This window comes from Mesorhizobium sp. XAP4, assembly GCF_029269325.1.
Lineage (GTDB): Bacteria > Pseudomonadota > Alphaproteobacteria > Rhizobiales > Rhizobiaceae > Mesorhizobium > Mesorhizobium ciceri.
Genome location: NZ_JARIXW010000005.1, coordinates 223535 through 277647, shown reverse-complemented (window position 1 = coordinate 277647; position 54113 = coordinate 223535). Strand labels below are relative to the sequence as shown.

62 protein-coding genes, 2 tRNA genes and 1 pseudogene (2 of these 65 running past the window's edge) are annotated in these 54113 nt (G+C 61.3%); 27 read left to right on the top strand and 38 right to left on the bottom strand.

Annotated features, from left to right (window positions below):
• The 5 genes from P3C39_RS22755 to P3C39_RS22735 all read right to left on the bottom strand — a co-directional run.
• On the bottom strand, nt 1-238 hold the 5' portion of the coding sequence (locus tag P3C39_RS22755) for a hypothetical protein (RefSeq protein ID WP_224620216.1). 92 nt of this gene lie to the left of the window's left edge; the window shows 238 of its 330 coding nt (coding positions 1-238); it begins with the start codon at nt 236-238; the stop codon falls past the left edge of the window.
• Nucleotides 239-656: 418 nt separating this feature from the next.
• A complete protein-coding gene (locus tag P3C39_RS22750; RefSeq protein ID WP_275954328.1) occupies nt 657-1514 on the bottom strand; it encodes a glutathione S-transferase family protein in 858 nt (285 codons plus the stop codon).
• Nucleotides 1515-1536: 22 nt separating this feature from the next.
• Nucleotides 1537-2118: a VOC family protein gene (locus P3C39_RS22745; RefSeq protein ID WP_013529260.1), complete on the bottom strand. Its 582-nt coding sequence runs from the start codon at nt 2116-2118 to the stop codon at nt 1537-1539.
• Nucleotides 2119-2392: 274 nt separating this feature from the next.
• Entirely contained in the window at nt 2393-2569 is a 177-nt protein-coding gene (locus P3C39_RS22740) for a Flp family type IVb pilin (RefSeq protein ID WP_013529259.1), read from the bottom strand.
• A gap of 249 nt (nt 2570-2818) precedes the next feature.
• Nucleotides 2819-2903: transfer RNA gene (locus tag P3C39_RS22735), tRNA-Ser, on the bottom strand.
• A gap of 103 nt (nt 2904-3006) precedes the next feature.
• Here P3C39_RS22735 and P3C39_RS22730 point away from each other — a divergent pair.
• A complete protein-coding gene (locus P3C39_RS22730) occupies nt 3007-4248 on the top strand; it encodes a site-specific integrase (protein ID WP_275954329.1) in 1242 nt (413 codons plus the stop codon).
• Between the two features lie 50 nt (nt 4249-4298).
• Here the strand turns inward: P3C39_RS22730 and P3C39_RS22725 are convergent, their stop codons facing one another.
• From P3C39_RS22725 to P3C39_RS22705, 5 genes are all read right to left on the bottom strand, one after another.
• Nucleotides 4299-4883, bottom strand: a complete 585-nt coding sequence (locus P3C39_RS22725; protein ID WP_275954330.1) for a hypothetical protein — start codon at nt 4881-4883, stop codon at nt 4299-4301.
• Nucleotides 4884-4925: 42 nt separating this feature from the next.
• Nucleotides 4926-5156, bottom strand: a complete 231-nt coding sequence (locus P3C39_RS22720; protein ID WP_275954331.1) for a hypothetical protein — start codon at nt 5154-5156, stop codon at nt 4926-4928.
• 362 nt (nt 5157-5518) lie between these two features.
• A complete protein-coding gene (locus P3C39_RS22715) occupies nt 5519-6313 on the bottom strand; it encodes a hypothetical protein (protein ID WP_275954332.1) in 795 nt (264 codons plus the stop codon).
• The gene (locus P3C39_RS22710; RefSeq protein ID WP_275954333.1) at nt 6295-7122 is read right to left on the bottom strand and encodes an excalibur calcium-binding domain-containing protein; all 828 of its coding nucleotides are present in this window, start codon (nt 7120-7122) and stop codon (nt 6295-6297) included. The genes P3C39_RS22715 and P3C39_RS22710 overlap by 19 nt, the downstream gene beginning before the upstream one ends.
• Nucleotides 7123-7127: 5 nt before the next feature.
• Nucleotides 7128-7487: a calcium-binding protein gene (locus tag P3C39_RS22705; RefSeq protein WP_275954334.1), complete on the bottom strand. Its 360-nt coding sequence runs from the start codon at nt 7485-7487 to the stop codon at nt 7128-7130.
• Between the two features lie 303 nt (nt 7488-7790).
• Between P3C39_RS22705 and P3C39_RS22700 the strand changes: the two are divergent.
• A pseudogene (locus P3C39_RS22700) lies at nt 7791-7910 on the top strand (KTSC domain-containing protein); the annotation flags it as partial.
• A 37-nt stretch (nt 7911-7947) separates the two neighbouring features.
• Nucleotides 7948-8160: a hypothetical protein gene (locus P3C39_RS22695; RefSeq protein WP_275954426.1), complete on the top strand. Its 213-nt coding sequence runs from the start codon at nt 7948-7950 to the stop codon at nt 8158-8160.
• Nucleotides 8161-8165: 5 nt separating this feature from the next.
• Here the strand turns inward: P3C39_RS22695 and P3C39_RS22690 are convergent, their stop codons facing one another.
• Nucleotides 8166-8354: a DUF3606 domain-containing protein gene (locus tag P3C39_RS22690; protein WP_275954335.1), complete on the bottom strand. Its 189-nt coding sequence runs from the start codon at nt 8352-8354 to the stop codon at nt 8166-8168.
• Nucleotides 8355-8508: 154 nt separating this feature from the next.
• Here P3C39_RS22690 and P3C39_RS22685 point away from each other — a divergent pair, with 154 nt between their 5' ends.
• Nucleotides 8509-9372, top strand: coding sequence for an RNA ligase family protein (locus P3C39_RS22685; protein ID WP_275954336.1), 864 nt, complete (start codon nt 8509-8511; stop codon nt 9370-9372).
• A 177-nt stretch (nt 9373-9549) separates the two neighbouring features.
• Here the strand turns inward: P3C39_RS22685 and P3C39_RS22680 are convergent, their stop codons facing one another.
• A complete protein-coding gene (locus P3C39_RS22680; RefSeq protein WP_275954337.1) occupies nt 9550-10128 on the bottom strand; it encodes a hypothetical protein in 579 nt (192 codons plus the stop codon).
• 120 nt (nt 10129-10248) lie between these two features.
• Here P3C39_RS22680 and P3C39_RS22675 point away from each other — a divergent pair, with 120 nt between their 5' ends.
• Nucleotides 10249-10458, top strand: a complete 210-nt coding sequence (locus P3C39_RS22675; protein WP_275954338.1) for a hypothetical protein — start codon at nt 10249-10251, stop codon at nt 10456-10458.
• Nucleotides 10458-10919, top strand: a complete 462-nt coding sequence (locus tag P3C39_RS22670) for a hypothetical protein (RefSeq protein WP_275954339.1) — start codon at nt 10458-10460, stop codon at nt 10917-10919. The genes P3C39_RS22675 and P3C39_RS22670 overlap by 1 nt, the downstream gene beginning before the upstream one ends.
• Before the next feature lie 82 nt (nt 10920-11001).
• On the opposite strand, the gene P3C39_RS22665 is transcribed toward P3C39_RS22670, so the two are convergent.
• A complete protein-coding gene (locus P3C39_RS22665) occupies nt 11002-12120 on the bottom strand; it encodes an acyltransferase (protein WP_275954340.1) in 1119 nt (372 codons plus the stop codon).
• Between the two features lie 50 nt (nt 12121-12170).
• Complete coding sequence (locus tag P3C39_RS22660; protein WP_275954341.1) at nt 12171-14267, bottom strand: hypothetical protein; 2097 nt, start codon at nt 14265-14267, stop codon at nt 12171-12173.
• 377 nt (nt 14268-14644) lie between these two features.
• On the opposite strand from P3C39_RS22660, the gene P3C39_RS22655 reads away from it, so the two are divergent.
• Nucleotides 14645-15523: a hypothetical protein gene (locus P3C39_RS22655; RefSeq protein WP_275954342.1), complete on the top strand. Its 879-nt coding sequence runs from the start codon at nt 14645-14647 to the stop codon at nt 15521-15523.
• A gap of 221 nt (nt 15524-15744) precedes the next feature.
• Here P3C39_RS22655 and P3C39_RS22650 read toward each other — a convergent pair whose 3' ends face one another.
• Both P3C39_RS22650 and P3C39_RS22645 read right to left on the bottom strand, forming a co-directional pair.
• Nucleotides 15745-17889 (bottom strand): hypothetical protein, encoded by a 2145-nt coding sequence (locus tag P3C39_RS22650; protein ID WP_275954343.1) that lies wholly within the window; start codon nt 17887-17889, stop codon nt 15745-15747.
• Nucleotides 17890-18952: 1063 nt separating this feature from the next.
• Complete coding sequence (locus P3C39_RS22645) at nt 18953-19159, bottom strand: hypothetical protein (RefSeq protein ID WP_275954344.1); 207 nt, start codon at nt 19157-19159, stop codon at nt 18953-18955.
• Between the two features lie 328 nt (nt 19160-19487).
• Here P3C39_RS22645 and P3C39_RS22640 point away from each other — a divergent pair, with 328 nt between their 5' ends.
• Complete coding sequence (locus tag P3C39_RS22640; protein WP_275954345.1) at nt 19488-20477, top strand: tyrosine-type recombinase/integrase; 990 nt, start codon at nt 19488-19490, stop codon at nt 20475-20477.
• Nucleotides 20478-20481: 4 nt separating this feature from the next.
• Here P3C39_RS22640 and P3C39_RS22635 read toward each other — a convergent pair whose 3' ends face one another.
• From P3C39_RS22635 to P3C39_RS22600, 8 genes are all read right to left on the bottom strand, one after another.
• Complete coding sequence (locus P3C39_RS22635; protein ID WP_275954346.1) at nt 20482-20799, bottom strand: hypothetical protein; 318 nt, start codon at nt 20797-20799, stop codon at nt 20482-20484.
• On the bottom strand, nt 20796-21365 hold the full coding sequence (locus P3C39_RS22630) for a hypothetical protein (protein ID WP_275954347.1): 570 nt from the start codon (nt 21363-21365) through the stop codon (nt 20796-20798). The genes P3C39_RS22635 and P3C39_RS22630 overlap by 4 nt, the downstream gene beginning before the upstream one ends.
• A 258-nt stretch (nt 21366-21623) precedes the next feature.
• The gene (locus P3C39_RS22625; protein WP_275954348.1) at nt 21624-24224 is read right to left on the bottom strand and encodes an AAA family ATPase; all 2601 of its coding nucleotides are present in this window, start codon (nt 24222-24224) and stop codon (nt 21624-21626) included.
• 146 nt (nt 24225-24370) lie between these two features.
• Entirely contained in the window at nt 24371-24763 is a 393-nt protein-coding gene (locus tag P3C39_RS22620; protein ID WP_275954349.1) for a hypothetical protein, read from the bottom strand.
• 60 nt (nt 24764-24823) lie between these two features.
• The gene (locus tag P3C39_RS22615; protein WP_245483246.1) at nt 24824-25030 is read right to left on the bottom strand and encodes a helix-turn-helix domain-containing protein; all 207 of its coding nucleotides are present in this window, start codon (nt 25028-25030) and stop codon (nt 24824-24826) included.
• A 371-nt stretch (nt 25031-25401) separates the two neighbouring features.
• Nucleotides 25402-25476, bottom strand: a tRNA-Glu gene (locus P3C39_RS22610).
• A gap of 90 nt (nt 25477-25566) precedes the next feature.
• Nucleotides 25567-25974, bottom strand: coding sequence for a VOC family protein (locus P3C39_RS22605; RefSeq protein ID WP_275954350.1), 408 nt, complete (start codon nt 25972-25974; stop codon nt 25567-25569).
• A 45-nt stretch (nt 25975-26019) separates the two neighbouring features.
• Complete coding sequence (locus P3C39_RS22600) at nt 26020-26403, bottom strand: fimbrial protein (protein ID WP_013529257.1); 384 nt, start codon at nt 26401-26403, stop codon at nt 26020-26022.
• Nucleotides 26404-26430: 27 nt separating this feature from the next.
• Between P3C39_RS22600 and P3C39_RS22595 the strand changes: the two genes are divergently transcribed.
• Together P3C39_RS22595 and rpoH are read left to right on the top strand one after the other, a co-directional pair.
• Complete coding sequence (locus P3C39_RS22595; protein ID WP_275954351.1) at nt 26431-27471, top strand: RluA family pseudouridine synthase; 1041 nt, start codon at nt 26431-26433, stop codon at nt 27469-27471.
• Between the two features lie 201 nt (nt 27472-27672).
• A complete protein-coding gene (gene rpoH / locus P3C39_RS22590; RefSeq protein WP_013529255.1) occupies nt 27673-28584 on the top strand; it encodes an RNA polymerase sigma factor RpoH in 912 nt (303 codons plus the stop codon).
• 139 nt (nt 28585-28723) lie between these two features.
• On the opposite strand, the gene P3C39_RS22585 is transcribed toward rpoH, so the two are convergent.
• The 4 genes from P3C39_RS22585 to P3C39_RS22570 form a co-directional block, all read right to left on the bottom strand.
• The gene (locus tag P3C39_RS22585; RefSeq protein WP_275954352.1) at nt 28724-29596 is read right to left on the bottom strand and encodes an MBL fold metallo-hydrolase; all 873 of its coding nucleotides are present in this window, start codon (nt 29594-29596) and stop codon (nt 28724-28726) included.
• 143 nt (nt 29597-29739) lie between these two features.
• Nucleotides 29740-30399 carry a peroxiredoxin gene (locus tag P3C39_RS22580; protein ID WP_275954353.1) on the bottom strand — a complete coding sequence of 220 codons (660 nt, stop codon included), beginning with the start codon at nt 30397-30399 and terminating at the stop codon, nt 29740-29742.
• Between the two features lie 224 nt (nt 30400-30623).
• On the bottom strand, nt 30624-30989 hold the full coding sequence (locus tag P3C39_RS22575; RefSeq protein WP_013529252.1) for a cell division protein ZapA: 366 nt from the start codon (nt 30987-30989) through the stop codon (nt 30624-30626).
• An 11-nt stretch (nt 30990-31000) separates the two neighbouring features.
• Complete coding sequence (locus P3C39_RS22570) at nt 31001-31273, bottom strand: DUF4164 domain-containing protein (protein WP_013529251.1); 273 nt, start codon at nt 31271-31273, stop codon at nt 31001-31003.
• 263 nt (nt 31274-31536) lie between these two features.
• Between P3C39_RS22570 and tkt the strand changes: the two genes are divergently transcribed.
• The 7 genes from tkt to P3C39_RS22535 all read left to right on the top strand — a co-directional run bounded on the left by tkt (nt 31537) and on the right by P3C39_RS22535 (nt 40987).
• Complete coding sequence (tkt, locus tag P3C39_RS22565; protein ID WP_275954354.1) at nt 31537-33528, top strand: transketolase; 1992 nt, start codon at nt 31537-31539, stop codon at nt 33526-33528.
• 158 nt (nt 33529-33686) lie between these two features.
• Nucleotides 33687-34697, top strand: a complete 1011-nt coding sequence (gene gap / locus P3C39_RS22560; RefSeq protein ID WP_063173206.1) for a type I glyceraldehyde-3-phosphate dehydrogenase — start codon at nt 33687-33689, stop codon at nt 34695-34697.
• A 218-nt stretch (nt 34698-34915) separates the two neighbouring features.
• Nucleotides 34916-36805 (top strand): potassium/proton antiporter, encoded by a 1890-nt coding sequence (locus tag P3C39_RS22555; RefSeq protein ID WP_275954355.1) that lies wholly within the window; start codon nt 34916-34918, stop codon nt 36803-36805.
• A gap of 145 nt (nt 36806-36950) precedes the next feature.
• Complete coding sequence (locus P3C39_RS22550; RefSeq protein WP_275954356.1) at nt 36951-38147, top strand: phosphoglycerate kinase; 1197 nt, start codon at nt 36951-36953, stop codon at nt 38145-38147.
• A gap of 133 nt (nt 38148-38280) precedes the next feature.
• Nucleotides 38281-39306, top strand: a complete 1026-nt coding sequence (locus P3C39_RS22545; protein ID WP_064993257.1) for a class I fructose-bisphosphate aldolase — start codon at nt 38281-38283, stop codon at nt 39304-39306.
• 164 nt (nt 39307-39470) lie between these two features.
• Nucleotides 39471-40211, top strand: a complete 741-nt coding sequence (locus tag P3C39_RS22540; RefSeq protein ID WP_064993258.1) for a thioredoxin family protein — start codon at nt 39471-39473, stop codon at nt 40209-40211.
• A gap of 62 nt (nt 40212-40273) precedes the next feature.
• Nucleotides 40274-40987, top strand: coding sequence for an SGNH/GDSL hydrolase family protein (locus tag P3C39_RS22535; RefSeq protein ID WP_063173209.1), 714 nt, complete (start codon nt 40274-40276; stop codon nt 40985-40987).
• 21 nt (nt 40988-41008) lie between these two features.
• Here the strand turns inward: P3C39_RS22535 and P3C39_RS22530 are convergent, their stop codons facing one another.
• Together P3C39_RS22530 and P3C39_RS22525 are read right to left on the bottom strand one after the other, a co-directional pair.
• A complete protein-coding gene (locus P3C39_RS22530; RefSeq protein ID WP_023810961.1) occupies nt 41009-41170 on the bottom strand; it encodes a hypothetical protein in 162 nt (53 codons plus the stop codon).
• 114 nt (nt 41171-41284) lie between these two features.
• Entirely contained in the window at nt 41285-42232 is a 948-nt protein-coding gene (locus P3C39_RS22525) for a ring-cleaving dioxygenase (protein WP_024502993.1), read from the bottom strand.
• A gap of 309 nt (nt 42233-42541) precedes the next feature.
• Between P3C39_RS22525 and P3C39_RS22520 the strand changes: the two genes are divergently transcribed.
• The 4 genes from P3C39_RS22520 to P3C39_RS22505 all read left to right on the top strand — a co-directional run bounded on the left by P3C39_RS22520 (nt 42542) and on the right by P3C39_RS22505 (nt 44713).
• Nucleotides 42542-42709 (top strand): hypothetical protein, encoded by a 168-nt coding sequence (locus P3C39_RS22520; RefSeq protein WP_013529241.1) that lies wholly within the window; start codon nt 42542-42544, stop codon nt 42707-42709.
• 85 nt (nt 42710-42794) lie between these two features.
• Nucleotides 42795-43385, top strand: coding sequence for a DJ-1/PfpI family protein (locus tag P3C39_RS22515; RefSeq protein WP_064993261.1), 591 nt, complete (start codon nt 42795-42797; stop codon nt 43383-43385).
• Between the two features lie 75 nt (nt 43386-43460).
• On the top strand, nt 43461-43868 hold the full coding sequence (locus P3C39_RS22510) for a hypothetical protein (protein WP_063169160.1): 408 nt from the start codon (nt 43461-43463) through the stop codon (nt 43866-43868).
• A 125-nt stretch (nt 43869-43993) separates the two neighbouring features.
• Nucleotides 43994-44713, top strand: a complete 720-nt coding sequence (locus P3C39_RS22505; protein WP_013529238.1) for a YafY family protein — start codon at nt 43994-43996, stop codon at nt 44711-44713.
• 63 nt (nt 44714-44776) lie between these two features.
• Here the strand turns inward: P3C39_RS22505 and P3C39_RS22500 are convergent, their stop codons facing one another.
• The 3 genes from P3C39_RS22500 to P3C39_RS22490 all read right to left on the bottom strand — a co-directional run bounded on the left by P3C39_RS22500 (nt 44777) and on the right by P3C39_RS22490 (nt 47269).
• Nucleotides 44777-45472: a DUF1013 domain-containing protein gene (locus P3C39_RS22500; protein ID WP_013529237.1), complete on the bottom strand. Its 696-nt coding sequence runs from the start codon at nt 45470-45472 to the stop codon at nt 44777-44779.
• A 484-nt stretch (nt 45473-45956) separates the two neighbouring features.
• Nucleotides 45957-46097 (bottom strand): DUF1127 domain-containing protein, encoded by a 141-nt coding sequence (locus P3C39_RS22495; RefSeq protein ID WP_013529236.1) that lies wholly within the window; start codon nt 46095-46097, stop codon nt 45957-45959.
• Between the two features lie 161 nt (nt 46098-46258).
• Nucleotides 46259-47269, bottom strand: a complete 1011-nt coding sequence (locus P3C39_RS22490; RefSeq protein ID WP_275954357.1) for an NAD(P)H-quinone oxidoreductase — start codon at nt 47267-47269, stop codon at nt 46259-46261.
• A 123-nt stretch (nt 47270-47392) separates the two neighbouring features.
• Here P3C39_RS22490 and P3C39_RS22485 point away from each other — a divergent pair, with 123 nt between their 5' ends.
• The 3 genes from P3C39_RS22485 to P3C39_RS22475 all read left to right on the top strand — a co-directional run bounded on the left by P3C39_RS22485 (nt 47393) and on the right by P3C39_RS22475 (nt 49220).
• A complete protein-coding gene (locus tag P3C39_RS22485) occupies nt 47393-47587 on the top strand; it encodes a DUF1192 domain-containing protein (protein WP_275954358.1) in 195 nt (64 codons plus the stop codon).
• Between the two features lie 89 nt (nt 47588-47676).
• The gene (locus tag P3C39_RS22480; protein WP_024502978.1) at nt 47677-48924 is read left to right on the top strand and encodes an MFS transporter; all 1248 of its coding nucleotides are present in this window, start codon (nt 47677-47679) and stop codon (nt 48922-48924) included.
• 32 nt (nt 48925-48956) lie between these two features.
• On the top strand, nt 48957-49220 hold the full coding sequence (locus P3C39_RS22475; RefSeq protein ID WP_013529232.1) for a metalloregulator ArsR/SmtB family transcription factor: 264 nt from the start codon (nt 48957-48959) through the stop codon (nt 49218-49220).
• 6 nt (nt 49221-49226) lie between these two features.
• Here P3C39_RS22475 and P3C39_RS22470 read toward each other — a convergent pair whose 3' ends face one another.
• Together P3C39_RS22470 and P3C39_RS22465 are read right to left on the bottom strand one after the other, a co-directional pair.
• On the bottom strand, nt 49227-49883 hold the full coding sequence (locus tag P3C39_RS22470) for a glutathione S-transferase family protein (RefSeq protein WP_275954359.1): 657 nt from the start codon (nt 49881-49883) through the stop codon (nt 49227-49229).
• A gap of 94 nt (nt 49884-49977) precedes the next feature.
• Nucleotides 49978-50814 (bottom strand): alpha/beta hydrolase, encoded by an 837-nt coding sequence (locus tag P3C39_RS22465; RefSeq protein WP_275954360.1) that lies wholly within the window; start codon nt 50812-50814, stop codon nt 49978-49980.
• 98 nt (nt 50815-50912) lie between these two features.
• On the opposite strand from P3C39_RS22465, the gene P3C39_RS22460 reads away from it, so the two are divergent.
• The 3 genes from P3C39_RS22460 to P3C39_RS22450 all read left to right on the top strand — a co-directional run bounded on the left by P3C39_RS22460 (nt 50913) and on the right by P3C39_RS22450 (nt 52341).
• Nucleotides 50913-51434, top strand: coding sequence for a helix-turn-helix domain-containing protein (locus P3C39_RS22460; protein WP_127385308.1), 522 nt, complete (start codon nt 50913-50915; stop codon nt 51432-51434).
• A gap of 77 nt (nt 51435-51511) precedes the next feature.
• Nucleotides 51512-51745: a hypothetical protein gene (locus P3C39_RS22455; protein ID WP_013529228.1), complete on the top strand. Its 234-nt coding sequence runs from the start codon at nt 51512-51514 to the stop codon at nt 51743-51745.
• Between the two features lie 164 nt (nt 51746-51909).
• Nucleotides 51910-52341: a heme-binding protein gene (locus P3C39_RS22450; protein WP_013529227.1), complete on the top strand. Its 432-nt coding sequence runs from the start codon at nt 51910-51912 to the stop codon at nt 52339-52341.
• Nucleotides 52342-52604: 263 nt separating this feature from the next.
• Here P3C39_RS22450 and P3C39_RS22445 read toward each other — a convergent pair whose 3' ends face one another.
• The 3 genes from P3C39_RS22445 to P3C39_RS22435 form a co-directional block, all read right to left on the bottom strand.
• Nucleotides 52605-53006 (bottom strand): hypothetical protein, encoded by a 402-nt coding sequence (locus P3C39_RS22445; RefSeq protein ID WP_013529226.1) that lies wholly within the window; start codon nt 53004-53006, stop codon nt 52605-52607.
• 233 nt (nt 53007-53239) lie between these two features.
• Nucleotides 53240-53422, bottom strand: coding sequence for a 50S ribosomal protein L32 (gene rpmF / locus P3C39_RS22440; RefSeq protein ID WP_008834724.1), 183 nt, complete (start codon nt 53420-53422; stop codon nt 53240-53242).
• Nucleotides 53423-53562: 140 nt separating this feature from the next.
• Nucleotides 53563-54113, bottom strand: the 3' portion of a protein-coding gene (locus P3C39_RS22435) for a transglycosylase domain-containing protein (RefSeq protein WP_013529225.1). Its footprint extends 211 nt past the window's final position; the window shows 551 of its 762 coding nt (coding positions 212-762); its start codon lies off the right edge, out of view — the gene reads right to left on this strand; its stop codon occupies nt 53563-53565.

The following is a 54113-nucleotide window of genomic DNA, read 5'->3' as shown; positions in this document are numbered from 1 at the left end:
AGGCGGTCGTTGCGGCGTCGACAAAGGACTTCTTCGCCTTGGCATCGCCTTCCACCTTGATGGCTGTCGGCCTCGGTGGGCCGATCAGCGTGCCGTCCCGCTTGAAGCTGAAGCTCAAGGTGACGCTGGCGGTTCCCGCTCCCGCCGGCGGTGTCCAGCAAGCCTGGATCGCGGCCCCAACATCGTCCATCGTGTTGAGTTCAGCTGCACTTGACGCATGAACAGCGCCCGCCAGCATCACGCCCGCAACCGCAATCCGTCTCGCAACGCTTTTCATCGCCAGCCCTCATCTCACGCCTGACCACGGTCCATCTGGGACGCTCAATGGATGGTAGGGCCAACGTCGGCAATGGCAATATCTCTCGGCAAACTTGACGCCGAAAAAGCGACACCTGACTGGGCTTGCGCGGTCTGATCGCTGCTCGATCGCGCCTGGCGATAAAGCAATGCCGGTTAAGTGTGAAACGGTTTTCCCGGAAAGGCGCATAACGCTTTTCCCTTGGGAATTGCGTCGAACAAAGCGTGCGAAAAGCAAAAGGCCGGCATTGCGCCGACCTTTCCTATCGCTGCGACGTTCTGCGCCAGTACATCCGTGGTCGCGGGCCGAAAGCGAATTGCCTGCAGTAGACAGGGCTTTGGTTAACGAACCCTTAAGCTCAGGCCTTGGCCTGGGGCTTCACATGGGCGATATAACCGCGCACGTCGCCGGCCGGCTCGCTATAGGCCTTGCCGAGCTTCTTCTCGATCGCCGCCACATAGTCCTTCGCCCATGTGGGCAAGGCATAGTCGATGACGGCCAGAAATTCGAGCGTCGCCGCCAGCCGGATATCGGCGATCGACGGATGCTTGCCGCCGATGAACGGCTTGCCGTCCCTGAAGAACGAGTGGAAGACCTCCAGCGGCTCGGCAATCGCCGCCGTCGCCGCCTTCTGGGCTTCGGACTTCTTGTCGGGATGGGCGTCGCTGTGGCCGACCTCGCCGGCATAGTGCGGGAAGCCGAGCGCCGGATAGGTGGCGCGCGCCACATAGGGGTAGAGCGTGCCGATCAGGTAGAACATCGCACTGTCGACCATCGCCCGCTTGGCCGGTGCCTTCGGATAGAATTTCTCCAGCCCGTGCTTGTTGGCGAGATACTGCATGATGGCGCAGCTTTCCCACAGCACGCCTCTGGGCAGGCCCTTGTCCTCGATCATCGGTGTCAAATGGGCGGGATTTCGCGCCATGAACTCCGGCGAACGGGTGTGACCCCAGGCATCGGTCTCGGCGTGGTCGAAACCCGCCGCGCGCGCAAACACCCGCACGGTCATGTTGTTGACGCTAGGCTTCAGCATGCTGAGCTTCAGCGCCGGCTTCTTGGCCGGCTTGGCTTTGGCCCTTGGCGCGGCATTTGCCGTCGCCTTCACGGCAGGCTTGGCGGCCGCCTTGGCTTTTGGCGTTGCCGCAGCTTTCGCCACCGGCTTGGCGGCAGCTTTGGCCGCGGATTTCCCGGCAGTATTCGTCGCTGTCTTGGCCATCTTGTTCCTCCCTCTGGTCTGTTCAGTATGGGTTCTTCGGCGCCCGATCGTCCGACAGGGTGGCACGGGAACGCTCTACGAGCGTCTGGATCGCATCGGCGAGATGCACTTCGGCGATGTTGTAGTCGCCGCGCCCGACCCGCAACCTGTGCGCTTCCATCAGCACATCCGCATGGGTGAAGCCCGCCGGCGGTTCGAAGCGGTAGGACGCCAACTCGATCAGCAAGCCGAGCGGATCCTCGAAATAGATCGAATCCATGAAACCGCGATCCTTGACGCCGCTGTGCTTGATGCCGCGCTCGTCAAGCCGGGAGACCGCCTGCAGGAAGGTGACGCGCGACACCGAAAAGGCGATGTGGTGAACACAGCCCGGATCGGTCGGCGTGCGCCGCTTCTCCGGCGTCCGGCTCTCGTCGGTGAAGATAGTGATTAGCCGGCCGTCGCCGGGATCGAAATAGAGGTGGCTTTCCCTCGGCTTGTCGAGATTGGGCTGTTCGAAGATGAACGGCATGCCGAGCACGCCTTCCCAGAAATCGATAGAGGTCTGGCGCCCGGCGCCGACCAGCGTGATGTGATGGACGCCCTGCGATTGCAGCTTCTGCATTGGCCTTCCTCCCCCATGGATCAACTGGCCTTACGGACAGCGCGGCGTTCTGCGCGCCGCTGGAGCCGTACCCCAGGATCCATGATGTGATGCTAATGCAAACAGCTCCGCGGCGCCAGAAGCGACGAACGCGGTGACGCAACGGATAAAGCCGACTGATGGAAAGTGCGCCGTCCGCACTTCCGATGCCCGGCATCGGAAGCACGTACGCGCTGCGCTTTGGAGGCTGAGATCGGCGAATCCGGCCGATAGCCGACCGAATTGATGTACCGACTTACGAGCCGCTGCTGTTGACCGTAGTGCCGACGGTCGTGAAGATCCCGTTGAGCGAATTGCCAACCGCCCCGGCGCCGGTGATGATCGCGAGCGCGATGAGAGCCGCGATCAAGCCATACTCGATCGCGGTCGCGCCAGACTCGTCCCAAGCGAAACGACAAGCTATTTTCTGCATTTCAACCTCCTACAGCTACTAAAGCGAAAACTAATATTCGCCGTGAGTTGCGGGGACGTTAAGGTTCTCGGTTTCGCGTCCGTTAACATTTGCCAGACGAATGAAATAAAGGCCGGGTTGGTTGGTGCCACTGGGAGTTTTTAAGGCTGCGGCTACCTGTGCAGAGTGGGTTTCCCGGACGCCACAGTATCGAGGCTCCGCGACTTCAGAAACGAAATCGACGGCATCCTGCAAATTTGTCGAAAAACTTGGTACGCCCAAGGGGAATCGAACCCCTGTTCCCGCCGTGAGAGGGCGAGTTCATGGACAGCGGCGCACAACCACGCACACGCGTACACGTTTGATTTTCATATACTATTTCCGCTACAATGCGCCCGTGTGCATAGGTGTGCTGTCCGGTTCGTTGCAACGAATTCGGCAACGAAAAGGTGGAAGCGATGGCTCAGCGTCGAAGTGTTCTCTCCAGCAAAACCAGCCGGGCGGCCCTGCCCGCTTCGGACGCGCCGGAGTGGGAAGTTATCAGCCCTGGGGTGCGCATCGGCTACCGGCGGGGCCGCGGCAGCTACGGGCGCGGCGGCAACTGGCTGGCGGCGTCGCGGGCGCCGGACAACAAGCGAGTGCAGACGCGCCTTGGGAAGGCCGACGACTTACTGCCGGCCGATGGCAAAGCCGTGCTGACCCATGAACAAGCAAAGGACGCGGCTCGAGCCTGGGTGAAAGGATTGAAGGTCGGTGCCGACGCATCGCCGTCCTTCACCGTCGACGACGCGCTGGATCGCTATTTCGAAGCCCGGTCGGCCGAAGGAATGAAGGCCGTTGATGACGCGAGGTCGCGTGCGGCGCTCCACATTCGACCGAAGCTTGGCTCTTTGCGCGTCGCCGACCTGACGATCGGCAAGGTGCGCGCCTGGCGGGACGGCATGGTTACGTCCGAAAAGCGACTTCGAACAGCCAAGCGCGCCAAAGAGGCTAACAAGATCCTCGTGGACCTTTCCGACCCTGAAGTCATCCGGCGGCGGCGCGACACGGCAAACCGCACCCTTACGATCCTGAAGGCGGCGCTCAATTGGGCCTTCAGCAATCATCTGACGGCCGACGACACGGCATGGCGCTTGGTCAAGCCGTATAGAAGCACCACGTCCGCGCGCATCCGGTTTCTGTCCCCAGATGAGCAGCGGGCCTTGGTAGCCGCCAGCAACGGGGCAATCCGCGATCTCATATCAGCAGCGTTGGTGACCGGCGCCCGGTTCGGTGAAATGGCTCGACTGCGCGTTGCCGACTATGACGTCGTGAACAAATCAGTGTTCATCGCGGAAAGCAAAAGCGGGAAGCCGCGGCATGTGCCATTGCCCGACGGCGGGGCGGATTTGTTCGCTAGACTCGCGGCCGATCGCGGCGCCGGCGAATTCCTGCTTCGGCGGGAGAGCGGCGCGCCCTGGCGGCCGTCCACGTACAACCGGTCATGGAAGGCCGTTCTGAAGATTGCGAATGTGCAAGCCGTGACGCTGCACGAGTTGCGGCACACCTACGCCAGCACGATGGTCCGCAACGGCGCGCCGCTGATCATCGTGGCCCAGGCGCTCGGCCATAGCGACACTCGAATGGCTGAAAAGCACTATGCGCACTTGGCACCTTCCTATGTCGCCGACACAATACGACGGTTGGCACCCGACATCTGAAGAACCGGTGACAGGACCGAATTTCCGCGAGTGCGGTGCGGCGCTGACTATCAGACTGCGTCTAGCAACGGGTCAATCTCGTCACCAAACTTAATCCATAGGTCGACGTAGTATTCCGGGAGTTTTACAAACTGAGCAACTTCTTCAGCGCTCCTGGTTCCCGCCTCGATCGCGGCGGCAAGTTTATGGCGCGCTGAGGCAGGCAACAACACTGCCATAGCTTTCAGGGGACCGAAACTATCGTTGATTGCGGGAAGAAATGGAGCTCCCCTGAGTTCGCTTGAGATGATAGCGGGAATGAGCTTTCTAAGCTTATCAGGATGATCGACGCGAGCGCCTTGCACGTCAAAAACATGAAGTGCCTCCTTCACTATAACCAAGCGTTTCCAATCCTCGTCGAGGTCTTCGCCATACAAGATCTGGGTGATGATATCGAATTCGCCGCTGTAAGGTTGGCCCGCGGGTACCGCCTTCCTTCGGAAAGCCCCCCGATAAGCCTTATGACCGCGTTGGACGCCGTGGAGAGTAATATCGCAGTGGTCGGTCTTTTCTCGAATCCAAAGGAGCACGTCATCTACCCGAATCGGGAGATTCTCAACCTTCGAAAATGAATCGGCGAGGGCTCTGAATGTCATAGCCCTCGCCGATATATGTAAGATTTATGATTTGCAACTATTTCAAGCAGTTGCCAGAAATCTATCCACGTGAACCGGGGAAAGGTTCTCAGGGAACCCTTGGGACGCGTTTGACTGGCCCGCATCCACCTGCACAAACGCAGAATGGGCTTCCTTGCAAAACTCCTCCACGGTAACTAGCTGCTCCCCTGGAAAGAATTTCAGATCAAGCACCTTTGAGCCGTCATTCTCTTCGGGAAACAGCAGAGTGATCAGTCGATCTACCTCTTTCATACGCTATCTCCTTTCGCTTGCCAAAATCGCTCAGAATGCCTTTCGGTTCCGTTAACGATTTTTTTAAGGGTTTTTATAAGTGCTTCTACAGGGCTGAATTTGGCGCATTGTCAAGCCATTTTCAAGTGCGTTTGTGCAACACCGTAAATTCGACCATCGCAATTGCAGCGTCAATTCCGCCAATTGAAGCGGGTCCGATGTGCGATGATCGACGCAAATGCAATGCTTTGGACCAACTGATTGGAACGCGAATTCGCCAATTGCGTGGCAGAATTCTCGTCTTATCGAAGACGTCGGCACTAAGGAGAATTAGGCGCTGCTAACCGGTCATGACCGGGCCGTCGCGAACAGCGCCGATCTAACTAAGGCGCCGCCGCGGCGCGCGACACAATCAGATCGCGGTACGCTTTCTTGACGTCCTTTGGGATGTGAACGTACTGGCTGACCTCGTCGACAATCTCAGGGGTGAGCCACAACGGAGCGTTCTTGATGTGCATAGGCATTGGGACCTTGAATAGCCGTTCCCTCCGCTTTTTGCCGTAACAAAAGTTTTGCCAAATGAGTACCTTCCTGGCGGGGTGTTTGTCGTTGGCGATGATCCGCTCCAACTCGCCATTGATTGAAAATGCTTGGCGATTGCTGGCGGCCACGGTCAATTCCATGATCCAACGGTCGCGATCGGCGGGTTTAGTCGCGCCACTCTGGGTTCTCGCAAGCCGACGTTGGCAATAGCGCCTGATCTCCCAGACAGCTTGGTCCAGCTTAAGTAATTCGGGACCCATTAGAGCGATCGAAGCTTCTAGATACCGCCAGCGGCCTACACCGTTCACGAATTCGACGAAATCTCTCGTGGTATCGGATAGGTCAAGAGCGAATGGCAGGTGTTGATCGAGCAGTTTCAGACCCTCTTCCAGATCATGGAGGATTTTGGGGGCTTTGATCCTGTGGATCAGGAGTATGAATTTGAAATATTTTTCGAGGGCCTGCTGAGCCTGCCACAAAAACTGCGATGGCAATCGCGCTCGGCTGCAGAAACGCGCACTGACGTAATCGTGGTCAGCGATCTCGAGAAAGGAGCGAAGGGCAAACTTGTCCAGTTCCAATTCCAGATCAAATGGTTTGGTCGGTCGACGGGGCATCAGCACAGCGTCTCGCATGCCACGCCGTCTCCATCGCGGTCCAACTTGGCGCCCCACGGGCAGTTGCTGAGATACCATTGGGCTTCGTCACATGAGCTGATTTGTGAGCATCTCCGCCGCGGCTGGCAGGAATAGCTTTGCGCTACCTGTCGATTGATGATGCCTAGAGGCTCGCTCACCGCCGGCTGTGCATTGTCTTCATGCCCAGCGCGCCATTCCCACGGCGCCTGGAACTTTCCGGCCCACAGCCCGACCTTCGCCGCCTCGGCCTTTGCCTGCTGCGCTGCATAGGCGCCATGGCTGTATTGAGGCCAGTCGAGCGCTTGGCCGTGCTCGACCATCCATGCGGCAACGCTGGCGCCGTCTGCGCGCTGGCAGTCGCTCACAAAGCGGTTGTAGCGGTCCCACGCGACGAAGGCGCATGTGACCGGCCTCGAGGCGGCCAAGAACCTGTCGAGCGCTGCCGCGGCCTTCGCGCCGCACCGGTAGCGAACGCCCTTAGCGTCGTCGCACTGCTGGGCTGACTCGGGAGCGTCAATGCCGTTGAAGCGGATGCGCTGCCCGTGGATCTCGATCGTGTCGCCATCGATGACTGAGGCGACGCCAGTGATCGGCTCCGGACTGTGCCCAATCCAGTTAGAGACGTGGAGGTCAGGGGAGCCTTCGCTGTGCTGCACCGTGAACTGCGCGACGAAGGCGGCTGCCGCAGCCACCGTCACGAAAACAAGCCGCTTTGGGATGGTTGCTATCAGGCGGGCACGCCGACGTTGTGCGCCTTGCCGTTTGCGCCATTGGTCTGAGCGATTGTCGTGCCGCGATTTGTCCAACTATTTTACTCGCAGCCTACGCCGTCGTGATCGCCATCCAGCCGGTTGGTGTCAGCGCCAGTGATTTTCACAGGACCGGCTACAACCGGATTGTTTCCCTTGCCGCCTGCACAGTCCAAGTCGGCACCACCGGCGGACGCCACGCGCCGATACGTGTTAAAGGCGGCCACCGCGCGGGCGCCGTCGCCCTCGATGTGCGTGTCGTTGCTGTTTGGGTTGAACGGATCGACCGTCTGCTGAAGCACGTTCGTGTGGTTCGCATCGCCGGCCGCGAGCGTCACCGAGTCGTAATTGTTCAAATAGTCGGCCGCGCAGCCCGAAAATAGAACTGCCACCACAGTAGAAAAACACCAACGCCAACGCATGTAGGTACCCCCCGACACCAACCCGACCATGCACTGTTAATGCTTTGTTGTCGAATCCGCTGATTAGCGCGAGATTTCGCCCCGACGTCGACTTCGACTCTATGCCGATCCTCGGCTGGCGAAGCCTTCATCTTCCAACAGAAGGCTGCCGAACCAGCCACAAAACGGAACCTTTTTCCAACATCGAAGTTTGGGAGGCGCTTGGTTTCCCTCACCGAGCAGATCACCGGACGGCCCGCCGCTGCTTGCCAGTGGCGGGCCTATATCGCGTTACACCGATCCGGCCGGCAATCCTGGTGCGCCATGCCGTCGACCTCGATACGCAAATTCGAATATGACCCGAACACCAGGGTTCTCTCAGTGTGGTTTGTAGCGAGCGGCAGGCAATATGAATTTCTGGACGTGCCCCCGGAGACCTTTGCGGATTTCAAATCTGCCTTTGCCAAGGGCCGCTATTTCAATGATCGCATCCGCAACCATTTTGCGTTCCGGCCGGTGGCACAAGCTCCAACTCCAGCGGCTCATGTTGGGGCTGATCGTGCCAAGCAACCTGGCGGAAGTCGCGCATGTCGAACTGCTGACCGCACACCGGACAAGTCATGAAGTTGTCACGCACGTCGGCAGGCTCGCCGCCGTGCTGCTTGCCTATGATCGGTGGTCCAAGATCGGATAATTTCGTCATCGGCTGCCCAGTGCCTTTGCCTCGCGCTCCAGCGTTTCCCGGTCGTTGCCGTGCTTTTTGATAAGTTCCCGCACTTCAGGGATGGTAAGCTGGAACTTGCTGGCGAAATAGCCGACCTCATATTCCTCGTCGCCCGATACCCGGTCGCGGTCTCGAAAATCACGTTTGCTTTTGTCGTCTGGCATAGTTCTTCCTCCTGAGTGAAGAACAGCGAAAGTGGCGCCGGGTTCCACGAACCTAGCTTTCGCGTGGCGGTAATGATTGAAACATTCAACTTAGCTAAAATGTTCCGGAACCGATCGGGGCCTTGTGCTTTGAATCGCAATGTGAGTTCCGTGCATGCGTTTGAAGTTCATCCCGCCGATGCAGCCGGAGCTGGTCGACACCCCGCCCCAGGGCGAGGAATGGATTCACGAGATCAAATTTGACGGGTACCGAACGCAGGTCATCAAGGACGAAGATGGCATTCGCCTGCTGACCAGGAGAGGGTACAACTGGACTGCACGGTACAAGGTTCTTGCCGACCAAGCCGCGGCGATTGAAGCCGACGACTTCATCATTGAAGGTGAAGCCATCGTGGTTGATGAGGCTGGACGCTCCGATTTTCATGCGCTGCAGTCAGCCGTCAGCAGCCGCGAGACCTATCAGGACTATTATCTCGTCGCCTTCGATTTGCTGCACCTAAACGGGCACGACCTGCGCAGTATGCCGCTGGACGACCGGCGCGAGATCCTACAGAGAATGATTGGGGCCGGGGGCCGCATTCAATTCAGCGAAGCCATGCCCGGTACTGGCGACGCTGTCTATTACCTGGCCGACCAGACCGGACAGGAAGGCATCGTGTCGAAGCGCCGTGACAGTCTCTATCGCAGCGGTCCGACGATGAACTGGCGCAAGATCAAGTGCTACGATGAGAAAGAGATGGACATCATCGGCGTCCAGCGTGATCCGGGCCAGGCGGCACGGGTTCTGATGGCAGACGGAGGTCGCTATGTTGGCGCTGCGAACGTCAACTTCAAGTTCGACAAACGCAAGCGCCTATGGGACCGCGTGCAGGGCAAGGTCGGCGGCCCGGCGCCGAAGGGCTTGAAGAAGGACAAGGCGGAATGGCTGAAGCCGGGTCTTGTTGGCCGCGTGAAGTTCCTGAAAGGTGAGGAGGAGCTTCGTCATGCCAAGCTGCTGGATTACCGGGAGGAGGAATAATGCCCGCGGCAAAAGCCAGGAGTCCGGCCCGCTGCCCCAAGCGCGCGAGAACCGGCGCATTCGCGTTCTAGACCATCAGGCTTAATTGCTGGATTCCTATCATGCCGGTAGCGTGACAGGGCTGGTCATTAGGCCCCACCCCTTGTGCCCGGCCTGGCCGGCGGCTGCGCTGAACCATCAGTGCGACGTTGGTTTCTCTGTCGCAACTTCAAGCGCGTTGATCGCGTCGTAGACGGCTTGGCGCTTAGGTTCGATCGGCTCGTCGGGGTGGAAGTTCAAAAGCTCCAATGTGGTAAAAGCAATCGTCACCGCTGCAATCAGGTCGCGCGGATGAGTAAGATCGGCAGCCACCCGCCCTGCCAGTCTGCCGATTTGCGAATTCATGAATTGATTTCTACCGTCTTCGGCCTCGGTGAGAGCGCGAAGCATTGCTAATGCCGTTGGGCGGTCAGCCAATTGTGTTGCTGGGTCCAACAGTAATTGGAGATTGGCGTCGATCGGACGTTTTTCGGCAGGCCACCCTGCACAACAAGCGTCGAGGGCAGCCCGTGACGCTTCCATCCAGGCTGTCGCCGCTTGATCCTCTTCCTCTGTGGGCAGGCTCTCGTCAGTGTCATCGCCGCCTTCAATGGCAAACATGCCATCGGCAGCCTCGAGAGCTGAAATGCCAGCGCGGTCCAATACCGCCTCGGCCGCAGCGATGCCGTGCGCAATTTCCTCGGGCGAAGCGCCCGGAACTGACAGAACAAGGTCCATGTCATCCTCCTGTGGTTTTCCTGCCAACGGTGAACAAAATGAGAACGCGAGAGTCAAGAGGCGCTTGACTTGAGAGGAATATGTTCCTTATTCCTGAATGATCGTTGCAGGAAAAGGGCCATGGGAAAGCGCCAAAATGCGCCGGCCGGCGAAGCTATGCCTGAATTGGAGATGCTGGCACAACAGGCGATCGCTGCGGCCAGCGGCGACGTCATGGTCGCCTTGCTGAACGTCCTTGCCCGGAATGCCCATCTCGAGCGCGAACTGGCTTTCTCGCGCGCTGCCGTTTCGAGCGGGTTTTCTCGTGGCTGGCATAAGGGACGACTCTAATGGCAGAGACGGCCGAAGATAACTTCCGGATCGAAGTGTGGGATCGAGAGGAGAAGACGCATCTCGAAACCATATGCCGATCCCCCGACGCGATGGTCAGTCAGGCGGCTTGGCAGGCGGCCATTCGGCGCCGGCCGGGCATGCTGCTGATCCACTACAACAGTCGCCACATCATGGAAAAAATCATCACGCCGGGGGAGGTCAGAATACCGCCGCAGACGATTGTCGAGGGGAGCGTTCACGCTGGCCTGGACGTGTCGTTAGGCGATTTGCGCGAGTGGCATAAGCTCCGCGCTTGGTGCAAAAATTGCTCGCACCACGCAGAGGTGAAGCCCGCGGCTCTCATTAGGAGGCACGGCAAGGACGCCCTGTTCGGTTCCGTCGAGCGGTCGTTGCTGTGCACGAGTTGCGACAGAGGCGGGCCAGTTAGGCTGGAAATTCATAAGCTTCCACGAAACTGAAAGGAGCCCCGACTTGAGTCGCTTGACGGAACATTAGCCGCACCTGACGGTTGCTGCCGAAGATGCCGGGCATACGTCTTCGCTACTCAACTGGGCTCTCGACGAGCGCGACCATCGGACCCTGGCGAGCCGCTGTCCTCTTTCGGCCTTGCATACGCATGATCGGTCGTTCAAGCCCGTAATATGTCAGCGTTGCGAAGCAAACAGACAAGATCACAACGGTCAATATGATGGTTGGAGTGGTGACCCAAGCCGGGAAATCTACCATGGCCTTATGAAGGGGCATGCCCACACTCACCACGACCGCTGGATGAATTAGGTAGATGCCGTAGCTGATCTTTCCAAGGAACACAGTCGCTCGATTAACCAAGGCAGGGAGCCCGTAAAGGGCGAACGATAAAACCAGCGGCAGAAGCCCCAGACCAATTAGGTGCGCCGAGGCCTTCCAACCCATTATTTCGACGAGCAGAAGACCCGAGTACCAGAATGCAGCCAGCAGCATTGGTGTGGCAAGAAGGCCAATCAGCGCGATTGTCACCCGACTTCTCAAACTAAACGACCGGCACCGCCCGTAGACAAAAAACAGAACAATGCCCGCGACGAAAAATGGCAGTTGGGCCAAAGCCGAAAACCAGGCGTAGCTATTAGCGAGCGGAGTGAAAACGATCCCGGCATTGACAGCGACTAGTATGCTGGTGAGGAACCCGAGCAGGGCAGAACGAATATCCCGAAGAAAATACAACAAGAATGGGAAAAGCGCGTAAAAAATCATCTCAACGCCGAGTGACCACCCGGCAGCGACCAAGCTCCCGTTCTTCTCCGGAACGAGGTTGAATAGAAACAGCGCGTTCAACTTGACGTCGTCATAAGCCGGGATCTGCCAGCTTCCCCACAGCCAGGAATAAATCGCGACCCATACCGCGATCATCAGATAGAACAGTGGCGCGATTCTAAGGTAGCGGCGGAGGAAGAATGACGGCAGTTCGGCAGAGGACGCCAGTTTTCCATGATACCCAGCGCAGAGAGAAAAAGCGCTAATAGCGAAGAACAGCGACACCGCGACATACAGAAATCTGAAACTTGGGACTATTTCGGCGGGGATCGTTAATTCACGAAGCATTACTGTATGATAGACGGCAATACTCAGCGCGGCCATGCCCCGCAAGGCGTCCAGACCGCTTAGTCTCTCGCGCATTTCCATTTTGCTTCGCCCCCGTCCCGACCTGTGTAAACCGGAGCGTTGGAGAAAGTCTAGCTGCCAACGCGATAAGTGAACTCCAAATCGATGCGGCCAGTGTTGGTGAAATGAGTGTCATTCATCGCAGCCGATCCGGTGGCGCTTCCGGTATAAAGCTGGAAGGTCGTAGCCGTCGCGTCCACTTCGCCATGGATGCCGTCAATCAATGATGCCATCCCACTCGCGAAAGAGAGCGATAAGCCGCCGAGGGCGCCAGTGGAGGCGAAGGGCAGGCCAGTAATTTTGGCCGCGCCTGTCGAGGTTCCTTTGGCTGATAGGGTGATCCTGATCGATCCGCGAACAATGCGGCCGACGCGCTGCCAGAAACCAGATTGAAAGCTAAAGGTCATACCCACGGCGGCCCCGCCGAATGTCAGGCCCGGCGTGAAAGTGTTCTCCTCATACCAGTCCAGAATCGTCCGATCAGAATTGTCGTAGTTCCCAATCTGTAAAGGCGGGCATCGCGTTTTGGACTTGTCCGTTACCAGTGTTGCGGCGCTGCTTTGGGTCGTTCCAAGAAACTCGTACCACAGTTCGGCGCCAGTGCTGGAAGGGTACGACGCATTAGTCAGCGTCGCCCCCTTCAGAATCGTCGGTTCGTAATCGACTGCCGAAATGACCATTTTGTTCTGACGGCTGGTCGGGCCGTCGTAGTAGATGACCGAATTCGCGCCTCCGCACGCGACTTCGAACGTATTGCCTTGGACCTGCATGCCAGTGGCCATAGCACCGTCAAGATATAGGCTGATGCCGGTGTTCGTCCCTGCCCCTTTGGTGATCTTAAGTGCCTTCCAAATGCTGCTATCCATTGAGGACAAGTAGACGCCGTTGCCGGAGCCAGAGTAGCCGTACTGAACCGCGATGCTCTCGAAATAGGACTGCGTAATGCCGCCTTCGGTGCCGTTGCTGGCATTGTAAATGCCGTTGGCGTTACCGTTGCAGAAGACGTTGAGATTTCGGAATGAACACCCCCGAATCGTGTTGTTGACGAACGGTGATCCCTGAGTGGTGGCATTGGCTCCGAGTTCCAATGCGAAACCGCCATTTGGGTACGCGATTTTCAAGTTCTCGAATATCGCATTGGTGGCCGCCTTGATGCGTAAGACGCGTGTGGCCAAATTCGCGCCATATATCTGCAGGTTGCGGATCCCACCGCCGGTCGTGTCCGTGAAGGTCGGCGCGTTCGTGGCACCAAACTCAATTACCGTGCCGCCACCACCCATCCACTGAATGCCGGCGCCGGCGCCAATGACCGGCGCGGAACCGAAATAATCGTGGCCCTGCTGCTCGAATCCGGCAAGCATCTGGTTGTTGTTCAGAATGATGGTGGATGCGGTGCCGTAAATCAGTCCGGGTCTGAGCAGAATCAGACCGCCTTGCCCGACTTCGGTAATCGCTGCGGCAATCGCAGTAGCGTTGTTGACGTATGTACCGCCTACCACGACGCCAGCGCCGCCCCACTCTTCCAGAAACGGCAAGTCCTTCAGCCGCTCGGACAGCAGAATAGACGGCATGCCGACACCGGAACGCACGGTTCGGATTTTGCTCGCCAAGACTGCATCGGCAGGTGTCGCCGGTACCGCGACCTTGATGTCAGTCACCGACCCGTTGGCGATGATTCCGGTTGCGCCTGTCGCGCCGGTGACGCCCGTCGGTCCTGAGGCTCCGACAGGGCCGGTTGCGCCGGTGGCTCCGGCGCCAGTCGGCCCTGTTGGCCCCGTGGTACCGGTCAAACCCGCTGACCCCGTCGGACCGGTTGCGCCGCTCGGTCCCGTTGGGCCGGTGGCTCCCACAGGTCCCACGGCACCGCTAGGCCCCGTTGGACCGATCGGTCCGGTTGCACCGGTGGATCCTGCGCCGGCCGGTCCGGTCGGCCCCGTGGGGCCGGTCGCGCCTTCGCCGGTGATCAGCGCCCGCGTGGCCGGAGACAACGCGTCAGGCGTGACAATCTGATTGTTCAGTTTGCCGTCAGCGCGCCGGATCTGGCCCAGCGCGTCGATCGTGTCGTCGGCCGCTCGGACTAACTCAGCCAGGTCGTTGTCGAGCTGCGCGCCGTCCGGAAAGGAGTACAGGTAGCTGAAATCGATGATGGGCTTTTCGGGAGAGGCCATTTTGCATCACTCGCAACGCGGCTACCCGATCGATGCCATCCTCTTCGGGATGACAAATTCTCAACTGTTATGAGAACGATTTGGAAGCTGGTTGAAGTCGACCCTGGTTGACCAAGGCGGGTGATGCGATTGCCCGAGATTCGCGGTTGTTCCGGCTCAATAACTATATCGGATTTCGAGCCGAAACACTAGAGTAGCAGTTTCGGTCCTCCAACCTATGTACGGCGCGGGTTAAGGGACCAGAATTGAGCACGGCTGGGCCGCCCTGAGACAAATGGGCCTTTGCGGAGGCGAGGATTCGGAGCCATAGTTGCTGCTTTGTGTTTTGTAGGAGATAAACGCCGCTAGGGGAAATTGGTGGCGGGTGTGGTTCTTCAATGAACAAAGGTCATAAGGGTGCCGTCTTTGCGACCGGGTTGATCATTGGTGTTGCCATTTCGATAATTTTTCTAGTTTGGGCCTTCCCTGGGTTTCGTAATCCAACCTATCAACAGGAACGATACTACAACGCCCACAACGACCAAAACGGGGAGTACAATCCAGTCATTAGGCCCAGCTTCTGGGAAACCTACACTACGCCTACGGATACGTATGCACAGTGGATCATGGCTGCTCTTTCTGTCGTCGCCACAGGTGTAAGCGCTTGGGCCGTCTGGTTGGTTCGCGACACCCTCAAACTGAACCAGAATGCCGTAGATGTGGCTGTCAAGGCGATGGGCGTTCAAGAGCGTACATTTGAAATTGAATTCAGACCAATCCTTGTGCCTGATTGGGTCACGATCGAACCTTTCGGAATAGGGCACAAACTCGGTCAATTCACTGATCTTGCTCGCATGAAATGGGTAAACATAGGTAAAACTCCCGCCAAGATGATATCGACGGCGGTCTATGTTTCGCACAAAGGTACGAATCTCGTTTCCGAGGCCGGCGAAGTAGATATGATCATCTCTACCGACCCAATTAAGACCGTCAACAATTTTGATCGATTGATTCTTGCCGGAGAAAACATCACTTCTCCGGCGGCAATGATCAGCATGAGCGATCCCGCACTCGATATCAAAAGGGTCAACAAATTTTCTTGGCGCTCCAACAGTGTAGTTGTTGTCGCGGTGGCCAAATACACCTTTGCCTTTGAGGGCCACCAAGGCGAGTTTTTGGTTAGGAGCGGGGCTACATTCAATCTCAGGCTGGATGGGGATGGCAATTTTGTTGACTACAACGTTCTCACCATAAGCCCAGCTCTGCTGCTGAAGTAGACCAAGCGAACCGACGACAATTGCTAGAACCACAGCGATCGGCAACATAGGCGTCTTCAATGCGCGCCGGGAGAACAAAGCATGGAAATAGCTCTGGCAGTTATTGGCATTCTGATTTGCATCGGCCTCGCGAACATCGTGTTCTCGATGTTTGGGGACGCGCGGGAGGATGCTCGGAGCCGCCGACGTCTGAAGCGTATTGAACAACGCAAGGCGCAACATCAGCGTGCGCCTCGCGGATCCTGAAGCGTCTGGCCGCTTTCGAAGAGTGTGCGCAGTCCGGCTTCGGGATAGCTGACGGTCGGCCGCCGATCGCGGGCTGCGCGCGTGCGCTGGACCGCCTCCGGCCCTGTCAGGATATCGCCCAAATGCGCCAGGTTGCCTCGCAACTGCGCCCGCTTAGCCGCATCGCCGGCTTGCGTCAGGAAGCTGGCGCCGAGCGACTTGGTGAGGTCGATGACCGTACCTATGGGCGACCTCGCGCCTAGATCACCGTGTATCAACTGATTGGCGGCTGTGCTGCTGCCGGGAGCATCGCGCCGCATCGTCGCCTGCAGCACGTCGAGCAATTCAGGCATGGCGGCGCCAGCTTGCCCACCGGGCAGATTGCGCAGCACCGCGTCCAGCACCGCCTGGCGCTGGTCGTTGCCGGCCACGCTGCGATGGAACTTGGCGCCGGCCGATTCTCGACTGCCGCCCTGAGTCTCCGTTTGTGCCGTTGAATACCGATCGGCCAAGTTCTGGCGAACGAGTGCGGTCGTCGTTTCGGGATCTTGCCGCACAAGGCGCTGAACGGCGTTTGCGGCTTCAGGCGCCGAGCCAGAGAGTGGGTTCTGTGGCAACAGCGCGTTGCCGGCGGCGGCGGTGTCCTTGGCGTCCGCCAGGCGCCCAACCGGGCCTTGCACAAGCGGGTTCAATTCGATGCGTCGCAGCCGTTCCTGCTCAGCAAGCGCTTGCGCGTACTCGGGCGACTGCTGCGTGGCGACGTTGCGAGCATCGGCGGCGCCGGCACGCTGGCGACCGGCGAGTTCCGGACCGTAAAGCGGGTTGGCCGAATTCGACAGCGCTTCGCCGCGGGCAGCCATGTCTTTGGTCACCGCGTCGACAACAGCAATCGAATTGTTCGGCATGCCCGCGTAATCGGGCGCCAACTCGGCATTCCCACGCAGCCGCTCGAGCGCCGCAGCGAATCGCGGGTCAGCTTCGATCGGTGCGAAATCGGCGTGGGGGATAAGCTGCTGTACTGCGGCCTGGTAGAGCGGCCGCGTCTGCGCGTTGATACCTTGTCGGGTCTGATCGACCACTGCGCCAGCAGCCTCCGCAGCACGCGGCCCAAGAATAGACGGCTGGGGATGCTGCGGTGCGATCAGGTCCAACACACCGCCCACGGCGTTGTCGACCTGGGCGGGCCGGGCTGCAAAGAATGGCGCCGTGATATTTCCGCCGGTCGTGGACCCTTCGACGACACGCAGAATGTCGCGCAACTTGCTGGCGCCGCCGCGCGCCTGGGCCAAAGATTCCGGGCTCGATAGATCGATTCCGAGACTGTTGTCTTGAAGCCGCCGAGCCGCCTGCCACTCAGCTTTCGTGGTGCCTTCCGTGGCCCGGCGGATGACTGCTTCCGGCGCGTTGTGCGCCCGACCGGCGGCGGCGCCTACGTTGCCGAACAGCGCGCCGAGAAACCGCATCATCCCTTCGTACTCAGTGCCTTCCGAGGCTTGGCCTGCGACTTCCGACACGACAGCCGGCATGACGACGTTGCCAAGGGCTTCTTCCAGATAGCGGCCGGCTTTGCCCGCGGCCCCAGGCGCGGCGCGTACGGCTCGGCCAGGGATACCGCCAGGCGCTGCAAATTCAGCGATCGTTCCCGCGAACTTTCCCGCCCTTGTCTGCGGCTTGTGCAGCTTGTCGTTCATGTAGTCGCGGACCTTGTCCTGCGAATCATAGAATGGCTTGGTGATCGCCGACGGCTCGCGGATCGCTTTGCGCTGTTCATCGGTCAGCGGTGTCATGCCGAGATAGGCGCCGAGATCAGCACCCTTTTCCCCAACATAGCCAAGCCCACCTTCGGTCATGCGGGCGAGCGTCACCGGCGACATGATTGTTTCGATCAGGCCACGCGGCAGACCGGAAGCCGCAGACTCGGCGACATCGAGGCCGGTCGAGATCGGCTGTTCGGCGGGGCCGCCGAACTTGTCCCGCATTGCCTTTGCCATCACGTCGTCAGACGTTCCGGCAGGAAACTGCACGATCGAGCCATCGGGGGCTTTGACCTGGACGGGAGCATCGAACTTGTCAAAGACGTTGCTGGCGGGAGCCGCACCGGTGCCGTATTTGGTCCACGGTCCCGGTTTGTCGACTGGCACGCCCGGGAATCGCGGGGCCGGTCGATCGGTCTCGCCAACGACTTTGACGCCGTTCGGGATCATCGGCGCGGGTGGGGGCGCCGCAGTCGACAACGATTTGGCGATCTCATCGACCGTCGCATTCTGTTGTTCGGGAGACATCGACAGGAAACTACCGTCAACCTCTATTCGACGGCCGTTGATCTCTAGGATCGTCGGCTGCTGCGGCGCGGTCTTACCGGTCGGAGCCACATTCGATACATCAGGGAAATCCGACCACTTGTCAGGCTGCGAAGTGGCTGGCGCGTCCGGAAACGCAGCCCATGGATCTTTGCTCCCATGCGACTGCATTGTAGGCACCGTCGCTGGTGCATCGAACTGATCGGAAACGTTAGCCGGCGGCACTACTCGGAAGCCCGGTGGGATCGCATCGGCGTATTTCGTCCAAGGTCCGGAAGCGGGGAGGCGATTTTGTTTCGCGTCGGCTGGCATGGGGGGCGCTCCAAGCTTCAAGAACCGCAGCGCCGTTCAGGCGCGAAAGAGAGGTTCGTTGAGAGGGACCGACTGTTCAGTCGGCGATGGAGCGGCAGCCCGAGTTCCGCAGTTTTTCCGGCAATGCGATTGTATCAAAAACTCGATCGAAATGCCAGCGACTATGTGGCGGGTTGGGGTGTCCAAAAGTTCCACGGCGGCGCAAATTCCTAGAGACGTCCGCCGAGGTTTCCGCCGCGCACGTTTGACTATACCGGGGGGTCGCCCCGGCCCCGGCCGTGGTGCTGCCGGGGTGGCGGTCGATCGTTGCCGGCGGTCGCCGGCGCGGCACGAACGGCCACCGCCCCTGCCTGAACGGCGCGCCCGCGGCGACCTTGCGCACCCACCCTGGCGTTTTGTCGATCGTCCTTTGAGGCAGGCGGAGGCGCGACCACAGTGTTACTTACACAGTTAGCAGGCGAACGTTTTCAGGCGCTTAGCCATGGCGCTTGGTAGCGCCTTGTAAGCAACTGGCCAAAATCGCCCGAAAACAGCCTTCCAGACGCGAAAAAGGGGCGCGCTGGCGCCCCTTCGTCTTCTACGGCTTTGATGGTCAGCCGGCCTTTCTCGAGCGTCTTCTTTCACCAAGCAGCTCTTTCGCGCGAGCCTTGATCGCCGGCTGCACGCCATACCTGGCGTGATTCTCGACCGCCTGCGTAAGCGCTTCGACATTGGCGCCCCCGGACCTGATCGCCTTGCGGAGTTCTGAACTGGCGATCCAGAATGCCGTTACCTCGAGGGACCTAAATTCCTTTGTCATGTGCTGTCCTTCTGCCAGGTTTCAACTGGCGTCTGCGTCCGGGGGTGAAACGACCGACAGCTCGGCCTTCACGCACCTTTGGGCTCGCGCCTTGGACATGCGCGCGTGACCCCCGGACTATGACTATCTTTGGAGATAGCTGTAAAGCGGTGTTTCAAACCGTCACCATGCATAGCGCTTTGACGAATAATGTCAACAGTGATGGTGTTATTATTTCAGTCAAGAAAGTCAAACGTCATTTTGTACTTTAACTATATCGTTTAACGCCTATTGCAGAGGCTCGTCTTATTGTGGCACTCGGCCCGCCGTTGTGAAACGGAGACCCCAAATGAACGCCCCTTTGAAGAAATTCACCTGTGCAGACGCATGGGCGATCTACACGGCCAGGCATACCGCTGTTTACACCGCTCACCCTGAAACCCAGGATTACAACTGGAAAAATCTCGGCCAGAAATTCGGCAACGTCCCAGTGGGTAAGGTCGACCAAAATCTGGTCGACGAATATGTGGCGGCGCGTACCTGTGGCGCGATCGGCAAACCGTCGACCGCCGCAACTATGCGCCGCGAACTCGCGCTTTTGCTTGCCGCTATTCGATTTTGCGCTAACCGGAAACGGAGGCTGATCCCGCCTGAAGATGTGCCCGCCTTCGATTTGCCCCCGGCGAGCATGCCGCGCGAACGATGGTTGAGAGATTACGAGCTGAAGGCGTTCTTCGCCACTGCGGCCAAGCACCGGACCCGGTCTAGCCAGTTTGGCGATACGCCCCGCCTAAGTCGCGTCGAAAGGTTCGCGTATATCGCGCTGGAATCCGGCGCCAGGAAGCAAGCAATTTTGGATCTGAGTTGGGATCGCGTCGATTTCAAAATCGGGGTCATCTATTTCGACGTGCCTGGGCGACGCAGGACGAAGAAGCGGCGCGCAGCGGTGCCGATATCATCGCTGCTAAGGCGTGTGCTGCTCAGGGCGTTCCGAGAGCGGATTAGCAACCTTGTTCTCGACAACGGGGGCGGCGTTTGGGCGCCGATCCAGCACATCGCGATGAAAGCAGGCTTGTTCATCGGGACCCCGGTAGCGGTGCCTGCTGGTACCAAGCCGCCAGCGACCGGGATTGGACCGCACACCTTCCGCCACACATGCGCAACGAACATGGTGCGAAATGGCGTGAGCCTTTGGAAAGTGGCCAAGATCCTGGGAAACTCGGTTCTGATGATTGAACGAGTCTACGGGCATCATACCGCAGCCGACCTGCTCGACGCCGTCGAGAAGATTTCGACCGAGTGGCGACCAACGGGCGACGATAGCGATTTGGACATCTAGCGGGTTAATCGAAAACGCCGTCGGCATCCTCTCCAGATCGCCGACCTGCGAGATCCTGACGAAGTGCAGTCAGCGCTTCGTCCAATTCCTCAGGCGACATTTCAGCCGGCGACTTATCGGCTCGAGCGACGTCCTTGCTGCTTGTCGAGATCATGCCGGCGGCACGCAGCAACGACGTCCCAGCGGTCGAGCGAGCCGGAGCCGGGGCCTTCGGATCGCCCGCGACCGCGATCAAAGAATCGACCGCGACTTCGATGCCGACCGTTTTCAGCTTGTGACTGACCCGCGCGAAGGCTGCGCGTTCCTCATCTTTCATGCTCATCCGAAGACCCCCTTGTTTGATTCCAACTCGAACAACTCGGCTTTCAACTCGTCGATCAGATTCTGCAATTCTTGCGCTTCCGGCGTCGGAGCCGGCGGCGGATCGGCCGACAACAGCAACCGAGATTCGCGGGCTTGTCGCCGAAACTCCCGTTGACGTTCGCGCTCGGCCGCGCTGCCAGGCTTGTGGTCCCGTTGCCACTGCTCGTGCGTGGCACGCTCTTCCGGAGACATGCGCGCCACCCGCTTGTCGCGCTTCTTAGCTGCGCGTTGCAGATCGTTGAGCTTGCGGTTGAGCTTCGTGTTGGCGCCGGGTGCGTCCCGATGCGGCCAAAGCGGCCGATGCCAGTTGTCGCCCTTTGGCGTTTTGCCGCCGTGCTTGTGGCAGCGCCCGTTGGCCATGGCCAAGTTTTGACAAGGCGCATAGTCGCTTTTGCGCGCGGCCCCGCACTTCGGCTGTAGATGGCGTGTGCGGTTCCACTTGATGATGGCGGCGCGACCGACGGCAATCTGCGCTGCGCTGCCGCGCCACCCACCGGGCCGCTTGTTGCTGCCGGCGCCTCTCACGGCCGTCCCCCGAATAGGCGTTCGTGAGGTATCCAACTAACCCGGCCGTCTACGTTGGGGGTCGGGCTTGTCGGTCCGACAGCCCCTACGTAGTAGCGACAAGACCGACAAGCCGACAAGCATTGAAAACATTGGGTTTTTTTCGAGCTTGTCGCTTGTTTCCGACCGACAAGCCGACAAGCTCGAGCGACATACACGGCAAGCCACTGATATCGTGAGGGTTTTTGCTTGTCGCCGACAAGCTCACCGACAAGCCCGTCAAGCATTTTCGCTCCCCACTACCGGCAAGCTGATTTCCCGTCTTAAGAACCATGGCGCCGTCTTATGTCCGGCCTTTTTGAAAGCGCGTATCCAGACAATTTGTCCTCCGCGCTCGATCGACTTGCCGGCACCGTGCAGAGATTCCGAGACGAGGCCTGTGACCGCGGGGCGATGTTTTGCGGTCGTTAGGCCATCTTTGCGAAGTTTTTCCGCGACGGTTTCGATGATGCCGGGGAGTTCGCATTCGTCGAATTCGCCCATGATCGCGTCGACGACGCGGGCGATCTCGCGGGCCTTCTCTTCGTCAACCTCGCGCGCCGACGAAACCTCCATTCGGCTTTTGACGTCGACCAGTTCGAGCACAGGCGCAAAGTCCCCTTCGGCTTTCAGACGTTCTGCCGGATCCTCATCGAAAAGAGCGCTGGCTACGCCACGCGGGAGCCCGCTGCCGTTGTTCACCGGCACGGCGATGCGCTGCATGACGATCGGGGTTGTCGGCTTCTTGCTGTGGCTAACCTTGGCATAGTCGAGCCGCAGCATATGGTCGGCCGCAGAGACACCCCAATCCTTCTCGTCGTCGGTCCCGGTGACGTTGCAGAGCGTGAACGCGCTGCGAACCTTGCCCACGGTCGCGAACGCGCCGCGGCCGGCGCCCATGTCGCCGCGCTGGTCTCGGCTGCCCTTCGACGTGTGGTGGATGATCTCGATCGCTACCCGGTTGCGGGCGGCGATGTTCGCGATCTCCTGCAGGAGGGCGTTCATATCGTCGTTGCTGTTCTCGACGCCGCCAGCCATCAGGCTGATTTGCGGATCCAGGATGACCAGCACCGGCTGATATTCCCTGATCCGGCTTTCCAACAGCTTGGCGCCGTCGGCGCGCACCAGCGGCTTCCGCGTGTCCGGCCGGTGCATAATCGTCAGCGTTTCGTCATCGACGCCAGACCACAGGATGATTGCGTGCTTCATGTCCGCGGGCTCGAGCCGAAGATATTGCTGGTAGGCGGAAAGCCGCCGCTGCATTTCGTCGAGCTTGTCCTCGGCATTGTAGATGATGACCGACCCGGTGCGGTGAAGCTCTTCAAAACCGTGCCCGTTGGCACCGCGCAGCAACTCGCGCCGGCCGGTGGCGATGATCAGTGCGTCGCGGATCGCGAACGTCGATTTGCTGATGCCAGGTTCACCCACGCATTGTGTGACATCGCCAATCGGCAAGCGCGGCTCGATCAGCATTTCGCGAACGGGTAGCGACTTCGGATTGATGAGGCCCGTGACGACCTGGAGGCCGGTCGACCCCACCGGCTCGTGATACTTCGCGGCGATGTCTTCCAGCAGCTTGTAATCGGCGCCGCCGTGCGCCTGGCTGGCGATGTGGGGATATGAACCGTCGGTGTAGATGATCGCTTTGTTTCGTCCGCCGCCATACTCCGGCTCGATCGGGTCCGCGCATGTCTTGCGATGAAACGCCGCCTTGTCGGCCAGGATCTCGTCGACCGTCACCCAGCGGCCATCGTCGAGCCGAATTTCGAATCCGCCTTTCAGTTCTGATCGTTCAACAGCCGCGGCGACGATGTCTTCAGCATGGGCGTGGCTCCGCCCCTTCGCGGTATGCTTCGCGATCTCGGTCTGTCGATACGCGGCAGAGACCGCGGCAGCCCGGTCGGCGCATGAAAGCTTGATAGCTTCGATGCGCTCCGCCAGTTGCGACTGCTCGAGGTCCGACAAAGGCGGGAGCTGCCGCGTATCGCAGAAGCCGCCGTCGGGATTGATGACCCGCGGATCCCGCGCGCCTGGCGAGTAGGCCAGCCGGCTGTCATCGAGAATGGCGTCGGCTTCGTACCACAGCCGTTCCGGGCCTTTGGTTGCGATCTTGTCGATGAGCGTTCGCACGGACACTGCACCGCTCTTAGTGATGAACGGGAAGCCGTACCCTGCCAAAATCAGCCGGTCGAACAAACGATCGGCAAATGCTGCAATGTCGGAACCGTCCAAGACGAACACATAGCGGTGCTGCCCCGAATTGGCGCCGGTCGATTGGCCGCCAGCCTTGTTGCGAACACCGGTGGAGGACGACGGCCGGAGCACCATGCAGACATCAGCGAAAGCGGGAAACACGCTGGCAAGCGCGCCGGTGATTTCATCTGGCGTATCGCGCACGCGCTGTATGATGTCCTCCGGCCAGTCCTTCACATCAAAATCGAGCCCGAGCACTGACGTGGTTGCCTGGTGCGCAAAGAACGCCTTGCCGCGGCTGATCGCATTGGGAACCTCGGGGAGCATTGCTTCCGTGACGACGATCGTTGATTCCTTGCCATCAGGCGGCGGGACCAAGACCAGCGCTTCGGTCGACTTCAGCGAGGCTAGGACCGTCGAAAAGGACGCGGCGATCTCCGGCGCAGTGCCGGCCAGAGAAACGCGCCGGACCATGCCGGTTGCCATCCCAGGGCTACGGGAACTGATCGGCTTGCCAGCGGCGTCGATACTAAATGACTTCGTGAGGGCGCCCGCGCTTTCCATCACGGAGAAGGACAGTTCGCGCTGCAGGCGCGGCGCCGCAGCGTCGGGAAATAGCTCAACAACCTTGGCAGGACGGATCTTCAAGATCGCTTCCGCGATGCCAGATGATTGGACAGCCGGGGGCTTTTCTTGTATAGACACAGCGCGACTTCTTTCTGGCCGGTGCGCGTTGACAGACGCGGCCGGCCTTTCCATTTCAATTCCTTTGTCGCTTGGTCGTCTTGGTAGCGTCAGCCTGCCGGCGAGGCGCGGAGTTGAGAACGGCTTAAGAACGGAGCGGCTCGATCGGGCGGGATATATTCCTCCCTCATCCCGATACGCACAGCTTCTCGGCGCGAGCGCGGGTCGCGCGATAGAGCGGCAATCTTGCCGATCATTTTCCGCGCGTTCGGATCGATGTTGCGCAGCACGCCCATCGCAATCTTCGTGTTGGCAACGGTCGGCTCTCGGTGCTCTGGTGGAAGCCAAACCTGGCACTGGAACCCGAACTTTTCCCGGCCGCTCGCCCCGAACACGGGCAGCGTCTCGATCACGAAAATTGAATAGCCGGGGTCGTACACTTCGCCGGGCACCATCTCATCGATGGTCATTGGCCTGAGCTGCGCGATCACAGGCGCGCTCATGCGGAACGCAGCCTTCACGGCCCGGCGGCGTTCCGCTCGGGATACTGGCGCGGCTGCCAACTAAGCCACGCAGCGTTCGAGGAAGGCATCGGCGTCGACCCTGCGCACGAGCGTTCGCCCGCCGACTTTGGCAGGCTTCAACTGGCCCTCGCGGAAAAGCTTGTAAACCGTCGATCGGCAGATGCGCAGATAGTCGGCGGTCTCATCGATCGTCAGAGCCGCGGACGTGACGCCGAGGCCTGTCTTTGAATTTCTTCCGTTCGGCAAGATTGCCTCCTGTGCAATTGGCATCCATTAAACATACACACAAGAATAAATCGATGCAATACAAAGCATCCCGAGTTACTTACGGAGATTTGCAAGACATTCTGTCCATTCAATGGACATCTTGTCCAATCTGCCAAATATGTATGCCGTTTAATTTCGACATACATTTTGGCACAAGGGTTTGATAATACTCGCATCCACGCGCGTGCGCGGCTGGAGACCGCATAAGGCTTCGGATTGCGCTGCAAGCGGGGTGGCTGGATTTCCTGAATCGCTCTCGATCACGGAAACGTGAACGGCCGCACAGGCGGCCGAAGATCAACGATTTCAGCAACGAAACCCCGGGGCTTCTTCTAAGTGCTTGATTTCGTTGGTACGCCCAAGGGGAATCGAACCCCTGTTCCCGCCGTGAGAGGGCGGTGTCCTGACCGCTAGACGATGGGCGCGTTCAAGAACCGGCGATATAGGCTGAGCGCTGGGAAAAAGCAACTGGGGTTAGGCCGCTTTCCCCGGTCGAGGAAAAGCCGGCCGTCAGCCTATCGTTTCGGTTCGATCAGATCCCAGAGATTGCCATGCAGATCGGCGAAAACCGCCACCGTGCTGTAGGGCTCGAAGCGCGGTGCTTCGCGGAATTCGACGCCCTTCTCCAGCATCGCCGCGTGGTCGCGGGCAAAGTCGTCGGTTTCCAGGAACAGGAAGACACGCCCGCCGGTCTGATTGCCGATACTTTTGCTTTGTGCCTCGTCGGAAGCCTCGGCCAGCAGCAGCCTGGCGCCCTGCCCGTTGGCCGGCGCCACTGTGACCCAGCGCTTGCCGCCGCCGAGATCGACATTTTCGACGAGCAGGAAACCCAGCCTCTCGACATACCAGGCAATCGCCTCGTCATAATTGGCGACGACCAGGGCGACCGTGGCGACGCGACGATGTTCGGCGAACCCGCTCATCCCCGAGGCTTCATTGGCCTGCTGCCGTTCATCGTTGCGGCTCGGTCACTTGTTGCGGATCGCAAAGCGGCCGATGAGGCGTCGCTCAGTGATGTCGTAGACGAAGATCGTCCGGCTGCCGTCGGCAAGCTCGGCGTCGATCGAGACACGGTTGCCGGACAGCGACTGGCTGACCACCTTGGCCCCGACCGGCAGCACGATGTCGCCGCTGACCGGTTCGCCGGCGGGTGTCTGGATATCCCCGGCCAGCGGCGGGTTCGCCGGCGGTGCATTGCGCGCTTTGTAGACAAGGGCGCCGATCACCACCATAAGGGCGAGGAACAGCAGGCCGAGATTGATCCCGACGAAGCGGACAAGTTTCCTGCGCACCTTTTCGACCTCGGGGTCGAGCGGCTTATCCTGGTCTTCTTCGGCGATCGGGCTGGCCATGGCAAACAGTTCCGGAACGGTTTTTCAATGAGCGCTCATAACGAAGAGGCCCCTGAATTGATAGAGGCGGTACCGACCGTGCTGGTGGCGGATGCGGACGCGGCCGGTCAGCGCCTCGACCAGTGGCTGGCGGCAAGGCTTGGTCCGGACATGTCACGCAGCCGCGTGCAGATGTTGATCAGGCATGGCGCGGTCTCGGTCGACGGCAAGCTGATCGATGAGACCAAGCGCAAGATGGCGCCGGGCGAAAGCGTGTCGGTTACCATGCCGGAGCCGGAGCCGGCGGAGCCGCAGGGCGAGAACATCGCACTCGATGTGCTTTATGAGGACGACGAGCTGATTGTCATCAACAAGCCGGCCGGGCTTGTCGTGCACCCCGGAGCGGGCAACTGGACCGGTACGCTGGTCAACGCGCTGATCCATCATTGCGGCGACAGCCTTTCCGGAATTGGCGGCGTGCGGCGGCCAGGCATCGTCCACCGCCTCGACAAGGAGACCAGCGGCGTCATGGTGGTCGCCAAGACTGACCGCGCCCACAAGTCACTCTCCGAGGCTTTCGCCGATCACGGCCTCACCGGCGATCTCGAACGTGCCTATCTGGCGCTGGTCTGGGGCATACCGCAGAGGCCGACCGGAAGGGTCGACGCGCCTCTCGGCCGCGCCGCCGACCGCGTGCGCCGTGCCGTGGTGCCGGAAGGACGCGACGACGCCCGCCATGCGGTCACCCACTTTGCCGTGCAGGAGCGCTTCGGCGAGGGCCAACAGGAGTTCGCCACCGCCAGCATGGTCGAATGCCGGCTGGAGACCGGCCGCACCCACCAGATCCGTGTCCACATGGCGCATATCGGTCATCCGGTGATCGGCGACCCCGATTATGGCCAGGCCTTCCGCACCAAGGCCAACCGGCTGCCGGAACCGCTGAAAAGCCAGGTCAAGGCATTTCCCCGGCAAGCTTTGCATGCCTGGCTCCTTGCATTTCGCCACCCCACTACCCATTTAACGATGAGGTTCGAGGCGCCGTTACCGAGGGACATGGAGGAACTCGTCGGCGGCTTCCGCAAACTCTGAACCCGTCACCGACAAGCCGTCAAAAAACCTGACTGACATTGTTCACTTCACCGTGACACACTGTTTCGTGTTGAACAAATGCCTGTCTTTTCTGGTTTTGTTCCTGTATAAGATCCGATGTCGCGGGCGAGCCTTTTGGTGCTCGCGTCACATGCCCGCCGCGTTTCGGGGGCATCACTCCAATAGAGAGGGGGCGCTATCATGGCCCAGTCACTACCCAGTATCGTTTCCGGCGAAGGCGGCCTCAGCCGCTACCTGGAAGAAATCCGCCGCTTTCCCATGCTGCAGCCGCAGGAAGAGTACATGCTCGCCAAGCGTTATGCCGAGCATGAAGACACCTCCGCTGCGCACAAGCTCGTCACCAGCCACCTCAGGCTCGTCGCCAAGATCGCCATGGGCTATCGCGGCTATGGCCTGCCGATCGGCGAAGTGATCTCGGAAGGCAATGTCGGCCTGATGCAGGCCGTCAAGAAATTCGAACCCGAGCGCGGCTTCCGCCTCGCGACCTATGCCATGTGGTGGATCAAGGCCTCGATCCAGGAGTACATCCTGCGCTCGTGGAGCCTGGTCAAGATGGGCACGACCGCCAACCAGAAGCGCCTGTTCTTCAACCTGCGCAAGGTGAAGGGCAAGATCCAGGCGCTCGACGACGGCGACTTGAAGCCCGACCAGATCGCCGAGATCGCCACCAGGCTGAACGTTTCCGAAGCCGAAGTGGTGTCGATGAACCGCCGCCTGTCGGGCGATGCCTCGCTCAATGCCCCGATCCGGGCGAGCGAAGGGGAGTCCGGCGAGTGGCAGGACTGGCTGGTCGACGACCACGAAAGCCAGGAAGAGATGCTGATCGAGCAGGATGAGCTGGAAAACCGGCGCGGCATGCTGTCGGGCGCTCTTGCCGTGCTCAACGAGCGCGAGCGGCGCATCTTCGAGGCCCGTCGCCTCGCCGAGGAGCCGCTGACGCTGGAAGAGCTTTCGTCCGAATTCGACATCAGCCGCGAGCGCGTGCGCCAGATCGAGGTGCGCGCCTTCGAGAAGGTACAGGATGCGGTCAAGGCCGCCGCCAAGCGCCAGACCCAGGCGCTGCGCACCATTGAGGCGCAGCCCGCAGCTTAAAGCCGGCTAAAGGCCACAAGATCTAAAGGCGGCGCCAGGAAACTGGCGCCGCTTTTTTTCTTATGTGGTTGGCGAAAGCGGAGACGACATCCGATCTCCCCGCAAGGGGGGAGATTGCAGCTTCGCCGGCAGCGATCTCTCAAAGCCCATCCAGCGGAAACTTTAGATACCGCCGGCCATTCGCCTCGGGTTCGGGCAGCCTCCCGCCATTCATGTTGACCTGCAGCGCATGCAGGATCAGCCTCGGCATCGGCAGCGTCCTGTCGCGCGCCTCGCGCAGGGCGACGAACTCGGCCTCGCTGCGGGCGGCGGCAAGATGGGTGTTGGTCGCCTTCTGTATGGCGACCGTGCTTTCCCACAAGGGTTCGCGGCCGCCGGCCTGATAGTCATGACCGACGAACACCCGCGTCTCGTCCGGCAACGCCAGTATGTCCTGGATCGAGCGCCAGAGCCGCGCGGCACTGCCGCCGGGAAAGTCCGTCCTCGCTGTGCCGCTGTCGGGCATGAACAGCGTGTCGTGGACGAAGGCGGCATCGCCGATCACATAGGTGATCGACGCCAGCGTATGCCCCGGCGAGAACAGCACCTTGACCGGAAGCATGCCGACCGTGAAGGTTTCGCCTTCACCAAACAGCCTGTCCCACTGCGAACCGTCGGCGGGAAAATCCGGCCAGTTGTAGATCGCCTTCCACAAATTCTGGACGTCGACGACCCTGTCGCCGATCGCTGTCGGCGCTCCGGTCTTCTCCCTCAGATAGTGCGCCGCCGAGAAATGATCGGCGTGCGGATGGGTGTCGAGGATCCATTCGACGCTCAACCCCTGCTCGCTGACGAAGTCGAGCAGGATATCGGCATTCGTCGTTGCCGTAGCACCGGATTTCTCGTCGAAATCGAGGATCGGATCGATGATGGCGCAGCGTTTCGTCGCCTGGTCGGCGACGACATACTGGATGGCCCCGGTCGGCTTGTCGTAGAAGCCGCTGACCTGCGGCCTGGCCAAAGCTACGTCCAATTCTGGCTTCCCCAACTCTCGGTCGTCAGGAATGATTTTCTCTGACGACACCCGAGAGGAGCATGGTTGTCCGCTCGGGTGAGCCAGTCAAGTATCATTTCGCTCGCGGCGACAGGAAAGCCAAAAACTGTTCCGAGGAGCGGTCAGGCAGAGGGCTGCTTGGTCTTCCGCAGATACGGCAGGATGGTCTCATAAGCGCCGAAGCGCCTGATCGCGTCCTCGTTGGAGACGGCAGCGGTGATGATGACGTCCTCGCCCTGCTTCCAGTTTGCCGGCGTCGCCACCTGATGCTTGGCGGTCAGCTGCATGGAATCGACCGCACGCAGGATCTCATCGAAGTTGCGGCCCGTGGTCATCGGGTAGGTCAGCACCAGCTTGATCTTCTTGTCCGGTCCGATGACATAGACCGAGCGCACCGTGGCATTGTCGGCCGGCGTGCGGCCTTCCGACGTCTCGCCGGCACCGCCCGGCAGCATGTCGTAGAGCTTGGCGACCTTGAGGTCCTTGTCGCCGATCAGCGGGTAGTTCACCGAATGGCCGGTCGCCGTCTTGATGTCGTCCTGCCACTTGCCGTGGCTTTCGATCGGATCGACCGAAATGCCGATGATCTTGACGTTGCGCTTCTTGAATTCGCCTTCGAGCCCCGCCATCGTGCCAAGCTCGGTCGTGCAGACCGGCGTGAAATTCTTGGGATGACTGAACAGGATCGCCCATCCGTCCCCGATCCAGTCGTGGAATTTGATCGTCCCTTGCGTGGTCTCGGCGGTAAAATCCGGCGCAATGTCGTTGATACGAAGGCTCATGATACATCTCCCCTGTAAACGGAACCCGTCGGCAGCGAGGAACGACAAGCGGCAACCCATGCCGCCATCAAGCTGCCCCGCCCGGGCATCGTTGCATCTTAGCGCAAAAATTGTGACTGCAAGATAATATGAAACTCTTGTCGGCGGCACGCGAGCATTTTTATGCTGCCGAATGCTCGGCACGCGGATGAGAGCCTGTTGGGCTGGACAGGAGAGATCCTGCCTCAGCTCTTGTTGACCGCCATTGTCACAGTCAGGTCTTCCATGCGCTGTGCCAGCGCGCTGAGCGCGTTGGTCAGCACGCTATCGCTCTTGTCGGCCTTGGTCAGAGCCTCGTCGCGGGTCTTGCGCAAGGTCAGCACTTCGCTTTCCATGCCCTTGACGCGTTTCTGCAACTCCGAGAGTTCATCCATCACCATGATGCCGGCCATCACGGTCAGCCGCTGATCGCCAATCTCGCCGAACGAGTCCTTCAGGTGTGAAACATAGCGGTCGAAACGTTCGGCAAGGTCTATCAGATGCTCTTCCTGGCCCTCGTCGCAGGCCATGCGATACTGCTTGCCGTCGATTGAAACCGTGACCTGTGCCATCGGGCCAGCTCCTATCTGTCCAACACGGCGCGGATGGTTTCCATGGCGGTCACCAAACGTCGCGAGACTTCCTTGTTGGCATCTTCCAGCCGTTCGGCGCGCGCTTCGGAATTGTCGAGTTCCTGCGCCAGCCGCGAGCGATCGGCGTTCATCCGCTGCACCTCGGCCTCGGCTTCGGAGTAGTCGCGTTCATGCTCGAGCTTGGCCGCGACGGCGTTTTCCAGCCCCTCGATGGCCTTGCCCAGCCTCGCGATGACTTCCTTGAGTGTGGCTTCCCCGGTCATGGCCTTCGTCCTGTGCCCTGCCCATCACCGAATCGTTCACGTTCAGAACGCGTTATCCCTGAAACATTAGGCACCGGGTGAAGGCAACGTCAACAAAGCTCTCGCGACTGTCCCCCGCTAACGCTAATGTAGGTCCGCCGCCGGCATCACAAGACCGGCAAATGTGCACCCGATTTGTTGACTAAAAGCCCGCGCCTGCTATGTGTCGCGCACCCTTTTCAAGGGCTCTCCCAAGCCCCCAACCCCCCACTTCTGGAGGAACCATGACGTCGCGTGAACAACATGACCGGATGGCCAATGCGATCCGCTTTCTCTCCATGGACGCCGTCGAGAAGGCAAACTCCGGCCATCCCGGCCTGCCCATGGGCTGCGCCGACATCGCCACGGTGCTGTTCACGAAGTTCCTGAAATATGATCCGAAGGCCCCCCATTGGCCCGACCGGGATCGCTTCATCCTGTCGGCCGGCCACGGTTCGATGCTGCTCTATTCGCTGCTGCACCTGACCGGCTACGAGGACATGACGATCGACCAGATCAAGCATTTCCGCCAGTTGGGCTCGAAGACCGCCGGCCATCCCGAATACGGCCATGCCACCGGCATAGAGACGACCACCGGCCCGCTCGGCCAGGGTCTCGCCAATTCGGTCGGCTTCGCGCTCGGCGAGCGCATCATGAACGCAGCCTTCGGCAACGACCTCGTCGACCATTACACCTACGTACTGGCCGGTGACGGCTGCCTGATGGAAGGTGTTTCCCAGGAAGCCATCGCGCTTGCCGGCCATCTCAAGCTCAACAAGCTGATCGTCTTCTGGGACAACAACAACATCTCGATCGACGGCCCGGTCTCGCTTGCCGACAACACCGACCAGGTCGCCCGCTTCCAGGCCTCGGGCTGGAACGCCAGCCACATCGACGGCACCGATCCGGAAGCCATCGCCTATGCCATCGAAGCCGCTCGTCACTCCGACAAGCCGACGATGATCGCCTGCAAGACGACCATCGGCTTCGGCGCTCCAACCAAGGCCGGCACCAACAAGGCGCACGGTTCGCCGCTCGGCGCCGACGAGATCGCCGGTGCGCGCAAATTCTTCAACTGGGACTCGCCGCCCTTCGAGATTCCGGCCGACATCCTTGACGCATGGCGCGCCGCCGGTAAAACCGGCGCCAAACCGCGCACCGACTGGGAGGGACGTCTGGCCAAGGCCGAGCCCAAGTTGAAGGCCGAGTTCGAACGCCGCCTCGCCGGCAAGCTGCCGTCGAATTTCGACGCCGTCATCGCCGACTACAAGAAGAAGCTGTCGGCCGACAAGCCGAAGGTCGCCACCCGCAAATCCTCGGAAATGGCGCTGGAGGTCATCAACGGCGCCGTGCCGGAAACCATAAGCGGCTCCGCCGACCTGACCGGCTCCAACAACACCAAGACCAGCCAGACCAAGAACATTACGCCCGACGATTACGGCCAGCGTTATGTCCACTACGGCATTCGCGAACATGGCATGGCGGCCGCCATCAATGGCTTGACGCTGCATGGCGGCCTCATCGCCTATGGCGGCACCTTCCTGTGCTTCTCCGACTATGCCCGCCCGTCAATGCGTCTTGCTTCGCTGATGGGCATCCGCTCGATCTTCGTCATGACCCATGATTCCATCGGTCTGGGCGAAGACGGCCCGACCCACCAGCCGGTCGAGCATCTGGCGGCATTGCGCGCGATCCCCAACCACAATGTCTTCCGCCCGGCCGACGCGGTCGAAACCGCGGAATGCTGGCAGATCGCCCTGGAGTCGGAAAAGACGCCGTCGACCTTGGCGCTGACCCGCCAGAACCTGCCGACGGTGCGCACCGAATTCACGGCCAAGAACCTCAGCAGCCAGGGAGCCTATGAGCTGGCCGCCGCCAGCGGCGAGGTGGCGATAACGATCTTCGCCACCGGCTCCGAGGTCGAGATCGCACTTGGCGCGCGCGAGCTGTTGGAAAAGCACGGCCATCCGACCCGCGTCGTCTCGGTTCCCTGCTTCGAACTGTTCGACCAGCAGAGCGACGACTACCGCAAGAAGACGATCGGCAATGCGCCGATCAAGATGGCGATCGAAGCCGGCATCCGCCAGGGATGGGATCATCTGATCGGCTCAGACGGCATCTTCGTCGGCATGACCGGCTTCGGCGCGTCGGGCACGATCGAGCAACTCTATCCGCATTTCGGCATTACCGCCGAGGCCGCGGCCAAGGCGGCGGAAGCCCGCCTGCACGCCAAGTAAGATTCTGGGCCAGTTCGGCGAAACCGCGAAAACGGCTTCGCCGGGCTGGCTCAACTTAATCGATTTAAATCCACGCCAGTGCGACTGGATTCTTTCTGCTTCCGCCGCTATGAAACTGCAGACCCCTCGTCCGCCCTCCAACTCCCAGGGAGAGAATTATGACCGTCAGAGTTGCCATCAACGGATTTGGCCGCATCGGCCGCAACATCCTGCGCGCTATCCATGAATCCGGCCGCAAGGACATCGACGTCGTCGCCGTCAACGACCTCGGCCCAGTCGAGACCAATGCGCACCTCTTGCGCTATGACAGCGTGCACGGCCGCTTCCCACATGAAGTCTCGGTATCCGGCGACCAGATCACCGTCGGCAAGGAGACGTTCAAGGTCACCGCGATCAAGGATCCGACGCAGTTGCCGTGGAAGGAACTCGGCATCGACATCGCGCTCGAATGCACCGGCATCTTCACCGCCCGCGACAAGGCAGCGGCACACCTGACCGCCGGCGCCAAGCGCGTCGTCGTTTCGGCCCCTGCCGAAGGCGCCGACCTCACCGTGGTCTACGGCATCAACCACGACCAGTTGACCAAGGATCATATCGTAATCTCGAATGCCTCGTGCACCACCAACTGCCTGGCGCCGCTGGCAGCCGTGCTGCACGAAACGGTCGGCATCGAAAAAGGCATGATGACGACGATCCACTCCTACACCGGCGACCAGCCGACGCTGGACACCATGCACAAGGATCTCTACCGCGCCCGCGCCGCCGCGCTGTCGCAGATCCCGACCTCGACCGGTGCCGCCAAGGCGATCGGCCTGGTGCTGCCCGACCTCAAGGGCAAGCTCGACGGCATCTCGATCCGCGTGCCGACCCCGAACGTCTCGGTCGTCGATTTCAAGTTCATCGCCAAGCGGTCGACCACGGTGCAGGAGATCAACGAAGCGGTGATCGCCGCCTCCAACGGCAAGCTCAAGGGCATTCTCGGCGTCACCCATCACCCGAACGTGTCGATCGACTTCAACCACGATCCGCGCTCCTCGATCATGGCGCTCGACCAGACCAAGGTGATGGACGGCAACTTCGTATCGGTGCTGTCCTGGTACGACAATGAATGGGGTTTCTCCAACCGCATGGGCGACACATCGGTCGCCTTCGGCAAGACCATCGCCTGATCACAAAGCTCTCTTTTCGAGACTTGGAACGCCCGGCTTTGCCCGGGCGTTTTTCATGAGCGCAGCTTGCGCCTTCCCAAATTGTGTCCCGGGCGCCAAAACATCCGAAAATCAGCGGCATAGGCCAAAAAGCCACCCTGCCGCCTTGCACTGGTCACGTCTTCGCCCCACTCTCTCGCAAAGCAGGAGACAGACGAATTTGAGGGGCTGATTTCAGGATGGAGCATGCGATCTATCTCGTCACGCTGGTCGGCACAGCGCTTGTCGTCGCCGCCGCGTTTTCGAGCCTGATCGCCTTCCGCTTCGGCGCCCCTCTTCTGCTCCTGTTCCTCTGCATTGGCCTCGCCACCGGCACCGACGGTCTCGGCATCCAGTTCGACAATGCCCGCATCGCCTATTTTGCCGGCTCACTGGCGCTGGCCGTCATCCTGTTCGATTCCGGCTTCGGCACGCCGCTCAACGCCTTGCGGCAGGCAGCCGGCCCGGCGTTGTCGCTGGCGACCTTCGGCGTAATTCTGACCACCGGCCTGTTCGGCGCCGCCGCCCACTATCTGCTCGACCTCACCTGGCTGGAATCCTTCCTGCTCGGCGCCGCAGTCGCCTCCACCGATGCGGCCGCCGTGTTCTTCCTGCTGCGTGCCGGCGAGATCAATCTGCGCGAACGCGTGCGCTCGACGCTCGAGGTGGAATCCGGTACCAATGACCCCATCGCCATCTTCCTGACCATCACGCTGGTCGAGATCATCGCCGCTCATGCCAATCCCGAGACCAACGTCCTGGTCACCAGCCTTTTCCTCGGCTTCCTGCTCAACATGGGCCTTGGCGCTGTCGTCGGCGTGCTCGGCGGCCTCGCCATCGTGCGTCTCGTCGACCGGCTCAATCTCGACCATGGCCTGCTGCCGATCTTCGTGCTGACCTTGTCGTTGATGGTCTTTGCCGCCGCCGGCGCCATTGGCGGCTCGGGCTTCCTGGCGGTCTATATCGCCGGCCTCATCTCGGGCAATTCCGATATCCGCGCCGTCACCATCCTCAAGCGCTTCCAGGACGGCATGTCATGGCTGGCGCAGATCATCATGTTCCTCATCCTCGGCCTGTTCGCGACGCCCTCGCAATTCCCGGCGATCATGGTGCCGGCGGTGCTGCTCGGCCTGTTCCTGATGTTCGTGGCGCGGCCGGTCGCAGTCTGGCTCTGCCTGATTCCGTTCCGCATGCCGCGCCCCGAAGTCGCCTTCGTTTCGTGGGTCGGCCTGCGCGGCGCGGTGTCGATCCTGCTCGCCATCACCCCGCTGCTCGGCGGGCTGGAAAATGGCCGTGTCATCTTCAACACCGCCTTCATCATCGTTCTGGTTTCGCTGGTCATCCAGGGCTGGACGGTCGGACCGCTGGCGCGCCGCCTCGGTTTGATCGTGCCGGCGCGGCTCGGACCGCTGGACAAGGTCGAGCTGGAATTGCCGGGTTCGGCCCATCACGAGCTTCTCGCCTATCGCGTCGCACCCGGCAGCCCGGTGGCGCGCGGCGAGCGCATCCCACGCTGGGCGCGACCCTCGCTGGTGCTGCGTGACGGCCGTTCGATGCGCTTCCAGGACATGGGCCGGCTCGCCGCCGGCGACCAGGTCTACATTTTCGTCCCGGATCGCTATCCGCGCCTGCTCGACAAGCTGTTCGCCAGCCGTGCCGTGGTCGATCCCGAAGATGCCGATTTCTTCGGCGCCTTCGCCGTCGATCCAGCGCGCCCCGCCGCCGAACTGGAAGCAGCCTATACGCCAGGTCTAACCGAAGCGGAGCAAAAGCTCACCGTTGGCGCGCTGGTCACGGCGCGGCTCGGCGGCCATGCCGAATATGCCGACCGCGTGCTGCTCGGCCCGATAGAACTGATCGTCCGCGACGTCGACGACAAGGGGAAGATCATAGGCCTCGGCCTGTCGTTCGAGCCGACCGCTCCGGTGGCGCGGGTGCCGGTCTTCCTCAGCGCCGGAGAAATCGGCGATCGTCTTTCCGCCTTCATCCGCAATTGGCGCAAGCCGACCGAGGCGCAGGCGGACGAGGCGCGGGCGGACGACAAACCGGCCCCGGAGCCAGCGCCGGAAAAGGCAGCAACCGAAAGCTGACAAACCCGCTATTGAGCGCTGCCATTCATCCGCCCGCCGGTGCAAGATCGTGCCCACTTCAAAATTTCGGTTCGAGCGCGCCCTAAGCCTTGCATCGTCGCCGATGCGGGGTATGGTCCCCCGGTTTTTCGCGAAAGGAACCCGCATGGCCGCCTTCAAGACACTCGACGATATCGGCAACATCAGCGGCAAGCGCGTGCTGGTGCGCGTCGACCTCAACGTGCCTGTCACTGAGGGCAAAGTCACCGACGCCACCCGCATCGAACGCATCGCACCGACCATCGCCGAGCTATCGGCCAAGGGCGCCAAGGTCATCCTGCTCGCCCATTTCGGCCGACCCAAGGATGGGCCTTCGCCCGAATTCTCGCTGGAGCCGATCGCCAAAGCCACGGCAGAAGTGCTCGGCCGCCCCGTCGGTTTCGCCTCGGATTGCGTCGGCGACACGGCCGGAAGCGCTGTCGCCGCCATGAACAAGGGCGACGTGCTGCTGCTCGAAAACACTCGCTTCTACAAGGCCGAAGAAAAGAATGACCCGGCCTTCACCGAAAAACTCGCCGCCAATGGCGATATCTTCGTCAACGACGCCTTCTCGGCCGCGCACCGCGCGCATTCTTCGACCGAGGGGCTGGCGCATCTGTTGCCGGCTTTTGCCGGCCGCACCATGCAAGCCGAGCTTGAGGCGCTGGAGAAAGGTCTGGGAAAACCGGTCCGTCCGGTCGTCGCCATTGTCGGCGGCGCCAAGGTCTCGACCAAGATCGATCTGTTGATGAACCTGGTGAAGAAGGTCGACGCGCTGGTCATCGGCGGCGGCATGGCCAACACCTTCCTCGCCGCGCGCGGCACCGATGTCGGGAAATCGCTGTGCGAGCATGATCTCGCCTCAACCGCCAAGCAGATCATGATCGAGGCGGCCGAGGCCGGCTGCGCCATCATCCTGCCGGTCGACGGCGTCGTCGCCAGGGAGTTCAAGGCGGGCGCGGCCTGCGAGACCGTTGCCATCTCCGATGTGCCGGCCGACGGGATGATCCTCGATGTCGGCGCCAAAACCGTGACGACCATCGGCGAATGGATCGACCGCGCCGCGACACTGGTCTGGAACGGCCCGCTCGGCGCCTTCGAGATCGCGCCCTTCGACCATGCGACGGTGGCGGCGGCCAAGCATGCGGCGGCGCGCACCAAGGAAGGCAAGCTGGTCTCGGTCGCAGGCGGTGGCGATACGGTCGCGGCGCTCAACCACGCCGGCGTCGCCGACGACTTCACCTATGTCTCGACCGCAGGCGGCGCCTTCCTGGAGTGGATGGAAGGCAAGCCGCTGCCCGGCGTCGATGTGTTGAAGCGCTGAGGCTCCGAGGCGATCAACACTCGGAGAGCGAACAAGGCCGCCCGAGGCTTCAATCGATTCGAGCTTTCCGATGCCATTCCTTTGGCGGTAGACTTCCGTTAAGCGCGGAACAACCGTTTCAGGAGAAGCAACAATGAGCGAACGTCTCGAAGACATTGCCGCTGCGATCGTCGCCGATGGCAAGGGCCTGCTGGCCGCCGACGAAAGTTCCGGCACCATCAAGAAGCGCTTCGACGTCATCGGCGTCGAATCGACCGCCGACAGCCGCCGCGACTACCGCGAGATGATGTTCCGCACCAGGGACGCGATGACCCGCTACATCTCCGGCGTCATCCTCTATGACGAGACGATCCGCCAGAAGGCCGCCGACGGCACGCCGCTGGTCGACATCATCAAGGCGGCCGGCGCCATCCCCGGCATCAAGGTCGATGCCGGCGCCAAGCCGCTGGCCAGGTTTCCCGGCGACACCGTCACCGAAGGCCTCGATGGCCTGCGCGAACGGCTTGCCGACTACTACAAGCTCGGCGCCCGCTTCGCCAAATGGCGCGCGGTGATCGACATCGATATCGCCAAGGGCGTCCCTTCGGCGACCTCGATCGGCTCCAACGCTCATGCGCTCGCCCGCTATGCCGCCCTCTGCCAGGAAGCCGGCATCGTGCCGATCGTCGAACCGGAGGTGCTGATGGACGGCGCCCACGACATCGACACTTGTTACGACATTTCGAAGGCAACGCTGATCAAGCTCTATGACGAGCTCCATGCGGCGCGCGTCGTGCTGGAAGGCACCATCCTGAAGCCCAACATGGTGCTGGCCGGCAGGAAATCGGGCAAGGTGAGCAGCCCCGAAGAAGTCGCCGAAAAGACCATAAAACTGTTCCGCGAGACAGTGCCGGCAGCGGTGCCGGGCATCGCCTTCCTTTCCGGCGGCCAGGAAGACGAAGAGGCGACCGCCAATCTCAACGCCATCAACGCCATCGGGCCGCACCCGTGGAAGCTGACCTTCTCCTATGGTCGCGCGCTGCAGGCCGCGCCACAGAAAGCCTGGAGCGGCAAAGCCTCGAACGTTGCCGCCGGCCAGGCCGCCTTCACCCATCGCGCCCACATGAACCATCTGGCAGCGCTCGGAAAATGGAAGGCGAGCCTGGAACAGGCCGCCTGATCACAGTCCTTTCTTCCTCCTTCGAACCCGGGCCGATGCGCCCGGGTTTTTTGTTTGTGACTTGCAGGGCTTGGGGCGGAGCCTCTCCGTCCTTATTTCCTCTCCGGCGATGTCGGGTTGCGCCCATCCCCAACGTCCTTGGGATGACATTCAGGGAGAGGTTCATGCATCGCAACAAGATCGTTTCGCGCGAAGACTGGTTCCAGGCGCACAAGGCACATCTGGCGCGCGAGAAGGAACTGACGCGGCTCCGCGAGCGGATCGCCGCGGAACGGCGTGAACTGCCCTGGCTGAAGATCAGGAAAGACTATGTCTTCGAGACCGAACAAGGGCCAAACAGACTGACCGACCTGTTTGGCACTAACAGCCAGCTGATCGTCTATCACTTCATGTTCGGGCCGGGCTGCACCCATCATTGCGAGGGCTGCTCATTCCTTGCCGACCATATCGACGGCGCCAATCAGCATCTGCGGCATCACGACGTGTCGCTGGTCGTGGTTTCGCGCGCTCCACTGGCGGAACTTCTGCCTTACAAGCAGCGCATGGGCTGGAAGTTCGACTGGGTGTCGTCCTATGCCTCGGATTTCAACTTCGACATGCAGGTCTCCTTCACCGACAAGCAGATCGCCGCCGGCTGCACCACCTACAATTTCGAGACCCGTCCACGGACATCGAAGGAGCTTCCCGGCACCAGCGTCTTCTACCGGGACGAGACCGGCGACATCTTCCTAACCTTCATGTCGCGCGCCCGCGGCGGCGAGGCGCAGATCGGCGCCTACGACTATCTCGACATGACGCCGAAGGGCCGCAACGAGAACGGCCCCTATCACGGCCTGATGGATTGGGTGCGGCTGCACGATGAATATCAGGGCAAGCAGGCGGGGCAGGCAAGTTGCTGCGATTGAAGATCGTTCCCGTCGGCCAAAACATGCGCTAAGGCTGCCGCTGATCGTTTAACGGTACTGCCATGCGCTTCCCGGCCCTACTCACCTGGCTCGCCTTCCCGGTCTATATCTGGCAGGGCCTCGGCGTGCGACGCCGCACCACGCGCATGCTGCCGGCGCAAGGGCCGGTCATGCACGAAATATCAGGCGCAGCACCGGCAATCTCGCTTCTGGTGCTGGGCGATTCCTCCGCCGCTTCGGTCGGCATCGGCAATTCGGAAGACGGACTTGCCGCGCAACTCGCCGTACTGATTTCACAAAGCACCGGCCGCGCCGTGCGCTGGCGGGCGGCCGGCTTCAATTCGGCAACGTCCGGCCAGATCCGCGACCATGTGCTGCCCAATCTGTCGGCCGATCCGTGGACGCATATCGTGCTGGCCATCGGCACCAACGACACCAAGAATTTCCACTCCGTGCCGCGCTTCAAGAAGGAGTTCGGTGGCCTGCTCTACGGCCTGCGCGCCAAATGGCCGGAAGCGCGCGTGGTGTGGTCGCCGGTGCTGGAGTTCACGCGGGCGCCAGCCATGCCGCCGCTGCTCGGAAAGATCCTTGAGATCCGCGCCACCGACATGAACCGGATGGGCGAACGCCTTTGCCTGGAGCGCGGCGCGGTGCCGGCGCCGCGCCTGCCGATCACCAATCCGGAAGCCGGCTTTGCCTCGGACGGCTTTCACGCCTCGGAAGCAGGCTACCGGGCCTGGGCCGAGCATCTGGTCGGCCCGGTGCTTGGCCATTGAGCAGCGACGACAAGTGCCGTCCTACGTCAAATGCCCGAGCACGGCCGCCAGTGAAATCGCGGCCATGGCGAGCAGTGCCAGCTTCCAGAAATCACCGCGTCGCTTGAGGCCTGGCCAGCCAAGCGGCTTGATCAGTTGAATGACCATGAAACCGACGATGACAAGGGCGAGGAATTTCGTCATGCCGCCTTTGACCAGCAACGCGCCCGGCTGTCAAAGCACGTCGTTCATTGCCTGAGAAAGAACGGACGCCGAGATCCCGAACCGGAACGCGGCGCCCTTTGACCGGCAAACGATCTACTTCAGCGGCTTGAGGCCGGCCTCGATCGAAGCGCGCTTCGGTTCGAGGAATGGCGGCAGGGCGAGGCTTTCCCCCAGCGTCTCCAGCGGCTCGTCGGCGGTGAACCCCGGACCGTCGGTTGCGATCTCGAACAGGATGCCGTTCGGCTCGCGGAAGTAGAGCGAACGGAAATAATAGCGCTCGACCTCGCCGCTCGACGGCAGCCGGAACTCGGCCAGCCGCGCCGTCCATTGATGCAGCGTTTCCTGGTCCGGCGCCCTGAAGGCAACATGGTGAACCGCACCGGCACCTTGCCGTGCCGGCGCCAGTCCCGGCTGCACCAGGACATGCAGCTCCGCCGCCGGCCCGCCCTCGCCCATTTCGAAGACGTGAACCTGGCCCTCCGGCGAGGCATAGTCGCGCGCCTTGCGCATGTTCATCACCGTGGTCACCACCGCCTCGGTGTTGGTGATGTCGGGAACGCTGATGACGATCGGCCCGAGCCCGCGGATCTGGTGCTCGGCCGGTACCGGGCTTTGCGCCCAGGGATGGCTGCCGCCCTTGCCGCCATCGCTGACCAGGCGCAGACGCTGGCCCTCGGGATCTTCGAAGTCCAGTGACGCATAACCGCCGATGTCGCCGATCTCTCCTGTTGCCAGGCCTTCGTCGGTCAAGTGTTGCTTCCACCAGGCAAGGCTCTCCTGGCTGCCGACCCTGAGGCTGGTCCGCACGATGCTGTGCGTGCCGCGCCGCTCGCGGCCGACCGGCCAGTCGAAGAAGGTAAGGTCGGTGCCCGGTGTCGCTTCGCCGTCGGCATAGAAGAGGTGGTAGGCCGAAGTGTCGTCCTGGTTTACGGTCTTCTTGACCAGCCGCAGACCCAGCACCTTCGTATAAAAATGAAGATTGCCAGGCGCATTGGCGGTGATGGCGGTCAGATGGTGGATACCTGTCAGTTGCAAGCTCATCGTCGTCTCCCTGCTGTTGGGGAACAATTTTCTCCCTCCATATCAGAACTGCGGCCACCCCGCTGAAGGCCTCGTCTTCCGACAGTCCGTCGCCGGAAACTGAACAGCGGCGCCCAGAGCACGTCCTCGCTATGAACAATCGGAAGTCGCGAACCTGCCTTTGGCACCGTTCGATGCGGCGAAAAGCGATGCCTTGCCTGCGGTGTGCGCACCGGTCGCAACTATCGTCTCGCGCCTGACACCCTCCTGACAGACTGCTGTCAGGAGGGGTATGCGATAGTACCTCCATACAGAGAGAGGAGACTGGCCATGAACGGTTACACCATTCTGCGCGGCATGCAGCACTATGTCGGCAAGATCCGCACGATGCGCAACGAGATCCGCACCCAGCGGTTCATGAACTCGCTGCCGGCGGATATTCGCAAGGATATCGGCTGGCCGGACATGTATGCGGACCGTGGCCCTCGCGGCAATTGAAGCCAATTTTTCGACCCGGCGAGTGGATGTGGGCGCGTCAACGCCCAGATAACAGGTCCGGTGCGTGAGGAATGGGAGCGAGCTTATGCCCGAACAGAAGACGATCGGTTTCCTTTTCATCGAAGGTTTTGCCGACTGGGAGTATGGGCTGCTGGCGGCCTCGGCGGTCGAATGGTTCGGCGCCCGTGCCGTGTCGCTGACGCCTGATGGCAACCCAGTGGCCGGGATCAGCGGCTTTCGGCTGACGCCTGATCGATCGGCCGGGGCGGATGAGAATGATGATCTCGACGCCATCGCCGTCATCGGCTCCGATGAGTGGGCCGGCAAGGCACCGCCCGATGTTGCCGATCTGCTCAATGCTGTTGCATCGCGCGGCGGCGTGGTCGGCGGCATCTGCGCCGGCACGCTGGCGCTAGCCCGCGCCGGCCTGTTCGAGAAGGCCAGGCATACGAGCAATGGCCGCGACTGGATCAATGGTCATGAGGCCGGCTATGCCGGCGACAGCCTCTATCAGGATGTGCCGCATGCCATGGCCGACGGCAAAATTGTTTCCGCGCCAGGCTCGGCGCCGGGCACCTTCGCGCTCGCCTTTCTGAAGACGCTCTACCCCGAAAGAGGCAGCGATCTCGCTCGGATGCGAACGCTGTTTGCCAAGGAGTATGCTGAAGCCTCCTGACAGTATGCTGTCAGGAGGGCCGTGCAATGGTGCCAGCTTAGGGCACCCGTGCATCGGCGGTCGAAAGGACGATCGATGAAGAGTTGGAACGACAGACTGAGCACACCAGGCATCAACGGCGTCAAGCCGACGCCGCGCACGATGGCCGATGTCGTCGAAGGCCAGCCTATGCTGGTGCCGACAGCGCGCCAGGTCGATGATTTCATCCGCTCGATTCCCGAAGGCGTCGAGATGGATGTGCGTGCGCTGCGTACAGCACTTGCCGTCGAGCATGGCGCCGAAGTGACATGCCCGGTCACCATAGGCTATCATCTGCGCACTGTTGCCGAAGCCGCCAACGAGGACCTCCAGCGCGGCATGACGCCGAGTGACGTGGCACCGTTCTGGCGCGTGCTCGATGCGAAAACACCGACGACGAAGAAATTGTCCTTCGGCGCGGAGTTCGTCGCCGCGCAGCGCAAGCGCGAAGGGCTGAAACCATGAGGCATGCCGCCCAAAAGTGTTCTGCGGTTTTGGGATAACGGCATGCGCGAAAACACGATGCATGCCACCCAGAGGTGGACCGGTTTCGGGCGGCATGCATAGAGACAACGCCGAGGGACCATACGATGCGCCGCGCCGACAGGCTCTTCCAGATCGTGCAGCATCTGCGCGGTGGCCGATTGGTCACCGCCCAGAAGCTCGGCACGTGGCTCGAAGTTTCCGAGCGAACCATCTATCGCGACATTGCCGATTTGCAGTCGACCGGAGTGCCGATCGACGGCGAGGCCGGCGTTGGCTACATGATGAGGGAGGGTTTCGACCTTCCGCCGCTGATGTTCACGCGTGACGAGATCGTCGCGCTGGTCGCCGGCGCCCGCATGGTGCGTGCCTTTGGCGGTGCCGCCATGGCGCGGGCCGCCGACGAAGCGCTGGTCAAGATCGGCGCCGTATTGCCCGATGCGGAGAAAGACCGCATCGCCCGCACCGAGATCCACACACCGATGTGGGTGGTCAGCGACGCCGCCCGCGAGGCGATCGACCTGATCGAGCGCGCGGTCGAAAAGCGCCAAGTGCTGACCATCGACTATTCCGACGAGGCCGGCCGCGGCACCGCCCGCGATATCCGCCCGCTCGGCCTGTGGTTCTGGGGCAAGGTGTGGACGCTGGTCGCCTGGTGCGAGATGCGCGACGATTTCCGCGCCTTCCGCATCGATCGCATCGCCTCGGTGGTGATCGCCGGCCGCATCTTCAAGCCGGAGCGCGGCAAGCAACTTGCCGACTTCTACCGCGCAGTGGAGCGCAGCGAGGACTATGGCATGGCGCCGGATCGCGCCGCGCGCAGCTGAGACCTGGCGCAGCTACAAAAAAGCCCGCTCGAAGCGGGCTTTTTCTTGGAATATCAGACAACCTCACTCGTCGTCGTCATTGTCCGTGTTCTTCGACTTCAAGGCCGAGAGCTTGGCGAACACGGCGTTGGCGTCGAGTTCGGCGTCCTCGTCCTTCGGCTTCTCGGGAGCCGGCACCAGCCGCTCGGTCAGGGCCGCCGGCAGCAGCGTGTCGCCGACCGGCTGCGCCTGTTCGCGGCCGCGCGAGGCGCGGTTGACTTCCATGTCGAGGTCGATCTGCGAGGCGAGACCCAGCGTCACCGGGTCCATCGGCTGCAGATTGGCTGAGTTCCAGTGCTTGCGCTCGCGGATCTGTTCGATCGTCGACTTGGTGGTGCCGACGAGGCGCGAGATCTGCGCGTCCTTGAGCTCGGGATGGTTGCGCACCAGCCACAGAATCGCGTTCGGCCGGTCCTGGCGCTTCGACAGCGGCGTGTAGCGCGGACCCTTGCGCTTGGATTCGGGCACCCGCACCTTGGGGTCCGAAAGCTTCAGGCGCTGGTTCGGATCCTTCTCGGCACGGGCGATCTCGTCGCGGGTCAGCTGTCCGGTCATGATCGGGTCCATGCCCTTGATGCCTTGCGCCGCTTCGCCATCGGCGATTGCCTTGACCTCGAGCGGATGCAGCCCGCAGAACTGCGCGATCTGCTCGAAGGAAAGTGCGGTATTGTCGACCAGCCAGACGGCGGTCGCCTTGGGCATCAGCAGCGTATTGGCCATTTTACAAATCCTTCTCGTTCGCCCGCGTTCCCGCGCGGGCGGTGGTTTAGAGCCACCAAAATGGGAAATTCGCGGTCTGTATAACCGCTCTCGGGTCCTTTCGCAACGTTTTTGGAGCAAAGACCGGAAGCCGTGGGTACTTACCGAAAACGTTCCGCGCTCTTGAGCAGAACGACAAGCTGGCTTTGCTGGCGAGTTCCGGTCTTGGCAAAGATCGGTTGAGATAGGGGCACCCCTGTCATGCCGGAGCCGCTGCTTCCATCAGGGTTCGCCCTTGTGAAAGCGCCGAGCCAAGATGCCATGCAGGAAACTGAGGTCAACCCTGCTCGATGGCCGGTATCGGTTGGGACGGTCGTTGATCTCCCGCCCAAAACGACAAAACCCGCCGGACTGGGTCCAGCGGGCTCGGAACCGCGACAAAGTTCGTCTGGTGCGGCTCTGGCTTCCACGGCTTGGGCCCGCCGGAGCGGACCAGGACGTGGCTTTAGATAGCCCTGCGGGCGATCTTTTCAATGTCGGCGCGGTTGATGCCGAGATCGCTGAGCTGACGTGCGTTGAGACGGTTCAGTTCGCGGACGGTCTCGGTGTACATACGCCAGTTACGGAAAGCGCGGATCGGGTTCATGGTAGTCCCTCCAGAATGATGTTCGTTTCGATGGTGCTCAAATAGGCGTCATCGATGAGGACTTGAATGGCTGATTTTGCATAGCAATGATGCAAATGCTGCATTGCAGCATTAAGCTTCTGTTCATCTTGTGGGCAGCGAGGCGCTGACCTCGCGCGCTGTCAGCCTACGTCGAGCACGATCTTGCCGATATGCTCACCCTCTTCCATGCGCTCATGCGCCCGCCAGGCTTCGCTGAGCGGGAAGATCATGTCCATCACAGGGGCAACCTTGCGCGTGCCGAGCAGCGGCCACACCTGCGCTTCCAGCGCCGCCGCGATCGCCGCCTTGAACTCGACGGTTCGCGGCCTCAGCGTCGAACCTGTGTGGGTAAGCCGCTTGACCATGATCTTCGAAAAGTCCACGCTTGCGACAGCGCCGGCCTGAACGGCGATCTGGACGATGCGGCCTTCGACCGCCGCGGCTTCGTAATTGCGCGCCACATAGTCGCCGCCGACCATGTCGAGGATGACATTGGCGCCTTTGCCACCCGTTGCCTCCTTCACCGCGGCGACGAAATCCGCCTCGCGATAATTGATCGCCCGGTCAGCGCCGAGCTTCAGGCAGGCGTCGCATTTCTCCTTGCTGCCGGCAGTGGTGATGACATAGGCGCCGAAGGCGGAGGCAAGCTGGATTGCTGTCGTGCCGATGCCGGACGAGCCGCCATGGACGAGCAGCGTCTCGCCTTTCTTGAGGCCGCCACGCTCGAACACATTGTGCCAGACGGTGAAGTAATTCTCCGGCACCGCCGCGGCTTCGGTGTGGGTGAAGCCGGCGGGCAACGGCAGCACGCTCCCTGCATGGACCTTGACATATTCGGCATAGCCGCCGCCGGGCGTCAGCGCACAGACGCGGTCGCCAATGCGCCAGCGTGATATGTCGTCGCCAAGGGCCGCCACTTCACCCGAGGTCTCGAGGCCCGGCAGGTCGGATGCGCCGGGCGGTGGCGGATAGGCGCCTTTGCGCTGCTGGACGTCGGGCCGGTTGACGCCGGCGGCATGCACCTTGATCAGGATCTCGCCGGGGCCGGGCTGCGGCACGTCGCGTGTTTCCGGCTTCAGCACCCGAGGGCCACCTGGCTCCGAGATCGCGATGGCCGTCATTCTTGCCGGAATTTTCTGTCCGCTCGCCATGAGATTTCCCGTCTTTCCTCGCCGTTGTCCGACCGGCTGTTTGCATCGACGCCCCTGCCCTATGTATGCTGATTGCCAAATCAGGCAAATGGCCAATCTGGTCTTGGCGGAGGAGGAGCGACGATGGCGATCTTCGACGACGAACCCAAGAAGAAGGCGGGCCCGCACGAGATCGGGCAGGACCTGTCATTGCTTTCCGTCAGCGACTTGACTGAGCGGATCGGCATCCTGCGCGACGAAATCGCCCGCCTGGAAGCCGAACTCAAGGCCAAGGACACCACCAAATCCGCGGCCGAAGCACTGTTCCGCCGCGGATAGGCGCTCGGGCGTACAGCCCGCCGCCGAAAAGCCCGAATGCGACTGTCTTCAGACGCAGCGTCCCCGCCAAACCTGAGCCGGATCAACCAATGTTCGCAACCTACCGACCGATCCTCTCGCTGCTTCGCGGCACCGCTTTCCTGCTCGCGGCATCTGGTTTGCATGGGCTGCTTCTGCCCCTGCGCGGTCAGCTGGAAGGCTTCTCGACCGCATCGCTCGGCCTGATGGGCACGGCCTGGGCCGGCGGCTTCGTCACCGGCTGCTTCTTCGCACCGCGCATCGTGCGCCGCGCCGGCCACGTGCGCGCCTTTGGCGCCTTTGCCGCATCCGGCGCCATCGTGGCGCTGCTCACCGGGCTGATCATCGACGAGTATGTCTGGATCCTGCTGCGCGCCTTCACCGGCTTCACCATGGCCGGCGCCTTCATGGTCATCGAAAGCTGGTTGAACGAGAAGGCCACCAACGAGAACCGTGGCACCGTCTTCGGCCTCTACATGATGGTGACTTATGCCTCGATCATGGGCGGGCAGATGATCGTCGCCGGCGGCGACGTGAAGTCCGCGTCGCTGTTCATGATCACCGGCATCCTGTTTTGCCTGTCGCTCATTCCGACGGCGGTCTCGACCGCCTCCCACCCCAAGCCGCTGCAGGATGTCTCACTTGATGTCAGGGGCCTTTATGCCAATTCGCCGGTGTCGGCGGTCGCTTGCGTGTTGATCGGCATCGCCAACGGCGCCTGGGGCACGCTTGGCGCGGTCTATGGTGCACGCATCGGCATTTCCACGGCCGAGATCGCCCTGATGATGAGTCTTGTGGTCGTTGCCGGTGCCGCCATGCAGCTTCCGGCCGGGCGCCTGTCCGACAAGACCGACCGGCGCTTCGTGCTGGCGGGGGCGGCTTTCGGCGGGGCCTTCTTCGCGCTCATGATCTTCCTGTTCGAGCCACGCTCCGGCGTCTTCGTCATCGTCTTCACCGCCGCCTATGGCGCCTTCGCCTATACGCTCTATTCCATCGCCGTGGCGCATGCCAACGACCACGCGCGCTCGGAGGATTTCGTCAAGGTATCTGGCGGGCTGTTGCTGCTCTATGGCTTCGGCACGATGATCGGACCATTGCTTGCGGCTGCCCTGATGGGCTGGATGCGCCCGGAAGGTCTGTTCCTGGCGACCGCCTTCGCGCATCTCTGCCTGGCGGGCTACACGCTGCTGCGCATCAGCCGCCGCGCGCCGGTGCCGATCGGGGATCGTGACGCCTTCAAGACGCAGCCGGCCGACCGTTCGGTCACCCCGGAAGCATTGCGGCTTGATCCCAGAAGAAAAGCAGAAGCAGACGGTTGAGATTCGAAAGGCTTTGCCTCACTAATACAGGCATGATGTTTTCCGACGCCTTCATGGCGATTGCCGATCCCAACCGGCGCCATCTTCTGGAAGAACTTCGCCGCGGCCCGAAAACCGTCACCGAACTGGCCGCCGGCTTGCCGGTCTCGCGCCCAGCCGTGTCGCAACATCTGAAAGTGCTGCTCGATGCCGGCCTGGTCCACGCCAAGCCGGAAGGAACAAGGCGCGTCTATACGGTGAGCGGCACTGGCTTCCTCAAACTCAACATCTGGCTCGATCAGTTCTGGGAAGCCTAACCCCGATCAACCGTTGTTGTAGGGGAAGAACTTGAAGTAGGGCTGCGCCTCCCCGACCACCCGAGCGAAGGCGGGGCGCTGCAGCAGGCGGTCGTGATAGCGCTTCACAGCCGGGTACCTGTCGCCCAACGGCTCGACCTTGTTGGCATAGAACAGCGCGGGGGAGGCTGCGCAATCGGCCATGGTGAAGCTGTCGCCCATCGCCCAGATCTTCGACTGCATGTCCTGTTCGATGATGGCGTAGGAATTGCGCAACCGGTCGCGAGCCTGCTCGACGCCGAACGGGTCGGTCTTGTCGCCGGGGCGCAACCGGTCGCTGACAATCTTCTGCATCGGCTCCTGCACATAGCAATCATAGAAGCGATCGGCCTGGCGGACGGCCAGCGCCAGATCGATGTCGGCGGGAACGAGGTCGACCGGCCCCGGATGGTGCGCGGCCAGATATTCGACGACGATGGTCGATTCCAGCACCGTACGGCCACGCGCATCGTCGCGCAGCGCCGGCATCTTGCCGGTCGGCGAAATCTTCAGGAAGGCCGCGCGCGATTCAGCATCGCCAAGGTCGACGATGACAGGCGTGAACGGCGTGGCGTTCTCATACAGCGCGATCAACGGCTTCCAGCAGAAGGAGGCCAGCGGATGGAAATGAAGTGTCAGGGACATTTTTTGCTCGTCTGTTTCGTGGATTGTCGGTGGCCGCTACCCTGCAGCACGCCTGTTGCGGTTAGCCTTGTCCGTCAAACCAGCCTATGCTGCTTCAATCGGCTTGGACATGCGCGATGATCGCTGCGGACATCTCGGCCCAGTCGTCCGGATGCAGCTCGTGGCCGCCACCTTCGATGCGAATGAGTCTTGCGCCGGTGAGCGTCTCGGCCAGCGCCTCGCCGTGTTCGACCGGAAAGATCGGATCCGCCGTGCCGTGAATGACCAGCAGCGGCGCCGCGATCTCGTGCAGGCGGCCCTTCCAGGCGGCGCCGCCCTTGAGCATGAAATGGTTGGTCGCGCTCAGGAAGCCGCCGGAGCGGTCGTAATCCTGCTCGACAAAGGCCCGTATCCCCGCCGCATCGAATGGATGCGTGGTGCTGGCGATCGCCCGCGCATCCCTGACGATGAAATCGACCACTTGGCCACGGTCCGACCAATCGACTTTGGCGCCCTCGGCCGAGTGTTCCATGTAGGCTTCGGTCGTCTCGGGAAGGCCGGATGTGTCGATTCCCACCGGCGAACTGCTGATCACAGTCAGAGATACGACACGCGAGGGATGTTTCAACGCCACAAGCTGCGCGATCATGCCGCCCATCGACATCCCGACGACATGCGCCTTGCCGATGCCGTGGTCGTCCAGAACATGCATTGCATCGTCGGCCATATCATCGAACGTGTAGGGCGGCTCTCCCGGCTTGTATTTCGTCGAACGGCCGGTATCGCGATTGTCGTAGCGGATCACGAACAGGCCGGCACCGGCCAGTTTCCGGCAGAACGCCTCCGGCCACCACAGCATCGAGGCCATCGCTCCCATGATCAGCAACAGCGGCGGGTTCGCCGGATCGCCAAAGACTTCGGATATAATCTCAGGGCGTTCGGTGGTCCTCATCACGCAGTCTCCTCTCTGCAAAACTGATTGCATTTTGCAATCGGTTGCACGATAATAAAACTGATACGATAATGCAACCGGTTTTGGAGAAAAATCTCATGAGCATGGATCGCCGGTCCGGGTGCCCGATCAATCTGTCGCTGGAAGTCTTCGGCGACCGCTGGAGCCTGATCATCCTTCGCGACATGATCTTCGGCGGCAGGCGCCATTTTCGCGAGCTGCTCAACGGATCGATGGAAGGCATCGCCTCAAACATCCTCGCCGACCGGCTGAAGCGCCTGATGGAGCTGGGCATGCTGACCAAGGCCAACGATCCCTCGCACAAGCAGAAGGCGATTTACAGCCTGACCGAGATGGCGATCACGCTGGTTCCGATCCTGGCCCATCTCGGCGCCTGGGGCCGCGTCTGGCTGCCGGTCAGCGACGAATTGTCGATCCGCGCCGAACTGCTGGAAAAGGGCGGACAGCCTATGTGGGACAAATTCATGGACGAGTTGCGGCACGAGCATCTCGGCATGCCGCTCGATACAATGTCTGGCCTTTCTGTCCGCGCGACCTTGCAGGCCGCCTACGAGGCGGTGGTTGCCAGCAAGGCCCTCGCCGCCAGCCCGGCCGCGTAACCAACTTATTTTCCCGTTTTGGGGCCGGCTCTGCTAGAAGAAGCGGAAAATCACAATTCACGGGATTGGATAAGGTCTTGGTTGAGAACTCTCGGGATGCTGCGCGCGCACGCGCCGACCTGCGCTTCAAGAAGCAGGAAGAGGCGGCAACCGTCCGCCAGAAGGCGATGGCCGAATACGCCGCCGAGAGCGATGCCCGCCAGGCCAAGACCAACAAGCTGCGGGCACTGCGTCTCGCCAAGGAAGCGGAAGACCTCGCCAACGCGCCGGCGGAACCCGCCAAGAAACCGGCCCGCGCCAAGAAGAAGTAGCCCAGCCACGTCTGGAGCCATACAAGCGGCAACGCTTATCCGGATGAGCCGGCGAAGGCTGCTTTCCATCCTGCCTTTTCACGCGAAGCAATTTCAACCGGAACGGGGATGTTATCTCGCCCGCCGACGATCGATGATCGACGCGTTTCAAACAGGAGACCGCCATGACCGCACTGCCGCTCGAAAAAGCCAGGCAAATCATCGAAACCGCCTTTGCCAAGGGCTCCGATCTCAAGCTCAAGCCGCTCGGCGTCTCGGTGCTCGACGCCGGCGGGCATCTGGTCGCCTTCCAGCGCCAGGACGGCGCCTCGTTCCTGCGTCCGCAAATGTCGGCCGGCAAGGCCTATGGTGCGCTCGCCATCGGCATGGGCTCGCGCAAAGTCGAGGCCTTCGCCAAGGAGCGCCCGCATCTCGTCGCCGGCATCTCGGACGTCTCGGGCGGGCGCGTGCTGCCGGTCGTCGGCGGCGTGCTGATCCGCGACAAGGCCGGTGCCATCATCGGCGCCGTCGGCATTTCAGGCGACACGTCGGACAATGACGAAGCCGCGGCAATCGCCGGCATCGAGGCCGCCGGTTTCACCGCCGATCCGGGGTGAGGTCGGGAACTTCGTCATCCACGGGCGGAGCAGGAGCGAGGCTCCGTCGCGCAGACCCGAGGATCCATTCCGTAACATCAGCCGTAGAGTGCAGCGGAGCAGAATTCTGGACCGCTGAAACGCTCACGTGTCGCGGCTTGGACCCTGGGGTCTGCGCCGCGTCGCTACGCTCCTTGCTACGCCCTGGGATGACGACGTTAGGGGCGTTTGCGCCAACTGTCAGCGCAAGCGCCCGTCAAACTTCCGCCTTCCGCGCCGAGGACCTAATTCAAATTGATGTCCCGGCTGGCCGACCGCATCGACACCGCGAATCCGGCCAGCACGTCGAACAGCGCGATGACCATCAGGGTGAAGAAGACGGAATGGGCCGCACCCTTCACCAGCAGGAACTCGACCAGGAAGGCCACGAAGACCAGCGTCGACAGAAGATGGTCCATGATCGAGGCGTTGGTGGTGCGCACCGACTTCGCCATTTCGAGGAACAGGAAGATCAGCCCGATCAGCACCATCAGATCGCCAAGCGTCATCGAGAACACGCCACCCGACATCATGCTGAATGAGAAGACCTCGCTTGCCCACGGATCGTCACCGCTGCCGAATATTCCCAGCAGTCCGAGATTGTAGAGCACGAAAGGCACGATCAGCAGCGGAATGGCACCGAACATCTGGCGTCTCCATGTGGGGGCAATCCTTTGTAGAATGCGCCACAGGCACGCCGTCAAGATGTTTCGATGGCAGCGTTGAACACGGTCGAAGACCGCACGCAACAACAATGTCAGCCGGTTGCCTGCAACGATTGCCGCCCACGCGTCGAGATGCGCGCCACCCCGCCCCCCAAACGCAAAAGGACCGGCCACCGGCCGGTCCTTTTGGAATTCAGACCTTTGGAAGGCTGGTCTCAGCTTTCCTTGGGCGTCAACACCTGGCGACCGCGATACATGCCGGTCTTCAGGTCGATATGGTGCGGACGGCGCATTTCGCCGGAATTCTTGTCCTCGACATAGGTCGGGGCCTTGAGGGCGTCGGCCGAGCGGCGCATGCCGCGCTTGGACGGAGATGTTTTACGTTTCGGAACGGCCATGGATATGCTCCACTACATGGTCAAAAGCCCCGCCCGCCCTCGTGAAAGGGCCATGTCGGGGCCTAAATCTGAGAAAGTCGGGTGCCTATACACGCCCTGTGCCGTTTTGGCCAGCGCTGGCGCGAATTTTTTTGGATCGGCTAGCGGAGACAACCGACATAGGCGCCCGAGCGGCCGGCTCGCCGCTCGATCAGATTGGCAAGCCGCCTCAGGCCAGGCCCGGGCTTGGCCGGATTGCGGGCGATCGGATTTGGCAAAGAGACCGCAAGCAGGGCGGCCTGCCGTCGCGACAGCTGTTTTGCCGAGACGCCGAAATGGTGCTGTGCCGCGGCCTCGATGCCGTAGATGCCCGGCCCCCACTCGGCGATGTTGAGATAGATTTCCATGATGCGCCGTTTCGACATCACCGCATCGAAATAGACGGCCAGCGGCAATTCGACCACCTTGCGCACCGAGCCCAGCGGCCGCGACCAGAGATACAGGTTCTTGACCGTCTGCATGGTGATGGTCGAGGCGCCGCGCGTCGCTTCGCCGGCCAGCGCATCGTCGACGACGCCTCTCAGCTCGCCGAGATCGACGCCACGATGAAAGCAGAACTGCCCGTCCTCCGACATGATGACGGAATTGGCCAGCACCGGCGACACGTCATCGATCGACACCCAGCGGCGGTCGTAACCGGAGAAGGTCGCCA

What these genes read in the sequence shown, in the direction of transcription:
- P3C39_RS22750 (WP_275954328.1), bottom strand. Translation starts at nt 1,514, where the DNA reads ATGGCCAAGACAGCGACGAATACTGCCGGGAAATCCGCGGCCAAAGCT.
- P3C39_RS22745 (WP_013529260.1), bottom strand. Translation starts at nt 2,118, where the DNA reads ATGCAGAAGCTGCAATCGCAGGGCGTCCATCACATCACGCTGGTCGGC.
- P3C39_RS22740 (WP_013529259.1), bottom strand. Translation starts at nt 2,569, where the DNA reads ATGCAGAAAATAGCTTGTCGTTTCGCTTGGGACGAGTCTGGCGCGACC.
- P3C39_RS22730 (WP_275954329.1), top strand. Translation starts at nt 3,007, where the DNA reads ATGGCTCAGCGTCGAAGTGTTCTCTCCAGCAAAACCAGCCGGGCGGCC.
- P3C39_RS22725 (WP_275954330.1), bottom strand. Translation starts at nt 4,883, where the DNA reads ATGACATTCAGAGCCCTCGCCGATTCATTTTCGAAGGTTGAGAATCTC.
- P3C39_RS22720 (WP_275954331.1), bottom strand. Translation starts at nt 5,156, where the DNA reads ATGAAAGAGGTAGATCGACTGATCACTCTGCTGTTTCCCGAAGAGAAT.
- P3C39_RS22715 (WP_275954332.1), bottom strand. Translation starts at nt 6,313, where the DNA reads ATGCGAGACGCTGTGCTGATGCCCCGTCGACCGACCAAACCATTTGAT.
- P3C39_RS22705 (WP_275954334.1), bottom strand. Translation starts at nt 7,487, where the DNA reads ATGCGTTGGCGTTGGTGTTTTTCTACTGTGGTGGCAGTTCTATTTTCG.
- P3C39_RS22695 (WP_275954426.1), top strand. Translation starts at nt 7,948, where the DNA reads ATGATCGCATCCGCAACCATTTTGCGTTCCGGCCGGTGGCACAAGCTC.
- P3C39_RS22690 (WP_275954335.1), bottom strand. Translation starts at nt 8,354, where the DNA reads ATGCCAGACGACAAAAGCAAACGTGATTTTCGAGACCGCGACCGGGTA.
- P3C39_RS22685 (WP_275954336.1), top strand. Translation starts at nt 8,509, where the DNA reads ATGCGTTTGAAGTTCATCCCGCCGATGCAGCCGGAGCTGGTCGACACC.
- P3C39_RS22680 (WP_275954337.1), bottom strand. Translation starts at nt 10,128, where the DNA reads ATGGACCTTGTTCTGTCAGTTCCGGGCGCTTCGCCCGAGGAAATTGCG.
- P3C39_RS22675 (WP_275954338.1), top strand. Translation starts at nt 10,249, where the DNA reads ATGGGAAAGCGCCAAAATGCGCCGGCCGGCGAAGCTATGCCTGAATTG.
- P3C39_RS22670 (WP_275954339.1), top strand. Translation starts at nt 10,458, where the DNA reads ATGGCAGAGACGGCCGAAGATAACTTCCGGATCGAAGTGTGGGATCGA.
- P3C39_RS22665 (WP_275954340.1), bottom strand. Translation starts at nt 12,120, where the DNA reads ATGGAAATGCGCGAGAGACTAAGCGGTCTGGACGCCTTGCGGGGCATG.
- P3C39_RS22660 (WP_275954341.1), bottom strand. Translation starts at nt 14,267, where the DNA reads ATGGCCTCTCCCGAAAAGCCCATCATCGATTTCAGCTACCTGTACTCC.
- P3C39_RS22655 (WP_275954342.1), top strand. Translation starts at nt 14,645, where the DNA reads ATGAACAAAGGTCATAAGGGTGCCGTCTTTGCGACCGGGTTGATCATT.
- P3C39_RS22645 (WP_275954344.1), bottom strand. Translation starts at nt 19,159, where the DNA reads ATGACAAAGGAATTTAGGTCCCTCGAGGTAACGGCATTCTGGATCGCC.
- P3C39_RS22640 (WP_275954345.1), top strand. Translation starts at nt 19,488, where the DNA reads ATGAACGCCCCTTTGAAGAAATTCACCTGTGCAGACGCATGGGCGATC.
- P3C39_RS22635 (WP_275954346.1), bottom strand. Translation starts at nt 20,799, where the DNA reads ATGAGCATGAAAGATGAGGAACGCGCAGCCTTCGCGCGGGTCAGTCAC.
- P3C39_RS22620 (WP_275954349.1), bottom strand. Translation starts at nt 24,763, where the DNA reads ATGAGCGCGCCTGTGATCGCGCAGCTCAGGCCAATGACCATCGATGAG.
- P3C39_RS22605 (WP_275954350.1), bottom strand. Translation starts at nt 25,974, where the DNA reads ATGAGCGGGTTCGCCGAACATCGTCGCGTCGCCACGGTCGCCCTGGTC.
- P3C39_RS22600 (WP_013529257.1), bottom strand. Translation starts at nt 26,403, where the DNA reads ATGGCCAGCCCGATCGCCGAAGAAGACCAGGATAAGCCGCTCGACCCC.
- P3C39_RS22595 (WP_275954351.1), top strand. Translation starts at nt 26,431, where the DNA reads ATGAGCGCTCATAACGAAGAGGCCCCTGAATTGATAGAGGCGGTACCG.
- rpoH (WP_013529255.1), top strand. Translation starts at nt 27,673, where the DNA reads ATGGCCCAGTCACTACCCAGTATCGTTTCCGGCGAAGGCGGCCTCAGC.
- P3C39_RS22580 (WP_275954353.1), bottom strand. Translation starts at nt 30,399, where the DNA reads ATGAGCCTTCGTATCAACGACATTGCGCCGGATTTTACCGCCGAGACC.
- P3C39_RS22575 (WP_013529252.1), bottom strand. Translation starts at nt 30,989, where the DNA reads ATGGCACAGGTCACGGTTTCAATCGACGGCAAGCAGTATCGCATGGCC.
- P3C39_RS22570 (WP_013529251.1), bottom strand. Translation starts at nt 31,273, where the DNA reads ATGACCGGGGAAGCCACACTCAAGGAAGTCATCGCGAGGCTGGGCAAG.
- tkt (WP_275954354.1), top strand. Translation starts at nt 31,537, where the DNA reads ATGACGTCGCGTGAACAACATGACCGGATGGCCAATGCGATCCGCTTT.
- gap (WP_063173206.1), top strand. Translation starts at nt 33,687, where the DNA reads ATGACCGTCAGAGTTGCCATCAACGGATTTGGCCGCATCGGCCGCAAC.
- P3C39_RS22555 (WP_275954355.1), top strand. Translation starts at nt 34,916, where the DNA reads ATGGAGCATGCGATCTATCTCGTCACGCTGGTCGGCACAGCGCTTGTC.
- P3C39_RS22550 (WP_275954356.1), top strand. Translation starts at nt 36,951, where the DNA reads ATGGCCGCCTTCAAGACACTCGACGATATCGGCAACATCAGCGGCAAG.
- P3C39_RS22545 (WP_064993257.1), top strand. Translation starts at nt 38,281, where the DNA reads ATGAGCGAACGTCTCGAAGACATTGCCGCTGCGATCGTCGCCGATGGC.
- P3C39_RS22540 (WP_064993258.1), top strand. Translation starts at nt 39,471, where the DNA reads ATGCATCGCAACAAGATCGTTTCGCGCGAAGACTGGTTCCAGGCGCAC.
- P3C39_RS22535 (WP_063173209.1), top strand. Translation starts at nt 40,274, where the DNA reads ATGCGCTTCCCGGCCCTACTCACCTGGCTCGCCTTCCCGGTCTATATC.
- P3C39_RS22530 (WP_023810961.1), bottom strand. Translation starts at nt 41,170, where the DNA reads ATGACGAAATTCCTCGCCCTTGTCATCGTCGGTTTCATGGTCATTCAA.
- P3C39_RS22525 (WP_024502993.1), bottom strand. Translation starts at nt 42,232, where the DNA reads ATGAGCTTGCAACTGACAGGTATCCACCATCTGACCGCCATCACCGCC.
- P3C39_RS22520 (WP_013529241.1), top strand. Translation starts at nt 42,542, where the DNA reads ATGAACGGTTACACCATTCTGCGCGGCATGCAGCACTATGTCGGCAAG.
- P3C39_RS22515 (WP_064993261.1), top strand. Translation starts at nt 42,795, where the DNA reads ATGCCCGAACAGAAGACGATCGGTTTCCTTTTCATCGAAGGTTTTGCC.
- P3C39_RS22510 (WP_063169160.1), top strand. Translation starts at nt 43,461, where the DNA reads ATGAAGAGTTGGAACGACAGACTGAGCACACCAGGCATCAACGGCGTC.
- P3C39_RS22505 (WP_013529238.1), top strand. Translation starts at nt 43,994, where the DNA reads ATGCGCCGCGCCGACAGGCTCTTCCAGATCGTGCAGCATCTGCGCGGT.
- P3C39_RS22500 (WP_013529237.1), bottom strand. Translation starts at nt 45,472, where the DNA reads ATGGCCAATACGCTGCTGATGCCCAAGGCGACCGCCGTCTGGCTGGTC.
- P3C39_RS22495 (WP_013529236.1), bottom strand. Translation starts at nt 46,097, where the DNA reads ATGAACCCGATCCGCGCTTTCCGTAACTGGCGTATGTACACCGAGACC.
- P3C39_RS22490 (WP_275954357.1), bottom strand. Translation starts at nt 47,269, where the DNA reads ATGGCGAGCGGACAGAAAATTCCGGCAAGAATGACGGCCATCGCGATC.
- P3C39_RS22485 (WP_275954358.1), top strand. Translation starts at nt 47,393, where the DNA reads ATGGCGATCTTCGACGACGAACCCAAGAAGAAGGCGGGCCCGCACGAG.
- P3C39_RS22480 (WP_024502978.1), top strand. Translation starts at nt 47,677, where the DNA reads ATGTTCGCAACCTACCGACCGATCCTCTCGCTGCTTCGCGGCACCGCT.
- P3C39_RS22475 (WP_013529232.1), top strand. Translation starts at nt 48,957, where the DNA reads ATGATGTTTTCCGACGCCTTCATGGCGATTGCCGATCCCAACCGGCGC.
- P3C39_RS22470 (WP_275954359.1), bottom strand. Translation starts at nt 49,883, where the DNA reads ATGTCCCTGACACTTCATTTCCATCCGCTGGCCTCCTTCTGCTGGAAG.
- P3C39_RS22465 (WP_275954360.1), bottom strand. Translation starts at nt 50,814, where the DNA reads ATGAGGACCACCGAACGCCCTGAGATTATATCCGAAGTCTTTGGCGAT.
- P3C39_RS22460 (WP_127385308.1), top strand. Translation starts at nt 50,913, where the DNA reads ATGAGCATGGATCGCCGGTCCGGGTGCCCGATCAATCTGTCGCTGGAA.
- P3C39_RS22450 (WP_013529227.1), top strand. Translation starts at nt 51,910, where the DNA reads ATGACCGCACTGCCGCTCGAAAAAGCCAGGCAAATCATCGAAACCGCC.
- P3C39_RS22445 (WP_013529226.1), bottom strand. Translation starts at nt 53,006, where the DNA reads ATGTTCGGTGCCATTCCGCTGCTGATCGTGCCTTTCGTGCTCTACAAT.
- rpmF (WP_008834724.1), bottom strand. Translation starts at nt 53,422, where the DNA reads ATGGCCGTTCCGAAACGTAAAACATCTCCGTCCAAGCGCGGCATGCGC.